Here is a 53056-nt window from a genome sequence, read left to right on the forward strand (position 1 = left end):
GTCCTCTGGCCGGCACCATCTCTTGGAGGGGTAGCGAAGTGGCTAAACGCGGCGGACTGTAAATCCGCTCCTTCGGGTTCGGCAGTTCGAATCTGCCCCCCTCCACCATCTATAATAGGGACATAGTTCAACGGTAGAATAGAGGTCTCCAAAACCTTTGATGTGGGTTCGATTCCTACTGTCCCTGCCATGGCGGTTGTGGCGAAGTGGTTAACGCATCGGATTGTGGTTCCGACACTCGAGGGTTCGATTCCCTTCAACCGCCCTTAATAATATTAATGGGCTATAGCCAAGCGGTAAGGCAACGGACTTTGACTCCGTCACGCGCTGGTTCGAATCCAGCTAGCCCAGTTATTGGCGGCATAGCCAAGTGGTAAGGCAGAGGTCTGCAAAACCTTTATCACCGGTTCAAATCCGGTTGCCGCCTCCATGCACGATGCGGGAGTAGTTCAACTTTTAGAACACATTCCTTCCCGGAATGAGATATAGGTGCAAATCCTATCTTCCGCTCCATATTTTAATAATGCGGGAGTAGTTCAACTCTTAGAATATGTTCCTTCCCGGAACAAGGTATAGGTGCAAATCCTATCTTCCGCTCCATATTCTAATAATGCGGGAGTATTTCAACTCTTAGAATACGTTCCTTCCCGGAACGAGATATAGGTGTAAATCCTATCTTCCGCTCCATATTTTAGTAATGCGGGAGTATTTCAATTTTTAGAATACGTTCCTTCCCGGAACGAGATATAGGTGCAAATCCTATCTTCCGCTCCAAGTTTTTGCTTCCAAATGGAAGTTTTTTATTTATCAAAAATTGAGCCGGCGTGGCGGAATTGGCAGACGCGCGGGACTCAAAATCCCGTTCCTGTATTGGAGTGTCGGTTCGACCCCGACCGCCGGTATACTTTTAAATTCTGTTAGGAATTTTTAGAGTGAAAATGTTGTTAAATCAATGTTTTCGCTCTTTTTTTATGCTTTTAGACACTTTTAAAAACTATTTTTATGTCACATCTATGTCACGAGAGGGGACTAAATTAAAAATTTATGTCACAAGTTATATCACAACTCATTAATGATGTTAAGTGCTTTCTTATTATCTTTTTCATAAGTTTCTTTTAGATAATGGCCTTAATCTTGCATTGTTATATCAATAGAAAATGGCTTAGACTTTTGGATATGATAAAACAATTTAAAACTTTATTTGATAATAATTTTTAAATAACTTTTTTAATGGTTTGTATTGTTAGTATCAACATTAATTTTTGATTAAAACTTATTTGTTCATATTGTTAAACACGGTAGATTGTACTAATATAAAGCTAATGTTTAAAATCGGAGGCTACTATGAGTAAACAACGCATAAGTTTAAAGTATTTTTTTAGTAATATTCTCAATGCTGTAGGCGCTGGAGTTGTCATTGCTTTATTGCCAAATGCATTGTTGGGAGAATTTTTAAAATTATTTATGGATAATCATCCATTACTTCAATTAGTATTCCATTTAGTGATTATTATTCAATCATTTATGGCATTTATTATTGGAGTTTTAGCAGCACATCAATTTAAGTTTAATGGTTCAGGCTCATGTATGATTGGTGTAGCGGCTATGCTTGGATCTGGAGCGGTACAATTTACCTCTCAAGGTATTGCATTAAAGGGCATTGGTGATATTATTAATATTATTTTAGTGGTCATTATAGCGTGTGCATTATATATGCTTTTGCAAGGGAAATTAGGATCACTTGAAATGATTATATTACCAGTCTTAATTCCTGTTGCAAGTGGTTTAATAGGACTTTTAACATTACCTTATGTACAAACCATAACTAATGGTCTTGGTCATATGGTAAATTCATTTACAGCTTTGAATCCACTCATTATGTCAATTTTGATTAGTGTAACGTTCTCATTATTGATGGTTACACCGATTTCATTAGTTGCTATTGCCACAGCTATAAGCTTAACTGGTTTAGGAAGTGGTGCAGCCAATATGGGAATTGTAGCTGCTTGTGTTACTTTCATATTTGGATCAATACGAGTTAATTCAATGGGTGTTAATATTGTATTACTCATTGGTGCTGCAAAAATGATGATACCTGTATATTTAAAGCATTTAATCATTGCGGTTCCTCTAACTTTAAATGGTATCGTATCAGGCGTATTAGCATACGCCATTGGAATTAAAGGTACACCATTATCTGCTGGATTTGGATACACAGGTTTAGTTGGACCAATCAATGCCTTTAATAGGATGCCTGGTGATGCAACAATGAATATTATTTTGCTTATTTTTGGTTACTTGGTAATTCCATTTGTGAGTGCATTTATTATTCATGAAATATGCAAAAAATTAATTCCTAGTTATCATGATGGTATTTATAAATTTGAAATACCTAAGCAATAAAGCTTGCTTACGAGCCAGGAATATATTTAATATTGAAGTTATTATACAAATTCGCAGTAGGTGACTGAACTGTTAAGACACTAAAGTTTTTTTCAGTATAGTCATCCTTGCGTGTGGTCAATAAAAAATTTTATAAAGACATTCTACAAGCTAAGCAAGCTGGGAGTTGGACAATGAATTTAAAAAGAATTCTGTCTAACTCCTTTTTTTAAATATACTATTGTATATTAATACGTTTATATGTATAATAATGAATTAATTAAAGGAGGTTGCTTATGAAAATAATTACTAAAGTACTAACTATAGCAATCTTAATTAGTTTGACATTGATATACATACAACCAATGGTATTAGCTGATGAAGATGCAACTTGGAATAAAATTAAAGAAAGAGGTGAATTAAGAGTAGGACTATCAGCCGATTATGCACCACTGGAATTTGAAAAAACAAAAAATGGTAAGACAGAATATGTGGGTGTAGATATTGAATTAGCTAAAAAAATTGCAAAAGATAATCATTTAAAATTAAAAATTGTTAATATGCAATTTGATAGTCTACTTGGCGCTTTAAAAACTGGAAAAATAGACATTATAATATCTGGTATGACGTCTACACCTGAAAGGAAAAAAGAAGTAGACTTTTCAGAGCCATACATGGAAACAGGTAATGTAATGTTAATTAGAGAAAATAATAGTGATGTATTTCATACGTTAAATGATTTTAAAAATAAAAGAATAGGCGCTCAAAAAGGCAGTGAGCAAGAAAAAATTGCGCAGCAAGAAATAGAAAATGCACAATTAAGTTCACTCAATCGTTTACCAGATGCAATTTTAGCTTTGAAAAGTAAAAAAATTGATGGATTAGTTATTGAAAAGCCAGTAGCTGAAGCCTACGCTAAGCAAAATAAAGATTTAAAAATTGCCAATGTCTCATTTAATGAGGAGAAAAAACCTACAGTCATTGCTTTACCTAAAGACTCACCTATTTTATTACAACATTTAAATGAGTCAATCAAAAATGTTAAAGATCATAATTTAATCAATAAATATATGAACATAGCTTCAGAACAAATGGTTGACGATGGTAGTTTTATTCAAAAGTATGGGACTTTCTTCGTTAAAGGATTGCAAAATACTGTACTTATTTCTTTAATCGGTGTAGTTTGTGGAGCAATTATTGGATCATTTATTGCACTTGCAAAACTTAGTAAATTTAAAATTCTTTCATGGCCAGCGTCAATTTATATCGCATTTTTGAGAGGAACACCAATGTTAGTGCAAGTTTTTATAGTCTTTTTTGGAACAACTGCACTCTTAGGGTTAGATATTTCTGCACTTATTTGTGGAACGATTGCATTAGTCATAAACTCTTCTGCCTATATTGCAGAAATAATTAGAGCTGGAATTAATGCCGTTGATAAAGGTCAAACTGAAGCTGCGCAATGCTTAGGTTTAAATTATTCAAAAACAATGATTCACATTGTATTACCTCAAGCATTTAAAAATATATTACCAGCTTTAGGAAACGAATTTGTAACTTTAATAAAAGAGTCATCTATTATATCTACAATTGGTGTTGGTGAAATTATGTTCAACGCTCAAGTTGTACAAGGTATATCATTTGATCCTTTCACACCATTAATCATAGCTGCATGTATGTACTTTATATTAACTTTCTCATTATCAAGCGTTATGAGTTTAATTGAAGGGAGAATGAAAGCAAGTGATTAAAATAGAAAATCTAACTAAAAAATTTGATAAAATTGAAGTACTTAAAGATATTAATTTGGAAATAAATAAAGGTGAAGTTTTAGCCATCATCGGACCATCTGGAAGTGGTAAAAGCACATTGCTAAGATGTATAAATTTGTTAGAGACACCAACTAGTGGAAAGGTTATTTTTGAGGGAACTGAACTGACTCATCAGAATAATAATTTAAATAAATTACGTCAAAAAATGGGAATGGTATTCCAAAATTTTAATTTATTTCCACATAAAACAGTCTTGGATAACATCGTTTTGGCACCTAAGTTACTAAATATGAACGATTTAAATCAATTGAAACAAGAGGCACTTGCATTACTTAAAAAAGTGGGACTTGAAGATAAAGCTGATGTTTATCCTTCACAATTATCCGGCGGGCAAAAGCAAAGAGTTGCGATAGCTAGGGCATTGGCTATGCATCCAGATATCATATTATTTGATGAACCTACATCTGCATTAGATCCCGAAGTTGTATACGATGTGCTCAATGTCATGAAAGATCTAGCTAAAGAGGGTATGACAATGGTTGTTGTGACTCATGAAATGGGATTTGCGAGAGATGTAAGTGATAAAGTTATTTTTATGGCTGATGGATACGTTGTAGAAGAAGGTTCACCTCAACAACTATTTCAGTCACCGAAGCATAAAAGAACACAAAACTTTTTATCTAGAGTACTATAGAAATAATAATGACTGATTAAGGAGTCTGAGACATATACGTTTCAGACTCCTATTAAAATGTAAAGATACTTAAATAGTCCATAAATAATTAACGATTTCTTTAAGAGGATTGTGTTAAAATGTCATATGTATCATTTTTAAGGAGGCAAATGTATTGGATTATAATTGGCTTAAAGAAGAAATTATCGATTATGCATATTCAATAGGCATAGATAGCATTGGTTTTACTACAGCTGATCCATTTGATGAACTTAAAAAGAAATTAGAAGATTATCACGCAAAAGGCTATGCTTCAGGGTTTGAAGAATCAGATATTGCATTACGAACTGAGCCAAAATTAAGTTTGCCTACTGCACGTTCAATTATAGCAATAGCTGTTGGATATCCTAATAAACTTAAAGGTGCACCTAAAAGTGTTAGAGGTGATCGTCGCGGGATGTTTGCACGCGCTTCTTGGGGACAAGATTATCACTCAATTATGCGAAAGCGTTTAGATAAACTTGCGGATTTTATACAATCTAAAGTGCCCGAAGTAGAAATACAGAGTATGGTTGATACTGGCGTGTTATCCGATAGGGCAGTTGCAGAGCGAGCTGGACTTGGATTTGCAGGTCGAAATGGATTTATTATTAACCCCGATTTAGGTACCTGGACTTACTTAGGAGAAATGTTAGTGAGTATACCATTTGAGCCAGATGATCCAATTCTTGATAGCTGTGGTGACTGTACGATATGCGTTGATAGGTGTCCTACGGGAGCACTTGTTGGAAACGGTCAATTAAACGCTCAAAAGTGTATTAGCTTTTTAACACAAACGAAAGGATACCTACAAGATGAATATAGATATAAAATAGGTAATCGTTTATATGGATGTGATACATGTCAACAAGTTTGTCCTAAAAATAAAGGAATAAACACGACACATGATGATATTATACTAGAACCTGAGATATTGAAACCACGATTAGTACCATTATTACAAATGAGCAATAAAGAATTCAAACAAACTTATGGTCATTTAGCAGGTGCTTGGCGTGGAAAAAAACCAATTCAACGTAACGCTATTATTGCATTAGCACACTTTAATGAAGTTGCCGCTATACCTGAACTTAAAGAAGTAGCATTAAATGATCCAAGGCCAATGATTAGGGGAACTGCGTACTGGGCAATTGGCCAAATTCTAGGAGAAGAAGCACGTGAATTCATAGACGAAAACTATGAACATGAACTTGAAGAAGTTCAAAATGAAATGATAAAAGGATTAGAAATGAGGAAACTTTAAATGACAAATCATATTGTTTTATTTCAACCAGAAATTCCTGCTAATACAGGTAATATCGCTCGTACTTGTGCAGGGACAAATACACATTTGCATTTGATTAAACCATTAGGGTTTAGTACGGATGATAAAATGTTAAAACGAGCTGGTCTTGATTATTGGGAACACGTTAATATTACCTATCATGAAAGTATTGAAGACTTCTTTGATATTACAAATGGTGAATATTATTTATTAACTAAATTTGGTAAACAAACTTATAGCGATTTTAATTTCGCTAAAGAGAATACAGATTATTATTTTATATTTGGTAGGGAAACAACTGGATTACCTGATTGGGTTAAAGAGAAATACGCGGATACAGCATTAAGAATTCCTATGAGTGAGAATATTAGATCATTGAATTTATCTAATACAGCAGCATTGTTAATCTATGAAGCGTTACGACAACAAAACTTTCCTGGTTTATCGTAAACATTAATTCGAAAGTTGAAATTCAATGCATCTTTTTATTAAAAAATGTTATATTTATTAGTGATTTAATATAACATTTTTAAAATAGTTTGATTTAATGTCTACCAGGGTATTCTAATAAATAATACGTTATTTATAAGACATTGATGAACTAAGAGGAGTGTAAAGACAATGGCAATGAACTTTAAAGTATTTAATGATGTAGAACACGTAGCTGAATACACAGCAGATATCATTAGAAAGCAATTTAATAACAATCCTACAACGATTGCTGGCATTCATTTAACTAAAGATGCGGCACCAGTATTAGATGAACTAAAGAAAGATGTTGATCATCATGCAGTCGATTTTAGTCAAATAAATATTTTGGATTATGATGATAATCGTTCATATTATGAGGCGTTAGGCGTACCTGCTAGCCAAATTTATCCAATTAATTTTGATGATGATGCGGAGTCTTTAATTGATGATAAAATCAAGACGAAAGAGAATAAAGGAAAATTAATTCTACAAGTTACATCTATTGATGAAGCGGGTAGTTTAAATGTAAACGTAAGACAAGGTTTATTAAAATCACGTGAAGTTGTTTTAGTTGTGACTGGTGCAAATAAACGTGAAGTTGTTAAAAAACTTTATAAAGAAAATGGTAAATCAAGCTTTGAACCTTCTGATCTTAAAGCACATAGAATGGTAACAGTAGTGTTAGATAGAGCGGCTGCTGAAGGTCTACCTGAAGATGTTAAAGAATATTTCACTGCTAGATTTGCTTAAATTTAAAAGTGAGGTTTGACAAATGACTGAAAATAAAGGTTCGGAACTAAATTATCGTGAAGAAGAAAATGCGATGGTGCAAGATTTAGATGATTTAAAAACCTTAGGCAAAGAGATGGAACAAATTTCTGAAGAAAATGATGAGGACAAATTAAATCAATCGCATGAATAGATGATAGCTTTAAAACGAATACTTTTGATTCATATAAACTTGAGACCTTTAAAGATGTCTCGAGTTTATTTTTTTAGGAAACAAGCATACTAAGTAAATGTAAATTTTTACTAGTTTAATGGCTGAATACAATTTAATGCATTATGAAATATGGTAAAATATATTTCAATCATTAAATATAAGGAGAGCGTAAAATGTTACATAAATATTGGCTTCCACTAACGATTGCCACTATTTTGATTAGTTTACTTTCAATTAAAGGATTCCCAATCGCATTTGGTGCACTTTATCTACCTATATTGTTTAAAATTATTAAATTGCAATTAAACTTATCCAACGGTTTAATTGAAAATATAAGTGCGCAACCTTTCATCAAAAGTAATCAAACAGGTGTATTCATAAGTGTGTTATGTTGTATTTTAATAACTGGTATTTTAATGTATTCATTAAATGATTTTTATGCACAACTCACGGGATTTATAGGCTTTCTAATTCAATTAAGTCCTTTTACATTGATCATTAGTGTGGTGTTATATATTTTAAGCGCTTTAGCAGTTATTAAAGCAGTTAAAGTTAAATATGGTTATAACAAGCATGAATAAGGTTAATTCGGTGAAGAACAATTGAATAGTGTATCAAAAATAACGATTAGAATAATGCATCCATATTCTAACCGTTATTTTTTTATTTGAGCTTTAATTTAATTTGTTGAAACCGCTTTAATAATGCGTTGCCCCTTTAATTTAAATAATGCTATACTATGGTTAAATAATTGTATAAGGGGAGATTTTCGCATGTCAGTAAGAATTGAACACGATACATTCGGAGAAATTGAAGTACCCGGAGATAAATATTGGGGTGCTCAAACGGAGAGAAGTAAACGAAACTTTCCAGTAGGTAAAGAACGTATGCCAATTGAAGTGGTTTATGGATTTGCCCAATTAAAAAGAGGTGCAGCATTAGCCAATCATGAATTAGGAAAATTAAGTGATGCTAAAAAAGATGCCATCATTTACGCTTGTGATTTAATCTTAAAAGGGGAATTAGATGAACATTTCCCACTTGTTGTTTGGCAAACAGGAAGCGGTACTCAAAGTAATATGAACGTTAATGAAGTTGTTAGCTTTGTAGCAAATAAATATTTAAAAGAGCAAGGTATTGACGAATCAATTCATCCTAATGATGATGTGAATAAATCTCAAAGTTCAAATGATACATTCCCAACAGCAATGCATGTTGCGTTATATCATGAAGTGGAAACAAAACTTGAACCCGCTTTAAAACATCTTCGTGATACTTTTAAAGAAAAAGAGGATAAGTATCAATCAATTATTAAGATTGGTAGAACACATTTACAAGATGCGACACCAATTAAATTAGGACAAGAAATCAGTGGTTGGCGTTATATGTTAGATAAATGTGAAGAATTATTAGCAGAATCAAAAAAACATATCTTAAGCTTAGCTATCGGTGGAACTGCTGTTGGTACAGGTATTAATGCGCATCCAGAATTTGGTAATAAGGTTGCTAAATTTATCTCAGATAATACTGGATATAACTTTGTATCATCTGACAATAAATTCCATGCATTGACATCTCATGATGAAGTTGTTCAATTACATGGTACGTTAAAAGCGTTAGCAGCAGACTTGATGAAAATCGCAAATGATATTAGATGGTTAGCGTCTGGTCCGAGAGCGGGACTTGCAGAAATTTCAATTCCTGAAAATGAACCAGGATCATCAATTATGCCTGGTAAAGTAAATCCGACACAATGCGAAATGCTTACAATGGTTGCAGTTCAAGTTATGGGTAATGATACAACAGTAGGTATTGCAAGCTCACAAGGTAATTTTGAACTGAATGTATTTAAACCAGTGATACTTCATAACACATTACAGTCAATCTATTTACTAGCTGATGGTATGCAAACATTCAATGATAACTGTGCGGTAGGCATTGAACCAATTGAAGAAAATATTAATAATTATTTAAATCAATCATTAATGTTAGTAACTGCTTTAAATCCGCATATTGGTTATGAAAAAGCGGCTCAAATTGCTAAAAAAGCACATAAAGAAGGATTAACTTTAAAAGAATCTGCTATCCAATCTGGTCATGTGACAGAAGAACAATTTAAAGAATGGATTAAACCTGAAGATATGGTAGATCCACATTAATAAAAACGCATAAAATAAATAAGGGAGTAACTGTCGACTGATATCGACAGTTACTCTCATTTTTTTATTCATCATCTAGGCTAACAGAGATGAGTGCTTGAGTTAATGGATGTCTAAATTCAATTTTATGACTATTAAGTTCTAACTGACGTAATGTTGAATCGCCATATAAAGGATCTCCAATTACAGGGTGACCAATTTCAGCTAAATGAACTCGAATTTGATGCGTACGACCAGTATCTAATTTAATATCTAATTGGCATACGCCTTCTTTTATCATTTTAGAAGATAGTATATGTGTAATTGCGCGTTGACCAGTGTTTGAAATTCGACGTTTATTAGGATGGAATTTATCTTTACCTATAGGACTATCAATCGTTTGAGGTTTAATAGGTAACAAAGATTTAACATTCGCTTTATATATTCTAGTAATTTCATTTTCTTCTAACATACGATCTAGAATTTTTTTCATCAAAGGGTTCTTCGCCACAATAAGTAAACCAACTGTTTCTTGGTCTAACCGATGGATAGGTTCTACATAATCACTATCTAGGGTGTAAATAACGTGATTCATTAGCGTATTACTTTCTTTTAAATCATTCGGGTGTGTCTTAACACCTTTAGGTTTCATTACAATCGCTAAATCGTCATCTTCATAACTAATTTGTGCATAACGATAACTAGGTAAATAATTACTTTTTTCTTCAGGAGTAGGGATAAAAACGTCATCACCAGTAACCACTTTGTCTGTTAATTTAGCAGGCTGATGATTAATCATTATTTCTTTTGACATATTTAATTGGTGTAAATCTTTTTTAGGTAATTTCAATGATTGAAAGATTTCTCTCAATGTATTTTGATTATAATTCTCAGGTATTTTAAACTTCATAATTTCCTCCTATAGCATTCGCATTTATCATATCATATCTTCAGTTGCTATTGATGTACTTAAACATATTTATATGAAAATCACCATTACGTAGAACGAAATGTAACTTAAATATTTTTATATTTTTAAAAATTTAAATCTCACTGTATAATAATACTAATGCAAATTTGAGTAATTGGAGCGATTTGATGGAAAAACCGACACGTTTAGCATTATTAAAAGAGATAGCAGAATATCTCAATGAAGAAACGGAATTATATGACATGATGCATGGCGCTCTAAATTATTTAATCAAAGGAAGCAACTTTACGACTGGATGGATATTCTTTATAGATGATGATGGAGAACATGAAATCGTTGCTGATGTCGATCTTCCAGGTGCATTAAAAAGAAATCATTGTCGTTATATGAAAGAAGGGTCTTGTTGGTGCGTAACTGCATACCATCATGGTCGTTTAACAACTGCATCTAATATTATTAACTGTTCTAGAATAAATATAGCGAATCAGACATATAAAGCAGAAACAGAAGGTGTGACCCATCATGCAACAGTGCCATTACGGTCTGGAACGGAACAATATGGGTTACTTAATGTTGCATCACCTTATACAACACATTATAGTGAAGAGGATTTAGCTTTATTAGAATCTGTAGCATTACAAATAGGTTCTGCCATTAAACGTATATATTTAACGGATCAAGAAAAAGAGGCAGCTAGAATAAATGAGCGAAATCGTTTAGCAAGAGATTTACATGACTCAGTTAACCAACTATTATTTTCTTTAAAATTAACAGCCCATGCAGCACATGATATAACAACTGATGAAATGGCAAAAAAAGCCTTTAAGACGATTGAAGAAACAAGTCAAAGTGCTGTTAATGAAATGCGTTCATTAATTTGGCAACTAAAACCAGTAGGGCTTGAGCATGGATTAGTGCACGCGTTAAAGCAATATGCCCAAATTCTAAATATGAATGTAACTATCGATGTTGATGGGTTGATTGACTTATCTAACATCTTAGAAGAACACGTTTATAGAATTTTACAAGAATATATCAACAATACTAAAAAGCATGCTCAAACCAAAGCAATACATATTATTTTAAAACAAGAAAAAGAGCGGTTGATGATTTCTGTTGAAGATGATGGTGTTGGTTTCGATATGAATAAAGCAATCAACAAATCATCACAGGGTTTAAGGAATATAAATCAACGTATCTATGCATTAAACGGGCAGTTTAAAATTGATTCAAAGCTAAATAAAGGAACAACATTACGATTCAGTATCCCTTTATAAATAGGTGAAAGGAGTCATCATTGTGGCAACAGTCATACTAATTGACGACCATCATATTGTAAGACAAGGACTTGAGTTTCTATTATCAACTGTAAATGATTTAGAAGTATTAGCTAGTTTAGCAGATGGTCAATCTCTAATTAATTATTTAAATGAACATGATATACCAGATATTATACTACTAGATTTGGTTATGCCTGAAATGAATGGTATTGAGGTGACAGAGTATGTGAAACAACACTATCCAGATATTAAAGTGTTGGTATTAACGAGTTATGTGGATGATGAACATGTTATATCAGCAATTAATAAGGGAGCTGATGGATATGAAATGAAAGATGTTGAACCTCAAAAATTGATAGAAACAATACATGACGTATTGAATGACAAACGTATTATTCATCCAGATGCTCAAAGTGTATTAGATACAGTTTCATCAAAACCACATAACACTAATAAGCTGTCTAAACGCGAAATAGAAGTATTAGCAGAAATGGTTAAAGGTAAAACAAATAAAGAAATCGCAAATACTTTGTTCGTGTCAGAAAAAACGATTAAAACACACGTGAGTCATATTTTTAATAAATTAAATGTGACTGATCGTACTCAAGCAGCTATTTATGCAATTGAAAATCGACTTGTATAAAATCGTATTTTATAAATGTATAGGGTCATAGATTTCAATTGCCATCTAAATGTGGTTAAATATGACAAATAAGTTCGAAAATCGATTAATTTAATTATTTTGATAATTTTGGCATTAATAAAATTGTCTACAAAAACAAAAATTCCTCTTTTCATTTTATTGAAAATATATTAAGATGTAATTTGTGTTTCAAGAAATGTGTATTATTGCAATTTCTTGTGTCCGGATAAATTAACCCCTATTAGAAAGGTAGAGAATAAAATATGGATAGACAGAGTTTCACAGATTTAATTCAAACAAAATTTAAAATGGTTCGTATTGAAGCGGGCTATACGCAAGATACAATGGCTCAAACAATTGGCCTTTCAAAAAAAACGTTAGTTCAAATTGAGAAAGAACGTGTGTTACCTAACTGGACGACATGTGTATCAATTTGTGCATTATTTAGAGATTCAGATGTACTAAATAATACATTTGGTTGTGATCCTTTGGAAATTGTACAAACTATTTCTCGTAATCATTGTGCATATCCAAATCATTCAACAACAAGTGATATTTATTGGAATACAATTGAAACGCGTAACGGCTTCATTTTGCAAAGTAATAAAGTAAGTAATATCTATAGAGTGTTAAATTCTGAAAAACAACCAATCTTTGGTACTTCAAAATTAAGAGAAGCTGAAACATACTTCAATAGAAATGCGAAAGAAGAACTAATGCACGTTTAATTATAGTTAAATCATTATTATTCAGTATGAAAGTGATAGAAGAATCTTCATCGATTTAATCACTTCCGAGTAATATTTTTATTTATAAATCTAAAATAACTAGCAAGTTCAAATTTAACTTGAGTTTGATTTGATTGCTAATTTTAAGGCGAGCCTGTGATATTGATATCATGGCTCGTTTTTAATTTTCTTTCTGTAATGCATAATCTATTTAAATGAAGTGTAAATTAAAGGAATCATCAATTACAAAGTGATATAATCATCATATTGTAACAATAATTTTAAGGAGAAATTAAGATGCAGGCTTTTTTAGTTATCCTATTTATGGTGGTAGTAGGGGCTGTTATTGGTGGCGTAACAAACGTTATTGCGATTAGGATGTTATTTCATCCCTTTAAACCATACTATCTATTTAAAATGCGTGTACCCTTCACGCCAGGGTTGATCCCAAAAAGAAGAGAAGAGATTGCTACTAAAATAGGGCAAGTGATAGAGGAACATTTAATTACGGAGTCTGTTATTAAGCATAAGTTAAACGAACCTCAAACGCGTGATGCTATCAATGATTTGGTAAGTAAGCAACTATCCAATTTAAGAAAAGATGATGCAACTATCCGAAAGTTTGCACAACAATTTAATTTTGATATAGATGATCTAATTAATAATAAGATGAATCGCGTAGTATTAAATAAATTAAATTCGTATTATTATGATAAACAAGATACCTCAATTAATGAAATATTGCCGGCAGAAGTGATCACCATGGCTGATGAGAAGTTAGAACAAGCGGGTGATTTAATTAGAGAACGTGCACGTCATTATCTTTCATCAGATAAAGGTGCGAGAGATATCTATGACATGTTAGATACCTTCTTCACTGAAAAAGGTAAAATCGTCGGGTTATTACAAATGTTTATGACTAAAGAAAGTATTGCTGATCGAATTCAACATGAATTAATACGTTTGACCAGACATCCAAAAGCTAAAGTGATTATTGATAAAGTGATTCGAGATGAATATGAAACACTTAAATCTCAGCCTTTAAGCCAAGTTGTAAAGGAAGAGCAATTCACTCATATTACTGAGTCAGTCGTGCACTTAATTACTACGAATTTACAATTAAATCAAAAAGTGGATATGCCATTAAAGAATTTAGCACCAACGTTAATTGAACATCTTCAAGCTGGGGTAGCAAGTACAATGACTGATTTAATTATTAAACAGGCATCAAATCACCTTTCAACCATTATGACTAAAATTAATTTACGCCAAATGGTTGAAGATCAAATTAATACATTCGATTTAGATTACATTGAAAAATTAATCATTGAAATTGCGAATAAAGAGTTAAAACTGATTATGTCATTAGGTTTTATTTTAGGTGGTATCATTGGATTTTTCCAAGGTTTAGTCGCAATCTTTGTCTAACTATAAATAATATGTTATGGTTATTAAGAGTTGTCAAAAATTACTTTACACTAAGGAGTGCAAACAGATATGGCAGTAAATTTATATGATTATGCAAATCAACTAGAACAAGCATTAAGAGATAGCGATGAGTATAAAGCTATTAAAGACGCTTTTTCTAAAGTTAAAGATAACGAAGAATCAAAAAAATTATTTGATGAATTCCGTGAAACACAATTAAGTTTCCAACAAAAACAAATGCAAGGTGAAGAAATTCCTGAAGAAGATTTAGCAAAAGCTCAAGAACAAGCTCAAGCTATTGAAAAAGATGAAAATATTTCTGAATTAATGCAAGCTGAGCAAAAAATGAGCCAAGTATTCCAAGAAATTAACCAAATTATTGTTAAACCTTTAGATGAAATTTATGCTGACTAATTGTTAGCATTTGAGCAGTCTGGGACATAAATAATATAATCATGCTATTTAGCAAATTCGCAGTAGCTGACTGAACTGAGAAGGCGCTTAAATCAAGCTTTTCTCAGTTCTAGTCATCCTTGCGGGGGTGGGACGAATTCAAAAAGAATTCTGTCCCGCTCCTTTTTTTAATACATAAGTTCTTCGACCCGAGTAATCAAATTATGGTAAAATATAGGAATACATAAAGATATATGAACATGCTATTAAGGAGCTAATATCAATGATAAAATTTATTCACTGTGCGGATTTGCATCTCGACAGCCCCTTTAAATCTAAAAGTCATTTGGCGCCATCCATTTTTGAAGATGTTCAAAACAGTGCGTATGAAAGCTTTAAGAAGATTGTCGATACTGCATTGAAAGAAGAAGTTGATTTTGTTCTCATCGTTGGAGATTTATTTGATAGTGAGAATCGCACATTGCGTGCTGAAGTATTTTTGAAAGAACAATTTAAACGATTAGAAAAAGAGCAAATTTTTGTGTATATAAGTCATGGTAATCATGACCCATTAACTGAAAAAATTACGAACGATTGGCCAGATAATGTTTCAGTATTCTCTAATAGAGTAGAAACTTATCAAGCTATTACTAAAGATGGAGAAACCATTTTTATCCATGGTTTTAGTTATCAACATGATACAAGTTATGAGAATAAGATTGATGAATTTCCATCGAGTCAAGGTAAAAAAGGAATCCATATTGGCATGCTGCATGGTACATACAGTAAATCGTCAACTAAAGATCGATACACTGAATTTATTTTAGAGGATTTAAATCAGAAATTATATCATTATTGGGCGCTAGGTCATATTCATGAAAGACAAGAATTAAGCGACATGCCCCCAATACATTATCCGGGTAACATACAAGGACGTCACTTTGGCGAACAAGGGCCTAAAGGATGTTTATTAGTTGAGGGTGATCATTTAAGATTAAATGCAACATTTATTCCAACGCAGCAAATTCGATTTGAAGAAGCAACAATTAACACAGATAAAGTTTCTAAACAAGGGATTTATGAAGCAATTCAATCATTCAAAGAAAGCGTTCGTTCTAATGGAAAAGCGTTTTATAGATTAACGGTTAATTTAGATAGTGATAAGCCATTATCTTCTCATGATATTAGTCAGATTAAGGAAATGATTGACGATTACGAAGAGAATGAACACCATTTTGTAATGATAGAATCGCTAACATTTAATTATATCCAAATGGATGAAACACCTCTTGTCAGGGAATTTTCAGCTGATTTAATCAAAGATAATAAAGTATTTGAAGCAGCAATGACGGAATTGTATTTAAATCCTAGAGCTTCTAAATATTTAGAAGACTATACTGATTTTGATAAGGTTGAACTGGTTAATCGTGCTGAAAATATTTTAAAAGCAGATATGAGAGGTGAAAGTGATGATCATTAAATCTTTAGAAATCTATGGTTATGGACAATTTGTACATCGTAAGATTGAATTTAATCGTGAATTTACTGAGATTTTTGGAGAGAATGAAGCGGGTAAATCAACGATTCAAGCTTTCATCCATTCCATTTTATTTGGCTTCCCTTCTAAAAAAGAAAAAGAGCCTCGATTAGAACCTCGTATGGGAAATCAGTATGGGGGTAAACTGACGCTTATTCTAGATGACCAATCAGAAATTGTTGTTGAGCGCGTTAAAGGTAGCGTTTCAGGTGATGTGAAAGTTTATTTGGAAAATGGCTTAATTCGTGATGAAGCATGGCTCAAGAAAAAATTAAACTATATTTCTAAAAAAACATATCAAGGTATCTTCTCATTTAATGTGCTTGGATTACAAGATATTCACCGTAATTTAGATGAAGATCAATTACAAAGTTATTTACTTGAAGCTGGCGCACTCGGTTCATCAGAATTTACTATGATGAATAAAATGGTCAGTCAAAAGAAAACAACATTGTATAAAAAAGCGGGTAAAAATCCAATACTTAATCAACAACTTGAGGAACTGAAACAGTTGGAAGCGCAAATTAGAGAAGAAGAGGCGAAGGTGGATGAGTATCATCGTTTAGTAGATGATAGAGATAAGTCACAACGTCATTTGGAACATTTAAAAGCCAATTTAAACCAATTATCTAAAATGCATGAAAGTAAACAGAAGCAACTCGCTATACATGAGCAAGCCCAAGAATGGAAAGATCTAGAACAGAGATTAAATATCGAGCCATTGCGTTTTCCTGAGAAGGGGATTGAACGCTATGAAACAGCTTCAAATTACAAACAATCATTAACTAGAGATATAAGCTTGCGAGAAGAGAAATTAAAGCAATTAGAGCATGAATATAATGCAATTGTAGTTTCTAATGAAACTACTGCTAAACATATTTATGATTTAACACGTGACGAAAATGAAATGCAACAGGCTGAACTGAAATCTTCTGCACTCGAACAAGACATCGATGATTATGAACGTCAAGAAGTAGATTTGAAATCCAGCATTGGTTGGCAAGAAGTTCATCACGATACTGACACATCAGACGCCAAGAAAAACTATGTTAGCGAAACGATTAAAGCGCGTAATGAACAGAACGTATTGAAACAACAAATCGAAAGATCCATTGATGAAAATCAAATCGAACAAAATGCACTGACACAAGAAATTGATCATTTAGAAAAAGAATTAGTCCCTGAAGACGCTTTAGATAAGAAAAAGCAATATAATCAACAAAAACTCGAATTACACGAAAAAGAAAACCTGTATAACAAACTCAAAGATACATTTAATTCCGATAAAGAAAGAAAACAACAAAGAAATTGGTGGTTAAGACTAAGTTTCATAGTGCTTTCAGTCATCGGATTAGGTTTAACCATTTTCTCATTTGTAACGCAGAACCTTATATTTGGTATTATCTTTGCGATTTTAACAGTAGTCTTTATTATTGGTATTTTCTTAGTAAGAACGAAGGAAATTGATTATAGTGAATCAATTAGTGAAGAAATAAATGATTTAGAACAACAAATAAATGATTTAGAATCTGAATATGATTTAAACTTCGATTTAGATCAACAATTTCAACTTCGCGAGCGTTGGAGTAACGCAAGTAATAATAAGAGCGTCTTAGCAAATAAATTAAATCATCAAGAAAGTTTACTACAAAAAACAGAAGAACAAATCAATACGCTTACGCATCAATTAGATGAAGTTAAAGCCAATTTGAAATTGCCGAATAACATGACAGATGATTTATTGCTTGATAGCTTCAAAACAATGAATCAACTGAAATCAAATGATAGTTATCGCAATAAATTAAAGCATCAACATCAAGAAGTAAATCAAAAATTGGATCAATTTTATCAAACTGCACATGAATATACTGAACATGAAATTAGTCCATTCAATAAAGCTTCATTATTTACGGATTTAAAAAATTGGATTTCTAATTATGAAAGTAAAAGAGAGAAAAAAGAACAACTTAAAAATCAAATCGAGCTATTAAGTAATGAATTAAAACAATTGAAAGAACAACTTGAAGAAAATGAGCATACAATTGATACATTATTTAACTATATCGAAGTTTCAAGTGAAGAGGCATACTATCAATCGTATGAGCAATATCAACTTTATCATCAACAATTGACTAGATTTAATGATTTAACATTATATCTTGAGAACCAAGATTTCTCATATGAAGATAGTTCAGATTTAAGCGAAAAGACAACTGCGCAATTAGAAGAAGAAGACGCTACGCTTGCGAAACAAGTAGATGACTATAATGACCAATATTTAGATAAACAAACAGAAGTCAGTGACTTGACCGCTCAAATTAATTATATGGAAACAGACAAAACATTATCTAAGTTAAGACACGAATACTATAACTTAAAAAATAGAATGAATGATTTAGCTAAAGATTGGGCAAGTTTAAGTTATCTAGAAGCACTTATTAATGAACATATTAAGCAAATCAAGGACAAGCGTTTACCACAAGTGATCAATGAAGCTGTCAATATTTTCACATCACTCACAAAAGGTAATTATAATTTGATTACCTACGAAAATGACACAATAATGGTTAAACATAATAATGGTCAAATGTATCACCCACTTGAACTAAGTCAATCAACGAAAGAATTATTATATATTGCACTTAGAATTAGTTTGATTAAGATATTAAGACCATATTATCCATTCCCAATCATTATAGATGATGCATTTGTTCATTTTGATAAACAAAGAAAATCAATGATGTTAAACTATTTAAGAGAATTAGCTAAAGACTATCAAGTATTGTACTTCACTTGTATGAAAGATACTGCAATTCCTTCTAAAGAGATGCTCATATTAAATAAAGTAGAGGAAGGCGGAAAACGATGAGAAATGTAGAAAAGCTAAATCCAGGAGATTCGGTTGATAATTTCTTCTTAATCCATAGAGCTACACAAGGTGTTACTGCTCAAGGAAAAGATTATATGACATTATTCTTACAAGATAAAAGTGGTGACATTGAAGCCAAACTATGGACAGTGAGTAAAGAAGATATGCAAATACTTAAACCAGAGACGATTGTTTGGGTTAAAGGCGATGTCATTAACTATCGAGGTCGCAAACAAATGAAAGTCAATCAGTTTAGATTAGCTAAACCTGAAGATGGCTTAAAGACACAAGATTTTGTAGATGGTGCACCTTTGACACCTGACGAAATCCAAGAGAACATTTCACACTATATTTTAGATATTGAAAATGCAAACTTACAGCGTATCACACGTCATCTATTGAAAAAGTACCAAGATAAATTCTTTACGTATCCAGCTGCAAGCTCACATCATCACAATTTTGCCAGCGGATTGAGTTATCACGTGCTAACCATGTTAGAAATAGCCAAATCATTATGTGATATTTATCCATTGTTAAATCGTAGCTTATTATATAGTTCAATTATTTTACATGATCTAGGTAAAGTAAGGGAACTAAGTGGACCTGTAGCAACAACGTATACGGTTGAAGGTAATTTACTAGGTCATATTTCGATAGCGAGTGATGAAGTTGCGGACGCAGCTAGGGAACTAGGAATTGATGGTGAAGAAGTCATGTTACTTCGACATATGATTTTAGCCCATCATGGTAAAATGGAATTTGGTTCACCTAAGTTACCACACTTAAAAGAAGCAGAAATATTATTCTTTATTGATAATATTGACGCGAAGATGAATATGTTTGAAAAAGCATTTAAGAAAACAGATAAAGGTCAATTTACCGAACGTATTTTTGGTATGGAAAATCGACAGTTCTACAATCCAGAAAAATTAGATTAATAAAAAAGCGTTTTTACTTTATCCATTATGTAAAGTCAATTTACGATGGAAAGTAAAAACGCTTATTTTATAAATTGTTATGACTAAATAAAAGGCGCAAGCTAGACTTTGTGATGTGGTCTAACTTGCGCTTTCATTTTTAATTAGTATCTTTGAAAATTATGAAGATAAGCTTGATGCTGATGAAGAACTATCTGAAGACGATTGTTGTTGTTTAAGTTTATCAGGATTTAGGATAGTGTTTTCTACAGCTTTTTTAATATCACTATCTTTATAATCAACATCATATTCTTTTAATAAATCTTTATAAGCATCAGTTAAAATTTCTGGATTTTTTTGTACTTTTTGTTCTATTAGTTTAGCTTTCAATTTAGATTTTTGTTTATCAAAGTCGTTTTCTTTATCAGCTTTAATAATATGGTAACCGTAGTCGGTTTTAACTACATCTGAAACTTGACCTTCTTTTAATTTGAATAAAGCTTTTTCAAATTTGCTTACCATTTGTCCTTTGACAACATAACCTAAAGAACCATTTTTCTTGGCACTTGAAGCGTCCATAGATTCTTTCTTAGCAATTTCACCGAATTTTTCTGGATTTTTTTCAACTTCTTTTTGAATTTTCTCAGCTTTTTCTTTTGCTTTTTTATCTGATAAACCTTCTTTATCATCACTATTTGATTTCACTTTAATTAAAATGTGAGAAGCTTTTTTAGTGTTATCTTTGATTTCTTTATCAGACACTTTAACTTTATCAGCAAGTAATTGTTTTTGGTATGCAGCAAGTTTTTTCTGCTCTTTATAATCATTTAAAGTCATACCTTGTTGTTTAAGCATGCTTTCAAATTGATCTTTACCACCATACTGTTTTTGCTCTTTTTTTATTTCATCATCGATATCTTTTGTATCGACTTTATCCTTGTATTTATCTTCTAAAATTTTATTTAATGCAATGCTAAATGATGTACTTGCAATTTGTTCATCACCAATTTTATTCATTACATCTTTAACTTTTACATCTCCAGCTTTGGAAGAGATTAATGTATTACTTTCAGAATCTGTTGCATTTGATCCACAAGCACCTAAAAGTAAAGCACTTGCAGTTACTGGAACAATTAATTTATTCATAATTTTCATGGTTGATAGCTCCTTTTACATTAATAACAAAGTTACTATAACATATTATGAAAGCATCACCAATTAGAAATAGGCGAGATACTGCTAAAGTACGAGATTTAATCGGACTTAAGTATTAAAAATATCGAACCTGAAACATGCGACATGCTTTAAGTTCGATATGGTTTGTTTTAATGAAATGATTGGTAGGGCACTTTATTTAAAATATTAATACCTGTTTGATGTTCCTCTATAAAATGACCTTCATTTGAAAAAATAATAATTTTAAGATATAAAAAATCCATTACAGATATGCCAAAATTTAAAGCCAATAAAAACATAAAATAGTGGCCATATTGTGGGAAATGCATCGTTAATACAATTAAAATAAAAGTGATTAATATGAAAGGTAAAATCAAGTTAATACAAAAATATAGTTTATGGACTGGCGTGCTTACATAAGTGTTGAAATAAGGTAACCACCGCTTCTTATTTAATTTATGAATTCTAAATGAATTCATATAAGGCAAGAAAAAGAGCAAGTGGATTGATTTATGAATAGGGTACATCAATACAGCGAATACTAATAAAATCATAAAATGACGATCTGATAAAGGTGTATTCACAAAATAGTACATGATTTCATAACTTATTAAAAACGCGATGATAGTAATCGTAAAACTTAAAAATGCGATTCTTGGCACACCAAACCGTGCATGAATGTCAATTTGACGTTTACATAGGAACATAAGGACACCTCTTAATAGGTCTTAATTATATACGCTACGTATTATCTAACTATCAATGTAAACAGTCAAGTCCAATTTGCTATAAATATAAAAGGAGTGGTGTTAATTCAAAATGAATCTTACACCACTCTAATTTCGTACATTATTTATTATCTTTAGAAAAAGTATTACTTATTTCTTCGCCACGGTTTTGTAAGTTCTCAATGTGGGATTGTAGTTTTTCAATGTTTGGATTAATGTCAGATTTAAAATCACCAATGAGTGTTTTAAATTCATCACCAATGTCACTACCATAAGAGACACCATCATTCTTAACTTGTTTCGCATAATCTATAATATTATAAAAATTACGTTTAAGTGATGCTATCTCACGTTCTAGTTCAGAACGAGATCCAGTAGGTTCTTTTGCATCAATTGTGTTGTTTTTTACACTTTGATCATCACGGTTTAACCATGAAACAGCGATTCCAGATGCCACTCCCACAGTAATACCAAATAATACGCGTGATACTTTCATGTTTTATTCTCCTCACTTGTTATGTCGTTATCGGATAATAATAGAATAGTGAAATCATAACAATTTCTATTTCTATATCAAACATATGTCGACAAGCTAATTTTAATTGTATATTACCCTAAAATGACATTCAATATGCAGAATTATTCAAATTGAGCTTTGATTTGATTAGCGATAGCTTGTTTTTGTTCATCATTGATTTCATTTTCATGCGTTTCCCAATGATAGCCGAAGCCGTCGATATCATTTTCGTAACGTGGTAGAAAATGAAAATGAATATGGAATACAGATTGATCTGCAAACTCACCATTGTTTTGAATGATATTTAAACCATCAGGATTGAAGGCTTTTTTAATTGCGTTAGCGACTCTAGGTAAGGCTGCACCAATATGTGCCATTGTCTCTTCATCTGTTTCAAAGATATTAGGTGATGCTTTTTTAGGAATAAGTAACGTATGTCCTTTAGTTACTTGAGAAATATCTAAAAATGCATAAACAAATTCATCTTCATAAACTTTGAAGCTTGGAATTTCTCCAGATAAAATTTTACTAAATACTGTTTCAGCCATTTGAATGCACTCCTTTTACGTATTTATAGCTTATTATAGCATTACTCATTAAAAATTTCGTTAATGAAGTAATTGTAATTTTAGTAGTTAAAAGCTAATTTTGGTACAATGATAGTCATGGAGGTGCCATATGACAGTCAAAGTTGAACATTTGACAGGAGGTTACGGAAAACGTCCTGTTATTGAAGATATAAATTTTGAATTAAAAGCAGGAGAAATTGTTGGTTTAATTGGATTAAATGGTGCAGGTAAGAGTACAACCATTAAACATATGTTAGGCTTACTAACGCCAACAGAAGGTAAACTTTCTATCTCAAATACTGAGATTACCGATGATATCGAAGTGTATCGCAAGAAGTTATCTTATATTCCTGAGTCACCCATCATATATGAAGAATTAACATTGGAAGAGCATATCGCCATGACAGCAATGGCTTATCAAATAAGTGAAGAAGAAGCAATGAAACGTGCACGTCCATTACTTAAAACTTTTCGATTAGAGAATGAGTTGAAAGTATTCCCAAGCCACTTCTCTAAAGGAATGAAGCAAAAGGTAATGATTATCTGTGCTTTCATAGTGAACCCGGAATTATATATTATAGATGAACCATTTTTAGGTCTCGATCCATTAGGGATTCAATCAATGTTAGATTTGATGGTTGAAAAGAAAAACGAAGGGCGTACGGTTTTGATGAGTACTCATATTTTAGCGACTGCAGAACGATATTGTGATCGCTTTATCATTTTAGATAAAGGGAAAGTGGTTGCATTTGGGGATTTAGAGGAACTTCGCGAACAAACTGGTTTACATGGTCGCACACTTGATGACATCTATATACATGTCACACAAGGTGGTCAAGCAGATGGATAAATCAGCTACGTCTTTATTTAGAACGAGATTAGATGCAATTCGAAAAGAAAAAAGCTATTATAATAAGTTTATTTTCAATGGTCATTTTTCAGTGTTTCTTTTAATTTTATTAGGAGCGTTTATATTAGGATATGGTCAATGGTTACAACATATTCCTAACGATATTGATTATGCATTGTGTGCGAGCGTATTGTTAGCCTTGACATCTATCTTTCCGATACGAACATTTTTGAAAGATGCAGATAGAATATTTTTACTTCCGTTTGAAACACACATGAAGGACTATATGAAGTTGAGTTTACGATATAGTTATTTTAATAGAATTGCTATTCAAATCGTATTACTCATTATCTTGTTCCCATTATTTTCTAAATTAGATGATCATGTACTAACACCTTATATTATTTTTAGTATTTTAACTTTAATCCATCCTTGGCTAGGGTTGAAATTGAGATGGCAATGGTATCAAATCAGAAAATCAAGTTGGAGCATCAGTATCATTCTATTTCTATTTAATTTAGTAACCTTTGACTTAGTCCTAGGCTATCAAATGTATTGGGGAATCGTCCTTACACTTATTTTATTAAGTGCAACGTTTCTACTTCCTAAAGCTAACCATTCAAATTTATATCCTTGGGAGCGAATGATTAGCATAGAAGAGAGACATCATACGAATTACTATAAATTTGTAAATATGTTCACAGATGTTAAGCACTTAAAAGAAACAGCAGTTCGACGTAGATATTTAGATGTTTTTTTACCAACACCTAAAGGTCGTAAATTTAATTCGAAAAATATGTATCTTTACCTTTTCACTCGAAGTTTTGTTCGTGGAAGAGATGCATTTAGTATTATTCTGCGTTTAATTATAATTGCATTAGTATTAATGATTTGGTTATCTTTCCCAATCGTTTCTGTGATTATTGGATGTTTATTCATGTATATAACATTATTACAAATGTCCCAATTTTATACACAACAAGCCTATGGATTATGGCCTCAAGTTTGGCCAGTGTCAGATGTTGAAGTGATAAAAGGGTACGAAAAGTTTTTATATCGACTAATGTTAATCATAGGACTTATTTTTTCAATTACATTTATTAGTATTTATCCGCAGTATTTCTTTTTCGCGCTTATTTTCTTTATAGTAGGGTGGTTAACGATTAGAAGTACAATTAAAAAATTACAATATCAAGAATCACTGCTCAAAGATTAATAAAAGTTGCCTTTAGCTAGCACATATTCAAATGTTACTAGTTAAAAGGCAACTTTTTGATTTACTAATCTTTAATTGGGTATAAATATCTTTCGAAATAACTTGAATGTTGACTGCTCGAACCGAAATAATGTCTTAAGGCATCTTTTGAAAAATAGTCCTTAAACGTGTCAGTTTCTTTAAAGTCTTCGTATGTTTGTCGGTTAGCGAAGCCAAAATAAACCTTATAAGTTGTTCCTTGTACAGGTTTTAAAAAGCGATAGCTCTTAAACCCAGCAACGTTATCAAAATTCAACTCTAAATTTGCAATACGTTTTTCTAACTGATGTACATGATCATCAGATGATGGAATAAATATTGCCGAATAAAAATGTGTTTGATCTAAATCGTTAATTGCTTTAACCGTTGTATAAACCGTTGGATGTTTTAAAATAGATTTGTCATCTGTTTCTTCAATAATGACTGAAGAATCGTCTGTTGAAAATAAAAACAGATTTCTTTCAGTATTTTTAGTTCTAATTTGATTTAAGTAACCATAAGTCCCATATGTTGTATATATGTTCATGACTCATACCTCCTTTGTTGCTTATATTATACGATTAATTCATAAGTCTAGCTATACTAAATGAATGTAATATTTAAAAAATTTTGAAAACGAATTAGTCTGTTTGAGGGATATTTTTAAATGCTTAAATATACTATAATTAAGATTAATAAATTATTATAATTTAATGAATTGAAATGTACATTTATGCTTTGTCTTTTTTATGACATTTAAGTGTACATAAACGATAATTATATTAGCATATGATATTATAGATAAGAATGATTTTAATTTAGGAGGACTATAAGGTGCATAATAAAAATAAGACAATTTTACAAACAATAAAAGGTGAAAAAACATCTCATACACCTGTATGGTTTATGCGCCAAGCCGGCCGATCACAACCAGAATATCGAAAATTAAAAGAAAAATACTCATTGTTTGACATTACTCACCAACCTGAATTATGTGCTTATGTAACGCAATTACCAGTAGATAATTATAATACTGACGCAGCGGTTTTATATAAAGATATCATGACACCTTTGAAACCAATTGGCGTGGATGTCGACATCAAATCAGGCATTGGACCAGTTATCAGTAATCCAATTAAATCTGTATCTGATGTTGAAAAACTCACGCAAATTGATCCCCAAAGAGATGTGCCATATGTACTTGAAACGATTCAATTGCTAACACAAGAGAAGTTGAACGTACCTCTAATTGGCTTTACAGGTGCACCATTTACGTTGGCTTCTTATATGATTGAGGGTGGTCCTTCAAAAAATTATAATTTTACGAAAGCAATGATGTACGGGGATGAAGCAACTTGGTTTGCCTTAATGGACCATCTTGTACAAGTTTCAATTGATTACGTAGTAGCTCAAATTGAAGCAGGTGCAGAACTTATTCAAATCTTTGATTCATGGGTAGGCGCATTAAATATCGAGGATTATCGCTATTACATTAAACCGTCTATGAATAAGTTAATCAATGGCATAAAAGCGCAATATGATGTACCTATCATTATGTTTGGGGTAGGAGCAAGTCATCTTATTAATGAATGGAATGACTTATCAATCGATGTATTAGGACTAGATTGGCGTACGTCTATTACGACAGCGACAAATATGGGCGTCAATAAAACACTACAAGGTAATTTAGATCCATCACTTTTACTTGCGCCTTGGGATGTATTAGAAAAGAGAATCCGTGCTATTCTCGACGAAGGTATGGAGAGAGGGAAACACATTTTTAATTTAGGACATGGTGTTTTCCCTGAAGTTAAACCAGAAACATTAAAACGTGTAACCCAATTTGTTCATGATTATACAAGTAAATAACACATAGAATTCAAAAAAGATTAAGGAAGGTTTTATTTAATGACTAAGACAATAGGCTTATTAGTTATGGCATATGGGACACCATATAAAGAAAGCGATATTGAACCATATTACACAGATATAAGACATGGTAAGAGACCAACTGAAGAAGAGTTGCAAGATCTAAAAGATCGTTATGAATTTATAGGAGGACTTTCTCCTTTAGCTGGCACAACTGATCGACAAGCTGAAGCGTTGACGCATGCGTTAAATGAATCATATGAAGATGTTGAATTTCAATTGTATTTAGGATTGAAACATATTTCTCCATATATTGAAGAAGCTGTTGAAAAAATGCACAATGACGGTATTGAAGAAGCAGTAACTGTAGTGTTGGCACCACATTACTCTAGCTTCTCGGTTGGTTCATATAATAAACGTGCTAAAGAGGAAGCGGATAAGTATGGCATTAAGCTACACCATGTTGAACATTATTATCACCAACCTAAATTTATCGAGTATTGGACAAATAAAATTAATGAAACGTTAGCGCAAATCCCACAAGATGAACACGATGAGACCATCTTGGTTGTTTCTGCACACAGTTTGCCTAAAGGTTTAATTGAGAAAAATAATGATCCATATCCTAATGAATTAAAGGATACAATGAACCGATTACAAGCAGCTTCGAATATTAAACACGTTGCTCAAGGTTGGCAATCCGAGGGGAATACTGGAACACCATGGTTAGGACCGGACGTGCAAGATTTAACTAGAGCATTGTACAATGACCATCACTATAAACATTTTATTTATACACCAGTAGGATTTGTATGTGAACATTTGGAAGTACTGTATGATAATGACTATGAATGTAAAGTCGTATGTGATGAGATAGGTGCAAATTATTATCGTCCAAAAATGCCTAATACGGATCCATTATTTATCCATGCAATTGTGGATGAAATCAAAACAGTTTTTTAATAAAGGAAGGGACTCATTGTGAGTAAAAAAGTGGCAATCATTGGTGCAGGTATAACTGGACTTGCAAGTGCATATTATTTAAAACATTATAAACCAGATGTAGATGTAACCATTTTTGAAGCGACTAATCGACCTGGAGGAAAGATTCAAACATATCGTAATGAAGGTTATACAATTGAGCTTGGTCCTGAATCATATCTTGGACGTAAAACGATTATGACTGACATAGCTAAAGATATTGGTCTGGGAGATGATTTGATTACGAATGAGACAGGCCAATCTTATATTTACGCTAAAAATAAATTGTATCCCATACCAGGTGGGTCAATTATGGGGATTCCGACTGATATTAAACCGTTTCTCAAAACGAAACTCATATCGCCATTTGGTAAGCTAAGAGCCGGACTTGATTTAGTTATACCACCTATACAAATTGATGATGATATATCTGTTGGGGAATTCTTTAGAAGACGATTAGGGAATGAAATACTTGAGAATTTAATAGAGCCTCTTATGGGGGGGATATACGGCACGGATATCGATCGATTAAGTTTGATGAGTACATTTCCTAATTTCAAAGAACAAGAAGAAACACATGGCAGTTTAATTAAAGGTATGCAACATGAAAAGGCTCAACGTATTAAGCAACGTCAATTATACCCTGGCGCACCTAAAGGTCAGTTTAAGCAATTCCGACATGGTTTAAGTTCATTTATTGAAGCGTTAGCTGAGAATATAGAAAGTAAAGGCGTTACGATTCGATATCAATCACCTGTCAATGATATCCATATTAATAAAGATAATTATGAAATTGTGACTGATCAAGGTAGTGAACAATTTGATGGGGTTTTAATTACAACGCCACATCAAACATTTATGAAATGGTTTAATCATGACGAAGCATTTAAATACTTTAATCAAATGGATTCTACTTCAGTAGCAACAGTGGTATTTGCATTCGATGAAAAGGATATTGAAAACACATATAATGGTACTGGTTTTGTTATTGCTAGAACGAGTAAGACGGATATTACAGCATGTACTTGGACTACTAAAAAATGGCCTTTCACTACGCCTAAAGGTAAAGTATTGATTAGAGCGTATGTAGGTAAACCAGGTGATACTGTCGTTGAAGATCATACAGATGAAGAAATAGCAACAATCGCCCGTCGCGATTTAAATAAAATGATGACCTTTAAAGGCAATCCTGAATTTACAATTGTCAATCGTTTGACTAAAAGTATGCCACAATATCATATTGGACATATGAGTCAAATTCGTAAAATTCAACAACATGTTAAACAGACTTATCCAGCACTTAGAATTACTGGTGCACCTTTTGAAGCGGTTGGTCTACCAGACTGTATTCAACAAGGTAAAAACGCCGTAGAAGAATTATTGGATGAAATATAATGTTTTAAACACTTTTTCAGAGGTCAGGGCATCTCTTTAAAAGTGTTTTGTTATATCAATTAACCTAATTTAGTATTTTAAGGAGGACATACGTTAATGACTAATGTAGTTATCGTTCATTCACAGATAGGGGATTCGCATAACCATTGGTATGCATGGTTACAACACAATTTAGAATTAGAAGGTTATGATGTTCAATTATTTCATTTAGATGAAAATAAAAATGATGATATAGACAACTGGGTTCATGAATTACATCAACAAATTGATATTTTGTCTACAGATACTTATTTTGTAACACATGGATATGGCTCAATAGCTACTTTAAAATATATTGAAGACCTATCAGTTGATGGCTGCTTTGAAGGCTTTTTCAGTATAGCAGGGTTTAAAGAAGATGCGGTAAAAATTGATGATTCCATTAAAGTAGGGGATTTTAGTATCGATTATGATAACGTTAAATCAAAAGTGAAGCATTTCTACGGACTTGCTTCAAGAGACGATGCCTATGTGTCATATTTAGAAACACAAAAACTAATTAATGAATTGGGTGGTAAAACTAAAATTGTTGATGAAGGAGGGCACTTTTTAGAAGAAGAGGGCTTTGTTTCCTTCACTGAGTTACAAGAAAAAATGCAACATTACATGACGAGATAAGTGTTAGTGTCATTTATAATAAAAATGTTTAAATAATTAAATTTAATCAAAGTAGGGAGTGGGACTGAATTCTTTTAAATTCATCGTCTCACTCCCTACTTGCTTTGCTTGTTGAATTTCTTAGTGAAATTCTCTTTGCTGGGGCCCGCCCGCAAGAATGACTAGAACTGAGAAAAGCTTGATTGAAGCGTCTTCTCAGTTCAGTCAGCTACTGCGAATTTGCAAAATAGCTTCATTATATTATTTATATCCCAGACTGTTTTTGATTTTAATATAAAAAATCACATGTATTTAGACCATTCATTCAACAATTGAATATCCAATTCGTATCTTAAATTAAAATATTTTAAATGTAGCGTTTTTTTACACAAATTACTTTAGAATTGTTATTGACTAAGTTAATGATACTATATATACTAATAAAGTATTCGAAAGGCGATGACCATTAATTAATTATCGCATTTTAATATGAAGATTCAATGAATTAAATGTAAAATTTATTTAAAAAAGTTATTGACATTCAATAATGTTAAATGATATACTTAATAAGTACTGATTTTTGAGACGCAAATAATATTAGCGCGGGATGGAGCAGTTCGGTAGCTCGTCGGGCTCATAACCCGAAGGTCGGTGGTTCAAATCCGCCTCCCGCAATACACCATTTTAATAGGTCTCGTAGTGTAGCGGTTAACACGCCTGCCTGTCACGCAGGAGATCGCGGGTTCGATTCCCGTCGAGACCGCCATTACTTATTACGGTTCAGTAGCTCAGTTGGTAGAGCAATGGATTGAAGCTCCATGTGTCGGCAGTTCGACTCTGTCCTGAACCATTCAATCATTTTGGCGGTTGTGGCGAAGTGGTTAACGCATCGGATTGTGGTTCCGACATTCGAGGGTTCGATTCCCTTCAACCGCCCCATAATCGTTTACTACGCGGGTGTAGTTTAATGGCAAAACCTCAGCCTTCCAAGCTGATGTTGTGGGTTCGATTCCCATCACCCGCTCCATCATATTATTCCGCAGTAGCTCAGTGGTAGAGCTATCGGCTGTTAACCGATCGGTCGTAGGTTCGAATCCTACCTGCGGAGCCATGGCTCCTTGGTCAAGCGGTTAAGACACCGCCCTTTCACGGCGGTAACACGGGTTCGAGTCCCGTAGGAGTCATACAAACAGAAGTGAAATATCGCTTCTGTTTTTTTATGTATTATATAACTAATATTGAGGAGAGCTGTCCGAGTTTGGCCGAAGGAGCACGCCTGGAAAGTGTGTAAGCGCCATAAGCGTTTCAAGGGTTCGAATCCCTTGCTCTCCATAAGTTAAGCCCTATACAATAGGGTTTCAAGCTAGCAAGTGTCAAAAAAGTGTCAAGAATATAATTCTCTGACACGTTGACCTTGCTTTTTTATTGTTAGTAAGTTGTAATGTATAGGGGAGTGGGACAGAATTCTTTTTAAATTCGTCGTCCGCTCCCAGCTTGCTTTGCTTGTGGAATTTCTTGATGAAATTCTCTCTGCTGGAGGCCCCGAACCCCAACTTGCTTAGCTTGTAAAATCACATTCGTGATTTTTTGTGTTGGGGCCCCGCCCGCAAAGATGACTAGAATTGAAATAAGCTTGATTTAAGCGCATTTTCAGTTTAGTCAGCTACTGCGAATTTGCAAATAGCATCATCATATTATTTATGTCCCACTCCCAATGAGATAAGATGTAAATATTTAGTTTAAAATTTATATTGATTTTATTATATAAAAACATTATAATATATTTAGTTCAACGACAATGCGTGGAGCTTATAAAACGAAATACATTGATTTTCGAGGATTTGAAATGAAAATTTCAACACAAGCAGAAAAAGGAGTTAGAGTAATGGGTACTCTAGCTCTCTTTTTATATCAAATTAAAAATACTGATAGATTTAAAACTAGAATATCTTTAATTTACAATCATGATCGCATTATTCAATTATCAATTGAAGGTGAAATGTAAGAATTAGTAGATAAAATTTATATTGACTTTATTATATAAAAATATTATAATATATTTATGTTAACGACAATGCGTGGAGCTTATAAAGCGAAATACATTGAAACCAGTAGCCAGCCTACTATGAGGCTAGGCAATAATTGAATATCATAGCTTATCAGAGTTTGAAGTGGTAAACATCACTTTAAACTCTTTTTATTTTTTAAAATAAAAGTAGCTTATTATTTAATAGTTAAAATACACTTTAAATCTTTATAGTTATAAGTTAATGGCATTAAAATATGTTGCTTCTTAAACACAACCAATGCTAACTAACTCAAATATCGTTATAATTAGAATGTATCTAGATGGAGGAATGAATCGTGGATTTTTGGTTAAAAGAGCAAAGTATTAAAAATAGAAATAAAATTGCAGTTACAGATGGAAAACATTCTATAACATTTAAAGAATTATATGATAAAGCACTTTCAATTTCAGAACATATCCTTTCTTTGAATTTGAATAGAGTAGGATTGTACATTAAGAATGATATTGAGTCTATTACGCTTATAAACGCGTGTTGGTTAGCTAATGTTGAAATAGCAATGTTAAACACGCGATTAACAGAAACTGAAATGATAAATCAAATGAATTCCATTAATATTACAACTATATTTACGACGCAACCTTTTTATTTGTCGCATTTCAATGTGATACATTTATCTGAATTAGAACAATATCCAAGTCATGCCAATGACGAAACATTTAATGATGAACGTATTGCATCAATCATGTTTACATCAGGTACGACAGGGCCTCAAAAAGCAGTACCACAAACATTTAAAAATCATTATGCAAGTGCGATTGGTTGTAAAAAAAGTTTAGGATATGATGAAACTACGAAATGGTTATCTGTTTTACCGATATATCATATTTCAGGGCTCAGTGTGTTGTTACGTTCTATAATCGAGGGCTTTACGGTACGTATACTGGAAAAATATAATACGCAAACGATGTTAACGATTATTAAAGAAGAAAGACCTACACATGTATCTTTAGTGCCACAAACACTTAAATGGCTTATGGATGCAGGATTGAATCAACCTTTCTCACTTGAAAAAATCTTACTAGGAGGCGCCAAATTATCATCTACCTTAATTGATGAAGCGCTAAATAATCACCTCCCAATATACAATTCTTTTGGAATGACAGAAACATGTTCTCAATTTCTGACTGCTACACCTGAGATGCTTGCACAACGATATGACACTGTTGGTAAACCAAGCGAAAACGTTAAAGTGCGTATCAAACATCCTAATAGTGAAGGTCATGGCGAACTTCTTATCAAAGGTGACAATGTGATGAATGGTTATTTATATCCAACAGGCTTAAGCGATACATTTGAAGACGGTTACTTTAAAACGGGTGATATAGCAGAAATTGATGAGGAAGGATTTGTAATGGTCTATGATCGTCGCAAAGATTTGATCATTAGTGGTGGAGAAAATATTTATCCTTATGAGATAGAAACCATTGCTAAAATGCATTCAGATATTAATGACGCTGTATGTGTTGCACAAGAGGATGTGACATGGGGACAAGTGCCAGTACTCTATTACGTTGCTGATTGTCCCATTTCTGATACGGCGTTAATAAACTATTTTAAATCTCATTTAGCTAAATATAAAATACCTAAAGCGTTTCATCAAGTTGAACGTTTGCCTTATACATCAACTGGTAAACTGCAGCGTAGTAAAATGATAAATTGAGGGCATTAATATGTGGATTAAAGCAGTAAATTTTTATCTTTATAATCATGAATTTATAAATCCAATTGTGACACCAAAAGTTAAAATGACGCATCGTAAAGCGCTTATTGTTGAATTTTTAAGTGATGATGAGCAATCTTATTTCGGTGAATGTAATGCGTTTGAATCAGATTGGTATGCCGCAGAGACGATTGATACAGTTAAAGAAACACTTTCTCAATGGGCGGAAAGTGTCATTCATAAGTCATTTCAGGTATATGAAGATTGGAATCCTTATTTAGCCATGCTTGACAATCAACCTGCATCAAGAAGTGCTGTAGCTATGGCGATTTACCAGATGTATCATGACTTACCGACGTTTAAAGTAGAATATGGTGCAACCATTAGTGGTATTAGTGCACAACAACTTGATGATTTAGTACAAACGCAACCTAAACGCATTAAATTAAAATGGACAAGTCAATTGAATAATGATATTTCACTGTTAAATGACGCATTGCCTTTTGATTATGAATTAGCTTTAGATGCTAATGAGTCACTGGATGTGTCAGATTTTCAGAAATTAGAAGCCATAGAGACACAAAACATACTTTATATAGAAGAGCCATTCAAATCGTTGTCTTCAATTTTACACATTGATCATACGCAATATCCTGCGATTGCGATAGACGAAAAAGCAACTGATATCAATCGTATTATGTCAATTGTTAAGCGATTCCCGATTAAAGTAGTGATTGTTAAACCTTTTAGAGTGGGTGGTATTGATAGCGTGCAATCATTGATACGTGAATTAAAATCTAATGATATTAAAGTAGTTATCGGTGGCATGTATGAATATGGACTGAGTAGATATTTTACCGCAATGTTAGCGCGAGAAGGTGATTATCCAGGGGATGTCACCCCAGATGGTTATTATTTTACTGACGATTTTACGCAAGGTGTTGGCAAATTAAAAGAGGGGATGATTTTATTCCATCCTCCTCAAATCGATAAATCAAAATTATATAAATTAAACTAGTGTCTATGTTTATGCTTATCCTTATCCTTTTTTAAAGGAACTGGATCAAATCCACCTTTATGAAGTGGATGACATTTAAGAATGCGACGAATTCCCATATAGCCACCTTTGAGTGGGCCATAAACTTCAATCGCTTCTCGTGTATATTCTGAGCACGTAGGATAAAATCTGCATGTAGGTGGCGTCATAGGTGAAATATAGCGTTGATAGATATGGATTATTCCAAGAAATAATTTTTTTAACATTATAGGCCTCCAACCAGTAATACGATTATAAATTAGTTTAACATATTGAAGGGAGTAGTATAGAACATGGAGTTTCTAGATAAAGATAATAGACGTGTTACAATGAGTTACAAAACGAACAACGACTGTCCTGATGGTAATCATGTTTTAGCTATTCCACTATATAAGAACCAGTTACTTTTTACTCAGCACAAAATGCGTGGCATTGAGTTTCCAGGTGGTAAGGTTGAAAAGGGAGAACAAAGTATACAAGCAATCAAGAGAGAGCTTTTTGAAGAAACTGGAGGTATACCTGAAACGATTAACTATATAGCACAATATCAAGTTCACACGTTGGATAACGCTATTTTCAAAAAAGATGTATATATAGTGAGAATCAAATCAATTAAAGAGAAAAGTGATTATTTAGAAACGACAGGTCCATTGTTGTTTAAGCATATTAGTGATGTTCCGTTGGATATGCAAAGTTACTTAATTCAAGATGACGCAATTCTGAAGTGTGTCGAAAGGATGATAGACCTTGGATATTATCGCGACTAAGAAAATGCCTATAGCATCGAGAACGCATCAATTTGATGAAATGACTTATACAGTTGATGGCTTAAAAGTAAAAGCATTACAGATGTGTCCTCTAAAGAAAGCAGTAAATAGAATTGTGGTGTACTTGCGAGGAGGTAAGGGACAAGTTGGTCGTGTACGTGCAGCCAGATTAATGCAGTTTGCAAATGATGATACTTTAGTGATAGGACCTTACTATCGAGGTAGTAATGGCAGTGAAGGTCGTGATGAGTTTGCTAACGCTGATTTAAAAGATGTAACGTACCTTATTAGAATACTTAAACAACGATATCCAAATGCTTATGTACATATGATTGGATTCTCAAGAGGGGGAATACAAGGTCTCTTAACTTATCAAGATTATCCGGTAGATAGTTATATTATCTGGGGTGGGGTTTCTGATATGCATTTAATGTATGAGGAACGTGTTGATTTACGTGGCATGTTACGTCGTATGGTTGGTCATCCTGATAAACATAAAGACGCCTATGACAAAAGAGATGCTATAAAATTAATTGATGCGCATAGTCCGCCAATCCTAATTGTACATGGGGGTAAAGATAAACAGGTAGGTATTCACCATGCTTATTATTTAGAGAAGCAATTGAGTTCTAAAGGTGTCGACTTTGATACGTTTTATCAAATAGATGAAGGTCATGTGCCTAGACCACCAGCTATGAAAAAAGCACTTAACTATGTACATCATTGGATGTCGAAATGTGAGGGTAAATAAAAAGGCAACGTACCTTGGTTAATTTTACCAAGTACGTTGCCTTTTGAATGTGACCATTTAATTATTTATTAAAGCCACCTGTATTAGCAATTTCTTCAACTTCTGGACCGAATTTTTTGAAGTTTTCTTCAAAACGTTTAATTAAGTCGTCGGCTTGAGCGCGATATTTGTCTGAATCACTCCAAGCATTAATTGGGTTGAGTATTGTTTTAGGTACGTCTTCCATTTCTGTAGGAATGCTTAAACCGAATTTTTCATCTTTAGTAAATTTAGCGTTTTTCAATTTACCTTTAATCGCTTGATCTACCATATAGCGAGTGTAATGTAAGCTGATACGTCTACCTACACCGTATTTACCACCTGTCCAGCCAGTGTTAACTAAGTATACATCAACGTCATGTTTATCAATAAGTTCACCTAGTAAATCTGCATACTTAATAGGATTAAGTGGTAAGAATGGTGCACCAAAACATGTAGAGAATGAAGGTTCAGGCTCTGTAACGCCACGCTCAGTTCCAGCTAATTTAGATGTAAAGCCGCTTAAGAAGTGGTACATCGCTTGTGATTTAGTTAATTTAGCAATTGGTGGTAATACACCGAATGCGTCAGCTGTTAAGAAAATGATTGTATTAGGATGAGCTGCTTTAGATGGTAGAACAATGTTATCAATGTGATGAATTGGATAAGCTGCACGGGTATTCTCAGTATATGAATTATCATCAAAGTCAACGGCGCCACGCTCGTTAACTACAGTATTTTCAAGAATAGTGCCGTATTGAATCGCGTTATAAATTTGCGGTTCTTTTTCTTTAGAAAGATTGATTGCTTTAGCGTAACAACCACCTTCGATGTTGAAAATACCATTTTTATTCCAACCATGCTCATCATCACCAATTAATTTTCTATCTGGTGCTGCAGATAACGTTGTTTTACCTGTACCTGATAATCCGAAGAATAAAGCAACGTCCCCTTTATCTCCAACGTTAGCAGAACAATGCATACTCATAATGTCTTGCATTGGTAGTAAATAGTTCATTACTGAGAAGATACCTTTTTTCATTTCGCCAGCATATTCAGTACCACCAATTAAAATCGTTTTATGTTTGAATGAAATGATAACAAATGTTTCTGATTTAGTACCATCAACTTCAGGGTCAGCTTTAAAATGAGGTGCAGAAACAATAGTGAAATTAGGTTTAATATTACTTGCTTCTTCTTTAGAATCTGGGCGAATAAACATATTTTGTGCAAAAAGGTTGTGCCATGCAAGTTCGTTAATAACTGTAAGTTTCAATTGTGTATCTTTGTCACTACCTGCATAGCCATTAAAAACGTAAAGTTCATCTTTTGTATCAAGATAGTCTAAAACTTTAGCGTAAAGATTTAAGAAAGTTTCTTCATCGATAGGTTGGTTAATATCTCCCCAATGAATATTATCTTTATAAGAAGGTTCTGTAACGATAAATTTATCTTTTGGAGAACGTCCAGTGTATTTACCAGTGCTCGCATTAATCGCACCAAGTTCAGTTAATTCTCCTTCTTTATTACCCATTATTTTGTAATAAAGTTGAGTTGTTGAGAGTTGAAAAAGAGAGCTTTCTTTTTCTAATAATTTTTTAATTTTAGGTGTTTCGCTGTATGTATCTACTGACATACCCAATCCCTCCAGCGTGTGTTATAGAAATTCAATATTGTAAGCCTTTACATGAAAATAGTATAACATAATGCCATAATTATTCCACCTGGAAAAGACAAAAAAACATGTAAAAACAAAATTGACATTAATTGGTGAATTAGGTAGTATAGTTCTTAACGGATTCTCTTATCCTGAGTGGTGGAGGGACATGGACCCAATGAAACCCAGCAACCTCTTTTTTAAAAGAAAGGTGCCAAACCGTTTGCAGACATATAATCGTCTGAACGATAAGAGCGAATGGACGTTTAAGAGCCTTCTCTCTGTCTTGAATAGTGAAGAAGGCTCTTTTATTTTTGAGCTCACATTTTAAAGAGAATTTTCGTAAATACAATGGTAAAAGGAGCAAATCATGACTTACAATAAACGTTTATTTACTTCAGAATCAGTAACAGAAGGACATCCTGACAAGATTGCTGACCAAGTGTCTGATGCTATCTTAGATGAAATCTTGAAAGATGATCCCAATGCACGTGTCGCTTGTGAAACAACTGTAACAACTGGAATGGCGCTCATTTCAGGTGAAATATCAACTTCTACTTATGTAGATATTCCCAAAGTCGTACGAGAAACAATTAAAGGTATTGGCTATACGCGTGCTAAATTTGGCTATGATTACCAAACAATGGCAGTATTAACTGCAATCGATGAACAGTCACCGGATATTGCGCAAGGTGTTGACAAAGCACTTGAATATAGAAATGATATTTCTGAAGAAGAAATTGAAGCTACAGGTGCGGGTGACCAAGGCTTAATGTTTGGTTATGCGACTAATGAGACAGAAACATATATGCCGTTACCAATCTTTTTATCACATCAATTAGCGAAGCGTTTATCAGATGTGCGTAAAGATGGTATTCTAGATTATTTAAGACCTGATGGTAAGGTTCAAGTTACAGTAGAATACGATGAAGATGATAAACCTAAACGTATTGATACGATTGTTGTATCATCTCAACATGCGGATGATGTTGAATTAGAGCAAATCCAAAGTGATATTAAAGAACATGTCATTTATCCAACAGTACCAGAAGGTTTAATTGATAGTGAAACTAAATTCTTTATCAATCCAACAGGAAGATTTGTTATCGGTGGACCACAAGGCGATGCAGGGTTAACAGGACGTAAAATCATCGTTGATACTTATGGTGGTTATGCACGTCACGGTGGTGGTTGCTTCAGTGGTAAAGATCCAACTAAAGTAGACCGCTCAGCAGCTTATGCAGCGAGATATGTAGCGAAAAATATCGTTGCTGCAGGACTGGCAGATCAATGTGAAGTACAACTTGCATATGCAATTGGAGTTGCTGAACCAGTTTCAATTTCAATCGATACATTCAAGACAGGTAAAGTTTCAGAAGCACAACTTGTTGAAGCGGTTAGAGCAAACTTTGATTTACGACCAGCAGGTATCATTAAAATGTTAGATTTAAAACATCCTATATATAAACAAACAGCAGCATATGGTCACTTTGGTAGAACTGATGTACTATTACCTTGGGAAAAATTAGACAAAGTGAACGTATTAAAAGATGCTGTTCAAAGTTAATAAACGCTTTAAATAATATTATAAGAAATTGTCGAAATTAAGGACTGTTTCTATTATAATTAGACATACTGATAGATTAAAGGAGCGTTGATTTAATGAATTCACTTGGACCAATTGAAATTGGTTTAATCATAGCTATTGTAGTTGCAGCGATTTGTTTAATTCTATTTTTAGTTACACTTAAAAGTAAAAATAATATTAAACAAAAGACAAAAGAAGAATACGATCTCAAAGAAAAACAAATGAAAGCGTCTCATGACGAAGCACTTGAAAAAGAGCGCATACAAAATAAAAAGCAAGTTACTAAACAAAAAGAAGATTTTGATGCAACTGTCAGCGGTAAAGACCGTGAAATTGATGCCTTAAAACTATTCTCTAAGAATAAAAGTGAATATGTGACAGATATGCGTTTAATTGGTATTAGAGAGCGTTTAGTAAAAGAAAAACGTATCAGACCTGAAGATATGCATATCATGGCAAATATCTTCCTTCCAAGTAATGAGTTTAATGATATTGAACGTATTAGTCACCTTGTACTTACACGTACTGGTCTATATATTATAGATTCGCAATTATTAAAAGGACATGTATATCAAGGCATAAGTGGTAATCAATTTAACGAATTACCAATGATGGAACAAATCTTTAACACGTTAGATTTAGATGCTAAGTCACCACAAACGTTAGTACTTGATCAAAATGAGGATAAAGCGTCATTGTCATTCGTTAATTATTCTGAACAGCTTGCTGCGATAGAGAAATTAGCGTCAGATTTACAAACTCAGTTGGGTGCGAAATATACGCCAACAGCGATTTTATATTTCAATCCGAAACATGATGGAGACGTCACAATTTCAAATTATGCACAAAGTTCAAGTGTTAAAGTACTCGTAGGACCTGATCAATTAGATGAGTTCTTCAATAAGTTTGTGTTCCATGGACGTATTCAATATAATGTGGATGAATTACAAGATGTTATGGACAAAATTGAATCATTTAATTAATTTCTAATCTGATATAACAAACATATCAATCAGCTACTTTGCAAATTCGCAGTAACTGATTGAACTGAAAAGACGCTTAAATTAAGCGCTTCTCGATTATTGTTATTCTTGCGGGAGTGGAGCGACGAATTTAAAAAGAATTCTGTTCCATTCCCGTTTTTAAATGGTTTAAATAAGGGAATAAGATAATACATATTTTAAAGAAAAGGGGTACCGTGAATGGAAACAATTGAATTTTACAATGGTCACACAATGCCTAAAGTTGGTATTGGAACGTTTAGAGTAGAAAATAATGATGAATGTAGAGAAGCAGTTAAACACGCAATCGTTTCTGGTTATCGTAGTATTGATACAGCTAAAGTTTATGGTAATGAAGAACAAGTCGGTTTAGGAATCCAGGATGGTTTAGTTGCTACAGGTCTAGAACGTAAAGACTTATTTATTACATCTAAACTATATTTTGAAGATTTTGGTCGAGAAAATGTAGCAAAAGCCTATGAAACAAGCATCAACAAGCTAGGCTTGGATTATTTAGACTTATACCTTGTGCATTGGCCTGGTACGAATGAGGCAATCATGATAGATACTTGGAAAGGTATGGAAGATTTATATAAAGATGATAAGGTTAAAAATATTGGCGTAAGTAATTTTAATGCAGAACACTTTGAAGCATTACTAGCTCAAGTTTCTATCAAACCTGTGATCAACCAAGTGGAATTTCATCCATATTTCACGCAAAAGGCATTACGTAAATATTTAGAAGTGCAAAATATTTACATGGAGTCATGGTCACCATTTATGAATGCTCAAATTTTAGATGATGAAACGTTGAACCAAATTGGTAAAGAAGTGAATAAAACTGCAGCTCAAGTCGTGATACGATGGAATATACAACATGGTGTTATCGTGATTCCTAAATCAGTCACGCCACAAAGAATAGAAGAGAATATCAATGTCTTTGACTTTGAATTAACTGATGAACAAATGGAACGAATTGACAATTTAAATAAAGACCAACGTATTGGTCCTGATCCAGAAACATTCGAGGGCTAATAATTAACTAAAAACACTTCATTGTTAAAAGCTTTTAAACTTTTAACAATGAAGTGTTTTATAATATGAAACCTACATAGCATGATATAAATCCTACGATAAATTGTAAAATGGAATAACTCAAAAAACGAATCGGTTTAAAATGTGGATACAATAATTGGACAAGTTCATGTGACAGGGTTGAAAAAGTTGTTAAACCACCAAGAAAGCCAGTGATAAACAACATTGAAAACCACTGATGATTCAGAGCGATTCCGAATACGAACCCGATTAAAAAACTGCCTACAATATTGACAATTAACGTAGCAACGGGTATGGGTGAAGAAACCTTACTATTAAAGAAATCTGATAGCCAAGCTCTCACGACAGCACCTAAACCTCCGCCAACCATAACGAGCACTAAATTAATCATACACGTGCCCCTCCTAATTTAACGCCTAACCAGCAGCATAAGATGCCTCCAACGTAACTTAATAATCCGTATAAACATAGCAATATGAAACGATGATCATGAAACATAGTCACTAACTCGAATTGGAAGGTTGAGAAGGTAGTTAACGCACCTAATAGCCCCGTAGTTAATCCTTTTTTAAGCATGGGTTTATGTTTGAAAAATTGTATGGTTAGAGATGACAAATATCCCATTAATAATGCACCAACTAAATTTGCGACTAACGTCCCAATAGGTAAGCCAGAGCCCGTATTCAATGTTGATAAGATGTATCTCAATAATGCACCAACCATACCACCGATAAACACAAATAAATATTGCATTTTGTCACACCTATTTCTTGTTTTATTACAATTAAATCATTATTCTGTCATATCCACTCGATTACGAAAGAATGCCAAACGTTTTGATTGAAGCAAAGATATGGAATACAATTACGAATAAAATAATGATTGGTAAAATTTTACTAGCAATTCTAATCCAGCCTTGTTTATCGCCTAAATGTTTGATTGCTTTATCTGAAAAGATAATCGAAGCAATTAAAACAATAACATTAACAATACTACAGGCAATGAGTAAATATTTAACAGAATTAATTTGCTGACTTAATAGTGGATTAAATGTATTAAAATAAAAGCTTATTATAAGTAAAATCACTGAGATATAGAAGTATTTTTTTGGCTTAGACATTGTGTTCCTCCTACCTAATTTCATTTAATCATATTACCACATTTTAATTATAATTTAATAGTGACTCGTCAATTTTGAATTTTATTTTCATAAAAAGGCAAAACATTCGCTTAGTAATTCTAAGAATGATATAAATAATTTATAAATATTTTATTGTTACGGCATAGTATAATCATCATAAGAACATGCGTACATACATATAAATTCCATTGTGATGTAACTTAACTATCATCGTAATCGAAATTAAAGGAGGAAGAAATACAATGACAAAATTAAATGTACAAGTATTTGCAGATGGTGCAGACATTGAACAAATGAAAGCAGCTTATAAGAATAAAGAAGTAGATGGTTTCACTACAAATCCTAGTTTAATGGCGAAAGCAGGTGTAACGGATTACAAAACATTTGCAGAAGAAGCAGTTAAAGCGATTCCAGATGCATCAATTTCATTTGAAGTGTTCGCAGATGATTTAGAAACAATGGAGAAAGAAGCTGAAATTTTAAAACAATACGGCGAAAATGTATTTGTTAAAATTCCAGTGGTTAACACAAAAGGTGAATCAACTATCCCATTAATTAAAAAGTTATCTGCTAACAATGTGCGTCTAAACGTAACAGCGGTATACACGATTGAACAAGTTAAAGAAATTACAGAAGCAGTCACTGCAGGTGTACCTACATATATTTCAGTGTTTGCTGGAAGAATTGCTGATACAGGTGTAGATCCATTACCATTAATGAAAGAATCAGTTGACGTTGCCCACAGTAAAGAAGGCGTATTATTATTATGGGCAAGTTGCCGTGAACTATTTAACGTCATTCAAGCTGATGAAATTGGTGCCGACATAATTACATGTCCTGCCGATGTAGTGAAGAAAGTGAATACGAATTTAGGGCGAGATATTAATGAATTATCAGTAGATACGGTTAAAGGATTTGCTAAAGATATTCAAAGCTCAGGGCTATCTATTCTTTAAGCATAATTAAATTTAACAACTGACTCCGTAGCATTAGATAGTGTTAAGACATTCTATAAGTCACTGGTATAAATGTATTAGAATGTAGAATGATATTAACAATATCAGCAACATAGCTACGGGGTATTTTTATATTAATAAGAGATACTATTCCAACTTGTTTCTAAATGTCAACGTCGTTAAAATTTTAAAAAGAAATAACTTAAAAAGGAGATAACCACAAAGTATGAAACGAACAGATTTTGAAGAGAAAGTAAAAAAACAATTGTGGTTTTTGAATAAGAAAGAAAAAAAGCAATTACATGATAGTTTAGTGGAATATCGCCATGAAGTTGAGCGTCAAGAAGGGGAAATTCAGACGAAGCAGTATCGTAAACCTATTCATTTTGCGAATCAATTCTTGAAGAATAATGTGTTTCAACAAAAAGAAGTAGCAAGTACTACATTGCTTCTTTTACTCATTAGTATGGTGCTTATTTACGCTTTCTTACTTGGCTTATTTTTAACAGGATTTATTACGAGTTTAACTGCAGTCAATTATTTTATCAATCCACAGGTATCAATGCCAATATTGAATGTCGTCTTAATTTTAATAGGTGCAATACTATTGGCAATCGTAAGTTTAATGCTGATTAAATCAGTTACTGCATTTTTCACTAAAAAGTTACTTGAATACAAATTTAATAAATCTGCATAGTTTTATGCATTAAATGAAATAATAAAGTACTCTCTTGCCACTTTTTATAAATTAAAGTGTAGGGCTCATCAACACGTAATTGGATATTATTATCAAACGTTATGATTACGCCATCTTTACTTGATGTTAACCCTATAATGTTCAATGCATTAATATAGGTTTGCAAGGGTGCACGTTGATGTTTAATAGGGAACAGTACGGCTTTGTCAGATATATATAAAGGTACGAGTTTATGAATCGCTAACAATCGTTTCGCTACCTTTAATCTTTGTGAATACGATTGATTATGCTGTTCAAAATAATAAATCAGTACTTTTTTTATTGGAAAAGGTAAAACCATATTATATGTTGAAAAACAACATGTCGTTTTATGCGTATTAGCCTGCAAAGTTTGGAGATAAAGAAGATGGTGTGTGTTGTGTGGTATCATATTACTCACCTTTGACATAATAGTTGTTGAGTTTTTTTATAGAAGAAGCTTTATAGTTTTTAATACTAGATACAGACACATGCATTAATTCGGCAATTTCAAACTGTTTATAACCTTGAATGAAATAGTTATACCATTCAAGTTCTCTAGGATTTAACAATTGTGTCATATCATTATTATTAAAGATTGATGTTTCTATTGAAGCGGAGATAAGGTGTGGGGAGGTTGAGATGTCAACGTCGACCATGTCAGGTCTTAAACTTTCTTTTCTGAATAAATCAATTAAATAAAAATTGAGTCGTTGGTAGAGAAACGAGGATAAACTTACATTTGAATTATCATTGTAATTCTTAGATAATTGCCACAGTTTTATGAGTAATAATTGATAAAATTCATCATAATTATACTTGACGTTATAATGCTTTAACAAATAGTGAATCATTTTATGATGTTTATGATATATGTCATTAAAATTCAATACTTCAGAGATTCGCTCCTAATTTAAGTACTTAAATGAAATTTCCGGATATATATAATTTAAAGTAATTTATTTAAATTATCATTTGCGTAATTTAACAAAAGGGTGTTAAATAGTAAGCATAGATTAACTATAAACTGTAAAATCATGTCTAAAGACGCATATAACTTAGCAATACGACAAAATCATTATGGACATACCTTACATTCATCAATATATTTAAATTTTAGTCAATTTGTAACATGGGAGGTATAAAGTTGGATTACGCACATTTAAATCTTGAGCATTTCTTCGCAAGAAATGATGATTTAGACATTATAAGAGATCGTTCTGAATTTGTAATGATTAATAATTTTACAAATGAAATGATGTATCGAGATGGTGAAATAGAAGGAACAGTTGATTTAAATCAATATTATTACAAGAATAGATCTCAAGCAGCGAGTTTTATTATGATGGATTATCGTAAAGATAATTGATAGATAAAGTACTTCTGGTGAGAATCAAGTAATGAAATTCTATATGTTTCATTACTTTTTATTTTGCAAAGTTTCATTTTGATTACTTTTATTTTATGAATATGTAACATTGCAAGTATAAAATTGTTTATAAGAATTAATAATGTTAAACTTTATTATCATAAAAGATTTTAAATAAAAACAACATTGACCTAAGAGGTGTGAATATGACGAAGCACAAAAAAGGCTCAATTATTAGCCTAGTGGGGTTATTGATTGTTTTAGTTGCAGCAGGTTTTATATTCTTTAATATGATTTCAGATCAAATATTCTTTAAGCATGTTAATGAAGAAGAACGCGTAGAACATTTAGATGTAACATTAAATAAAGCTGCGAATAAACAAATTGATAATTACACAAGCCAACAAGTCTCTAACAAGAATAATACTGCTTGGAGAGATGCTTCAGATAGTGAAATAAAAGCTGCAATGGACAGTAGTAAGTTCATTGATGATGACAAACAAAAGTATCAATTTTTAGATTTATCTAAATATCAAGGCATTGATGAAAATCGTATTAAACGTATGTTATTCGACCGACCAATGTTATTGAAACATACTGACGCTTTCATTAGTGCTGCCAAAGAAAAGCATGTTAACGAAGTATATTTAATTTCACATGCTTTATTAGAAACAGGTTCAGTTAAAAGTGAATTAGCCAACGGGGTAGAAATTGACGGTAAGAAGTATTATAACTTCTACGGTGTAGGCGCGTTAGATAGTGATCCAATTAAAACGGGTTCAGAGTACGCAAAAAAACATGGTTGGGACACACCTGAAAAAGCAATCAAAGGTGGCGCTGACTTTATTCACCAACATTTCTTATCTCACGAAGATCAAAATACGCTCTACAGTATGAGATGGAATCCTAAGAATCCAGGTGAACATCAATATGCTACTGATATAAAATGGGCAGAAAGTAATGCTGAAATCATTGCTGATTTTTATAAAGAAATGAAAACTGAAGGTAAATATTTTAAATTATACGTATATAAAGATGACAATAAACATCAAAAATAAAATTATTATTTAGTAAAAGCCAACGTCGACACTTGTGTGAATTAGTGTTGACGTTGGCTTTTTAGGATAAAAAATAGATTTATTTATTCTGCTTTATTTTTCTTAGTTAACCAACTAAAGGCTATAATCATTACGACAAAAACTTTTAAAATAAATTTCATTTTTGTTCACCTCAATACCTTAATACTACCATAATTGCTGAATTAATAGAAAAATGATGAGAATAACATATAAGTATAAATTATTTTAAGCGATTTATGATATTGATATAATAGATATATTAAAAAGTCTTTTTAGAGTAATAAAGAAGGATGATGATATATGCGTGTAGCTATAATTGGAATGGGTACAGCTGGTGTGAGTGTTTTAAGGCAGTTAGTCAAAAATGAAGCATTTAAATATTTAGAGGTAGATGTCTATGATAATGAAAAGAATATGGGACAAGGTGTGCCATTTCAAAATGACAGTAGTCAGTTACTCATCAATTTGCCAACAAAGCAGATGAGTTTAAATTTAGATGATGATGAAGAATTCTGGAATTGGTATCAAGAACAATCAGAGTTTAAATTTGATAATCCTAAGTACTTACCTCGATTTGTGTTTGGTCATTATATGAAATCTTATCTATCTAACTTTGACTTATTATTTGATAATCTTTCCGTTATCAAGCGTCCAGTTCGTGAGATTTTTACAAATTCAGAAATAGATGAGACGACATTAAAATATTATGTATGTACATCAGAAGATATGAGTGAATGGAAAGAATACGACTATATCTTCTTAACGACAGGTACTTTCGCTTATCATGATCCGTATCAATTAAAAGGTAAAAAAGGATATATTCAAACACCTTATCCTACATATAATACATTGGATGAAGTTTCAGAATCAGATGATATAGCCATAATTGGAACTGGATTAGCTAGTTTAGATGTTGTTAGGTATGTCGCTACACATCATCCTAAGTTGCCAATTACTATGACGAGTCGTTCAGCACATCTGCCAAGTGTAAGAGGGAATATGGTTGATATTGAATTCAAATATTTAACTAAACAAAAGTTTAATGAGCTAAAAGGAAAACATTTTGGAAATGTTCCATTAGAAATTGCTTTTGAATTATTTCAACAAGAATGTGAAGACCGTAATATAGAGTTAGATAAATTAATACATAGACGTACCGGTAATACAATTAAAGATTTACAATATGATCTCGAACGTGCAAATGAAATCGGAGTATTTCAAAGTTTGATTGAAAATGTTAAAGAGAATTTGAATTGGATATGGAATAGTTTCAGTCGAGAAGATCAGCAAGCCTTTGATAAGCGATTTTCGAAACATATTCAATTAAATTCAAATCCAATGCCACCACGTACAGCAGAATTAATTATTAAACTCATACGTAATCAATCACTTATTATTAAAAGAGGATTAGAGGATATTAAACATACAGATGACGGTTATTTATTAAAATTTAAAGATGAGCGACAACCTAAACCATATGATGTCATAATCAATTCAACTGGATCCAAAACACATTTGTCAGATTTAGATGATGAAGATCAGCTTATACTGAACCTTCAAAATCGACAAATCGTTCAGCCGCACCCAATGGGCGGTATTCAAATTATTCCAGAAACGAATCAAGTCATTAGCCCAAGATATGGAACATTAAATAATATGATTGCCATTGGACAAGTGACGAACGGTGTTAACAAGTTAAGAAATGGTGTAAAGATGATCGTTGATCAAGCAGTGAGTTCTGTCAACTATATGTACGACAATCAAAGTAAGTTTGATCACTTCGATGCTTAAAGTGCATGTTTACACTTAAATGACTAAATTGCATCAATGGTTACACTGTTTAATATTATATAGCGTAGACGGTTTGTAATTTTTAAACAATAAGCGTATGATGATTAGTGTAGTAATCAAACTACATTAACTCTAATAATCACAATTTCATATGAATTCTTTCGGGGCGGGGTGCAATTCCCAACCGGCAGTAAATTAAGCCTGCGACCTGTCAAAGTATATGGTTAACTACTTTGATGGCTGATCTAGTGAAAGTCTAGAGCCGACAGTGAAAGTCTGGATGGGAGAAAGAATCGAGACGTCAATTTAAGTTTTAATGACGCTTATTTAGCATACACATTTAAGAAATGTTGTAAGCTTATTTGAACATATATTTAATTTCCCTATGCCTGTAATTGTTTTATTGGTATAGGGAATTTTTATTTTGAGGTGATGAATTGAGTTATTTTATGAATTATGCAATACAACTCGCACAAATGGTTGAAGGTCAAACGGGTGTTAACCCGCCAGTGGGTGCTGTCGTAGTCAATGACGGTAGAATTGTCGGACTGGGTGCACATCTTAAACAAGGTGATAAACACGCGGAAGTACAAGCACTTGATATGGCTGGAGAAAATGCAAAAGGTGGAACGATTTACATTTCGTTAGAACCTTGTACGCACTTTGGCTCCACTCCACCATGTGTGAATAAAATTATAGAATTTGGACTAAGTAAAGTTGTTTACGCTGTTAAAGATACAACATTACCTTCTGAAGGGGATGCTATATTAGAACAAGCTGGCATTGAAGTTGAATATCAATACTCTGAAGATGCAGCTGCGTTGTATCGTGACTTTTTCAAAGCTAAGTCAGAACAATTACCTGAAATCACGATGAAAGTGTCTGTATCATTAGATGGTAAACAGGCTACTGATATGGGTCAAAGCAAATGGATTACAAATTCAGATGTGAAACAAGATGTTTATCATTTAAGACATACGCATGATGCTGTATTAACGGGTAATGGCACAATTATCGCTGACAATCCCCAATATACGACACGTATTCCAAACGGTAAACATCCAATTCGAATCGTTTTATCAAGAAGTGGCAACATTGACTTTACAAAGCAATTGTTCCAAGATTCTTCAAGCGAAGTATGGATATACACAGAAAATGAGCATCTAAAAAGTCCAAATTCAAATGTCAAAATAATCTATTTAACTGAATGTAATTTAAAAGATATTTTAAAAGATATTTATAAGCGAGGTATTGGTAAGTTATTAATAGAAGCTGGACCTCGTGTAACTTCAGAATTTCTCCAAACACATTTTATCAATCAACTTATTATTTATTACGCCCCGAAAATAATAGGTGGTTCTGGGAAAAATCAATTCTATCAAACGAATGATGTCATTGATTTAAACCACGCCACGCAATTTGAAATTATTTCTACTGAGTTAATTAATCAAAACTTAAAAATGATCTTGCGAAAGAAGTGACAACTCATGTTTACAGGTATCGTTGAAGAAATTGGTACTGTTAAGAATATTCGTACGCATCAATCAGTTAGAACACTGGATATTGCTTGTCAAACGATTGTAGAAGACATGCACATTGGTGATTCTATTAGTGTGAATGGTGCATGTCTAACGGTGATTGATTTTACAAGTAACTTTTTTTCGGTACAAGTTATTAAAGGTACTGAAGATAAAACATACTTATCACAAATTAAGCAAAATGATGAAGTGAATTTAGAACGCGCAATGCCAGAAGATGGTCGCTTTGGAGGTCATTTCGTTTTAGGTCACGTCGATGATAAAGGTGTGATTACGCATGTAAACGAAACACCTAATTCAAGAATTGTTTCGATTAAAGCATCGCCAACGATTATTAAACAAATGGTTAAACAAGGCTCTATCACTGTAGATGGTGTAAGCTTAACTGTTTTCGATCTTCGAAATGATAGTTTTGATATTCATTTAATACCTGAAACGAGACGTTCAACGATTTTATCTTCAAAGCAAAAAGGAGATTCAGTTCATCTTGAAACGGATGTTCTTTTCAAATACGTTGAGCGAATGATGAGTAGAAATGAATCAGAACTTACATTAGATAAGCTGAAAGCATTTGGATTTTAGGAGGCGTAAGATAAAATGAAATTTGATGAGATAAAAGATGCACTAAATGCTTTACAACGTGGTGAAAGTATTATTGTAGTGGACGATGAAGATCGTGAAAATGAAGGTGACCTGGTTGCTGTTACGCAATGGATGAATGATAATACCATCAATTTTATGGCAAAAGAAGGTAGAGGATTAATTTGTGCACCAATTAGTAAAGATATAGCTCAAAGATTAAATCTAACAACGATGGTTGACCATAATACGGATGACTTTGGAACGAATTTCACAGTTAGTGTCGATCATGTAACAACTTCAACTGGTATAAGTGCATTTGACCGAATGGCAACGGCACGTGCTTTAATTAATCCTGAATCTACACCGTCGGATTTTCATAAACCTGGTCATCTATTTCCACTCATTGCTAAGGAAAAGGGTGTATTAGAACGTACCGGTCATACTGAAGCGGCTGTTGATTTAGCCAAACTTACGCAAGCTAAGCCAGCTGGTGTAATATGCGAAATTATGAACGAAGATGGCACTATGGCTAAAGGTGAACAACTTGAAGCTTTTAAACAACGTCATGACCTTAAAATGATTACAATTAAAAGTTTAGTTAAATACCAGAAGGACAAAAACGCTAATGTTGAATTGAAAGCAAAGGTAAATATGCCAACAGATTACGGTTCTTTTGAAATGTATGGATTTGAATCACCATTAACAAATGAAGAAATTGTTGTACTTGCTAAGGGTAAACCGCGTGCGACTGAAAATGTACGTATTCACTCTGCTTGTTTAACAGGTGACATCTTCCATAGTCAAAGATGCGATTGTGGTGCACAACTAGAAGCGGCAATGAAATATATTCATTCGCATGGTGGCTTAATTATCTATTTACCTCAAGAGGGTAGAGGGATAGGGTTAATAAATAAACTAAGAGCATATGAATTGATTGAACAGGGTCATGATACAGTAACAGCGAACTTAGCTTTAGGTTTTGATGAAGATTTGAGAGATTATCACATTGCAGCACAAATATTAAATTATTTTAATGTACAACAAGTGAACTTGTTAAGTAATAATCCCAAAAAATTTGAAGGTTTATCTGAATATGGTATTACAGTTGCGGATCGTACACCAATTATAGTGGCAGAAACTGAATATAACCATGAGTATATGAATACTAAAAAAATCAAAATGGGTCATTTAATTTAGGAGGAATAAATATGAACTTTGAAGGTAAATTAGTAGGAACAGATTTAAAAGTAGCAATTGTAGTAAGTCGTTTTAATGATTTTATTACCAATCGTCTATTAGATGGTGCGAAAGATACACTCGTACGTCATGGTGTTGAAGAGAGTAATATAGATGTTGCATATGTCCCTGGTGCATTTGAGATTCCATTAGTCTCAAAAAAACTTGCCCAGAAAGGTGCATATGACGCAATTATAACTTTAGGTTGTGTTATAAGAGGCGCAACATCTCATTATGATTATGTATGTAATGAGGTAGCTAAAGGTGTTTCTAAGGCAAATGACGTGAGTGATACACCAGTTATATTTGGTGTATTAACAACAGAAAGTATTGAACAAGCAGTTGAAAGAGCGGGTACTAAAGCAGGAAATAAAGGTGCCGAAGCGGCAGTGAGTGCGATTGAAATGGCTAATTTATTAAAACAGTTTTAATTTGAAATGATAGGGAGTGGGACAGAATTCTTTTAAATTCGTCGTCCACTCCCAGCTTGCTTTGTTTGTAGAATTTCTTGATGAAATTCTCTTTGCTGGGGCCCCGACTCCCAACTTGCTTTGCTTGTAGAATTTCTTAGTGAAATTCTCTTTGTTGGGGCCCCGCCCGCAAGGATGACTAGAACTGAGAAAAGCTTGATTTAAGCGCCT

53 protein-coding genes, 17 tRNA genes and 2 riboswitches are annotated in these 53056 nt (G+C 32.8%); of the genes, 57 read left to right on the top strand and 13 right to left on the bottom strand.

Features of this window, described 5'->3' with window-relative positions:
• Positions 1–24: 24 nt before the first annotated feature.
• The 18 genes from KA909_RS00555 to fumC all read left to right on the top strand — a co-directional run bounded on the left by KA909_RS00555 (position 25) and on the right by fumC (position 9724).
• A tRNA-Tyr gene (locus tag KA909_RS00555) sits at positions 25–108 on the top strand.
• 8 nt (positions 109–116) lie between these two features.
• Positions 117–190, top strand: a tRNA-Trp gene (locus tag KA909_RS00560).
• Between the two features lie 2 nt (positions 191–192).
• A tRNA-His gene (locus KA909_RS00565) sits at positions 193–265 on the top strand.
• A 14-nt stretch (positions 266–279) separates the two neighbouring features.
• A tRNA-Gln gene (locus tag KA909_RS00570) sits at positions 280–351 on the top strand.
• A 5-nt stretch (positions 352–356) separates the two neighbouring features.
• Positions 357–430, top strand: a tRNA-Cys gene (locus KA909_RS00575).
• Between the two features lie 8 nt (positions 431–438).
• Positions 439–513, top strand: a tRNA-Gly gene (locus tag KA909_RS00580).
• 12 nt (positions 514–525) lie between these two features.
• Positions 526–600, top strand: a tRNA-Gly gene (locus KA909_RS00585).
• A gap of 99 nt (positions 601–699) precedes the next feature.
• Positions 700–774 (top strand) — tRNA-Gly (locus KA909_RS00590).
• A gap of 44 nt (positions 775–818) precedes the next feature.
• Positions 819–902: transfer RNA gene (locus KA909_RS00595), tRNA-Leu, on the top strand.
• 442 nt (positions 903–1344) lie between these two features.
• Positions 1345–2403 (top strand): PTS sugar transporter subunit IIC, encoded by a 1059-nt coding sequence (locus KA909_RS00600; RefSeq protein ID WP_193839166.1) that lies wholly within the window; start codon positions 1345–1347, stop codon positions 2401–2403.
• Between the two features lie 275 nt (positions 2404–2678).
• Positions 2679–4133: an ABC transporter substrate-binding protein/permease gene (locus KA909_RS00605; RefSeq protein WP_193839167.1), complete on the top strand. Its 1455-nt coding sequence runs from the start codon at positions 2679–2681 to the stop codon at positions 4131–4133.
• Positions 4126–4848, top strand: coding sequence for an amino acid ABC transporter ATP-binding protein (locus KA909_RS00610; RefSeq protein WP_053030628.1), 723 nt, complete (start codon positions 4126–4128; stop codon positions 4846–4848). The genes KA909_RS00605 and KA909_RS00610 overlap by 8 nt, the downstream gene beginning before the upstream one ends.
• Before the next feature lie 154 nt (positions 4849–5002).
• Positions 5003–6130, top strand: a complete 1128-nt coding sequence (gene queG / locus KA909_RS00615; RefSeq protein WP_075108969.1) for a tRNA epoxyqueuosine(34) reductase QueG — start codon at positions 5003–5005, stop codon at positions 6128–6130.
• The gene (gene trmL, locus KA909_RS00620) at positions 6131–6601 is read left to right on the top strand and encodes a tRNA (uridine(34)/cytosine(34)/5-carboxymethylaminomethyluridine(34)-2'-O)-methyltransferase TrmL (protein ID WP_053030624.1); all 471 of its coding nucleotides are present in this window, start codon (positions 6131–6133) and stop codon (positions 6599–6601) included.
• A gap of 171 nt (positions 6602–6772) precedes the next feature.
• Positions 6773–7372 carry a 6-phosphogluconolactonase gene (locus tag KA909_RS00625; protein ID WP_193839168.1) on the top strand — a complete coding sequence of 200 codons (600 nt, stop codon included), beginning with the start codon at positions 6773–6775 and terminating at the stop codon, positions 7370–7372.
• Positions 7373–7394: 22 nt separating this feature from the next.
• Positions 7395–7544: an SAS053 family DNA gyrase inhibitor gene (locus KA909_RS00630; RefSeq protein WP_210129870.1), complete on the top strand. Its 150-nt coding sequence runs from the start codon at positions 7395–7397 to the stop codon at positions 7542–7544.
• Between the two features lie 194 nt (positions 7545–7738).
• Entirely contained in the window at positions 7739–8146 is a 408-nt protein-coding gene (locus KA909_RS00635) for a hypothetical protein (protein ID WP_193839169.1), read from the top strand.
• A gap of 192 nt (positions 8147–8338) precedes the next feature.
• Positions 8339–9724: a class II fumarate hydratase gene (gene fumC / locus KA909_RS00640; protein ID WP_075108972.1), complete on the top strand. Its 1386-nt coding sequence runs from the start codon at positions 8339–8341 to the stop codon at positions 9722–9724.
• Between the two features lie 64 nt (positions 9725–9788).
• Here fumC and KA909_RS00645 read toward each other — a convergent pair whose 3' ends face one another.
• Complete coding sequence (locus tag KA909_RS00645; protein WP_193839170.1) at positions 9789–10613, bottom strand: RluA family pseudouridine synthase; 825 nt, start codon at positions 10611–10613, stop codon at positions 9789–9791.
• A gap of 188 nt (positions 10614–10801) precedes the next feature.
• Here KA909_RS00645 and KA909_RS00650 point away from each other — a divergent pair, with 188 nt between their 5' ends.
• The 8 genes from KA909_RS00650 (at position 10802) to yhaM (ending at position 20450) form a co-directional block, all read left to right on the top strand.
• A complete protein-coding gene (locus tag KA909_RS00650; protein ID WP_210129871.1) occupies positions 10802–11911 on the top strand; it encodes a GAF domain-containing sensor histidine kinase in 1110 nt (369 codons plus the stop codon).
• A 22-nt stretch (positions 11912–11933) separates the two neighbouring features.
• Complete coding sequence (locus KA909_RS00655; protein ID WP_053030614.1) at positions 11934–12557, top strand: response regulator; 624 nt, start codon at positions 11934–11936, stop codon at positions 12555–12557.
• A gap of 263 nt (positions 12558–12820) precedes the next feature.
• Positions 12821–13285 carry an XRE family transcriptional regulator XdrA gene (xdrA, locus tag KA909_RS00660; RefSeq protein ID WP_053030612.1) on the top strand — a complete coding sequence of 155 codons (465 nt, stop codon included), beginning with the start codon at positions 12821–12823 and terminating at the stop codon, positions 13283–13285.
• Between the two features lie 297 nt (positions 13286–13582).
• A complete protein-coding gene (locus KA909_RS00665) occupies positions 13583–14713 on the top strand; it encodes a DUF445 domain-containing protein (RefSeq protein ID WP_193839172.1) in 1131 nt (376 codons plus the stop codon).
• Between the two features lie 69 nt (positions 14714–14782).
• On the top strand, positions 14783–15127 hold the full coding sequence (locus KA909_RS00670) for a YlbF/YmcA family competence regulator (RefSeq protein WP_011275418.1): 345 nt from the start codon (positions 14783–14785) through the stop codon (positions 15125–15127).
• A 262-nt stretch (positions 15128–15389) separates the two neighbouring features.
• Positions 15390–16586: a metallophosphoesterase family protein gene (locus tag KA909_RS00675; protein WP_075108977.1), complete on the top strand. Its 1197-nt coding sequence runs from the start codon at positions 15390–15392 to the stop codon at positions 16584–16586.
• Positions 16576–19512, top strand: a complete 2937-nt coding sequence (locus KA909_RS00680; protein WP_210129872.1) for an AAA family ATPase — start codon at positions 16576–16578, stop codon at positions 19510–19512. The genes KA909_RS00675 and KA909_RS00680 overlap by 11 nt, the downstream gene beginning before the upstream one ends.
• On the top strand, positions 19509–20450 hold the full coding sequence (gene yhaM / locus KA909_RS00685; protein ID WP_075108979.1) for a 3'-5' exoribonuclease YhaM: 942 nt from the start codon (positions 19509–19511) through the stop codon (positions 20448–20450). The genes KA909_RS00680 and yhaM overlap by 4 nt, the downstream gene beginning before the upstream one ends.
• A 159-nt stretch (positions 20451–20609) precedes the next feature.
• On the opposite strand, the gene prsA is transcribed toward yhaM, so the two are convergent.
• The 4 genes from prsA to KA909_RS00705 all read right to left on the bottom strand — a co-directional run bounded on the left by prsA (position 20610) and on the right by KA909_RS00705 (position 23398).
• The gene (prsA, locus tag KA909_RS00690; RefSeq protein WP_075108980.1) at positions 20610–21584 is read right to left on the bottom strand and encodes a peptidylprolyl isomerase PrsA; all 975 of its coding nucleotides are present in this window, start codon (positions 21582–21584) and stop codon (positions 20610–20612) included.
• A 170-nt stretch (positions 21585–21754) separates the two neighbouring features.
• The gene (locus KA909_RS00695) at positions 21755–22312 is read right to left on the bottom strand and encodes a DUF3267 domain-containing protein (protein WP_210129873.1); all 558 of its coding nucleotides are present in this window, start codon (positions 22310–22312) and stop codon (positions 21755–21757) included.
• Between the two features lie 142 nt (positions 22313–22454).
• Complete coding sequence (locus KA909_RS00700; RefSeq protein WP_053030596.1) at positions 22455–22829, bottom strand: YtxH domain-containing protein; 375 nt, start codon at positions 22827–22829, stop codon at positions 22455–22457.
• 143 nt (positions 22830–22972) lie between these two features.
• Entirely contained in the window at positions 22973–23398 is a 426-nt protein-coding gene (locus tag KA909_RS00705; RefSeq protein ID WP_075108982.1) for an HIT family protein, read from the bottom strand.
• Between the two features lie 130 nt (positions 23399–23528).
• On the opposite strand from KA909_RS00705, the gene ecsA reads away from it, so the two are divergent.
• Together ecsA and ecsB are read left to right on the top strand one after the other, a co-directional pair.
• Positions 23529–24269 (top strand): ABC transporter ATP-binding protein EcsA, encoded by a 741-nt coding sequence (ecsA, locus tag KA909_RS00710; protein ID WP_053030592.1) that lies wholly within the window; start codon positions 23529–23531, stop codon positions 24267–24269.
• On the top strand, positions 24262–25485 hold the full coding sequence (ecsB, locus tag KA909_RS00715; protein WP_193839177.1) for an ABC transporter permease EcsB: 1224 nt from the start codon (positions 24262–24264) through the stop codon (positions 25483–25485). Before ecsA ends, ecsB begins: the two co-directional genes overlap by 8 nt.
• 64 nt (positions 25486–25549) lie before the next feature.
• Here ecsB and KA909_RS00720 read toward each other — a convergent pair whose 3' ends face one another.
• Complete coding sequence (locus tag KA909_RS00720; RefSeq protein WP_193839178.1) at positions 25550–26050, bottom strand: signal transduction protein TRAP; 501 nt, start codon at positions 26048–26050, stop codon at positions 25550–25552.
• 287 nt (positions 26051–26337) lie between these two features.
• On the opposite strand from KA909_RS00720, the gene hemE reads away from it, so the two are divergent.
• The 15 genes from hemE (at position 26338) to menC (ending at position 35152) form a co-directional block, all read left to right on the top strand.
• Entirely contained in the window at positions 26338–27372 is a 1035-nt protein-coding gene (gene hemE, locus KA909_RS00725) for a uroporphyrinogen decarboxylase (RefSeq protein ID WP_193839179.1), read from the top strand.
• 39 nt (positions 27373–27411) lie between these two features.
• The gene (gene hemH, locus KA909_RS00730; protein ID WP_075108986.1) at positions 27412–28335 is read left to right on the top strand and encodes a ferrochelatase; all 924 of its coding nucleotides are present in this window, start codon (positions 27412–27414) and stop codon (positions 28333–28335) included.
• Between the two features lie 18 nt (positions 28336–28353).
• The gene (gene hemY / locus KA909_RS00735; RefSeq protein ID WP_193839180.1) at positions 28354–29748 is read left to right on the top strand and encodes a protoporphyrinogen oxidase; all 1395 of its coding nucleotides are present in this window, start codon (positions 28354–28356) and stop codon (positions 29746–29748) included.
• A gap of 96 nt (positions 29749–29844) precedes the next feature.
• Positions 29845–30405 carry an RBBP9/YdeN family alpha/beta hydrolase gene (locus KA909_RS00740; protein ID WP_193839181.1) on the top strand — a complete coding sequence of 187 codons (561 nt, stop codon included), beginning with the start codon at positions 29845–29847 and terminating at the stop codon, positions 30403–30405.
• A 580-nt stretch (positions 30406–30985) separates the two neighbouring features.
• Positions 30986–31059 (top strand) — tRNA-Met (locus tag KA909_RS00745).
• 15 nt (positions 31060–31074) lie between these two features.
• Positions 31075–31150, top strand: a tRNA-Asp gene (locus KA909_RS00750).
• A gap of 11 nt (positions 31151–31161) precedes the next feature.
• Positions 31162–31234, top strand: a tRNA-Phe gene (locus tag KA909_RS00755).
• Between the two features lie 13 nt (positions 31235–31247).
• A tRNA-His gene (locus KA909_RS00760) sits at positions 31248–31323 on the top strand.
• A gap of 14 nt (positions 31324–31337) precedes the next feature.
• Positions 31338–31411 (top strand) — tRNA-Gly (locus KA909_RS00765).
• 9 nt (positions 31412–31420) lie between these two features.
• Positions 31421–31495: transfer RNA gene (locus KA909_RS00770), tRNA-Asn, on the top strand.
• A 1-nt stretch (position 31496) separates the two neighbouring features.
• Positions 31497–31568: transfer RNA gene (locus tag KA909_RS00775), tRNA-Glu, on the top strand.
• Between the two features lie 58 nt (positions 31569–31626).
• A tRNA-Ser gene (locus KA909_RS00780) sits at positions 31627–31716 on the top strand.
• A gap of 514 nt (positions 31717–32230) precedes the next feature.
• On the top strand, positions 32231–32389 hold the full coding sequence (locus KA909_RS00785) for a hypothetical protein (protein ID WP_193839182.1): 159 nt from the start codon (positions 32231–32233) through the stop codon (positions 32387–32389).
• Positions 32390–32748: 359 nt separating this feature from the next.
• Positions 32749–34134 carry an o-succinylbenzoate--CoA ligase gene (menE, locus tag KA909_RS00790; protein WP_193839183.1) on the top strand — a complete coding sequence of 462 codons (1386 nt, stop codon included), beginning with the start codon at positions 32749–32751 and terminating at the stop codon, positions 34132–34134.
• Positions 34135–34144: 10 nt separating this feature from the next.
• Positions 34145–35152: an o-succinylbenzoate synthase gene (menC, locus tag KA909_RS00795; RefSeq protein ID WP_210129874.1), complete on the top strand. Its 1008-nt coding sequence runs from the start codon at positions 34145–34147 to the stop codon at positions 35150–35152.
• On the opposite strand, the gene yidD is transcribed toward menC, so the two are convergent.
• Positions 35149–35397, bottom strand: coding sequence for a membrane protein insertion efficiency factor YidD (gene yidD, locus KA909_RS00800; protein ID WP_075109182.1), 249 nt, complete (start codon positions 35395–35397; stop codon positions 35149–35151). The genes menC and yidD overlap by 4 nt on opposite strands.
• Positions 35398–35463: 66 nt before the next feature.
• Between yidD and ytkD the strand changes: the two genes are divergently transcribed.
• Together ytkD and KA909_RS00810 are read left to right on the top strand one after the other, a co-directional pair.
• Entirely contained in the window at positions 35464–35937 is a 474-nt protein-coding gene (ytkD, locus tag KA909_RS00805) for an RNA deprotection pyrophosphohydrolase (RefSeq protein WP_193839185.1), read from the top strand.
• A complete protein-coding gene (locus tag KA909_RS00810; protein WP_193839186.1) occupies positions 35918–36688 on the top strand; it encodes an alpha/beta hydrolase family protein in 771 nt (256 codons plus the stop codon). The genes ytkD and KA909_RS00810 overlap by 20 nt, the downstream gene beginning before the upstream one ends.
• A gap of 61 nt (positions 36689–36749) precedes the next feature.
• Here the strand turns inward: KA909_RS00810 and pckA are convergent, their stop codons facing one another.
• Complete coding sequence (gene pckA, locus KA909_RS00815; RefSeq protein ID WP_193839187.1) at positions 36750–38342, bottom strand: phosphoenolpyruvate carboxykinase (ATP); 1593 nt, start codon at positions 38340–38342, stop codon at positions 36750–36752.
• Positions 38343–38507: 165 nt separating this feature from the next.
• Positions 38508–38618, top strand: a riboswitch (SAM riboswitch).
• A 115-nt stretch (positions 38619–38733) separates the two neighbouring features.
• Here pckA and metK point away from each other — a divergent pair.
• The 3 genes from metK (at position 38734) to KA909_RS00830 (ending at position 41987) form a co-directional block, all read left to right on the top strand.
• Positions 38734–39930: a methionine adenosyltransferase gene (metK, locus tag KA909_RS00820; protein ID WP_053030566.1), complete on the top strand. Its 1197-nt coding sequence runs from the start codon at positions 38734–38736 to the stop codon at positions 39928–39930.
• Positions 39931–40025: 95 nt separating this feature from the next.
• Entirely contained in the window at positions 40026–40934 is a 909-nt protein-coding gene (locus KA909_RS00825; protein ID WP_075109186.1) for an NERD domain-containing protein, read from the top strand.
• 219 nt (positions 40935–41153) lie between these two features.
• A complete protein-coding gene (locus KA909_RS00830) occupies positions 41154–41987 on the top strand; it encodes an aldo/keto reductase (RefSeq protein ID WP_193839188.1) in 834 nt (277 codons plus the stop codon).
• A gap of 58 nt (positions 41988–42045) precedes the next feature.
• Here the strand turns inward: KA909_RS00830 and KA909_RS00835 are convergent, their stop codons facing one another.
• The 3 genes from KA909_RS00835 to KA909_RS00845 all read right to left on the bottom strand — a co-directional run bounded on the left by KA909_RS00835 (position 42046) and on the right by KA909_RS00845 (position 43128).
• The gene (locus KA909_RS00835) at positions 42046–42399 is read right to left on the bottom strand and encodes a fluoride efflux transporter FluC (RefSeq protein ID WP_193839189.1); all 354 of its coding nucleotides are present in this window, start codon (positions 42397–42399) and stop codon (positions 42046–42048) included.
• Positions 42396–42761, bottom strand: coding sequence for a fluoride efflux transporter CrcB (gene crcB / locus KA909_RS00840; protein WP_075109189.1), 366 nt, complete (start codon positions 42759–42761; stop codon positions 42396–42398). The genes KA909_RS00835 and crcB overlap by 4 nt, the downstream gene beginning before the upstream one ends.
• A 61-nt stretch (positions 42762–42822) precedes the next feature.
• A complete protein-coding gene (locus KA909_RS00845) occupies positions 42823–43128 on the bottom strand; it encodes a hypothetical protein (RefSeq protein WP_075109190.1) in 306 nt (101 codons plus the stop codon).
• Positions 43129–43391: 263 nt separating this feature from the next.
• On the opposite strand from KA909_RS00845, the gene KA909_RS00850 reads away from it, so the two are divergent.
• Positions 43392–44105: a transaldolase gene (locus tag KA909_RS00850; RefSeq protein WP_075109191.1), complete on the top strand. Its 714-nt coding sequence runs from the start codon at positions 43392–43394 to the stop codon at positions 44103–44105.
• 226 nt (positions 44106–44331) lie between these two features.
• Positions 44332–44802 (top strand): hypothetical protein, encoded by a 471-nt coding sequence (locus KA909_RS00855; protein ID WP_075109192.1) that lies wholly within the window; start codon positions 44332–44334, stop codon positions 44800–44802.
• Here the strand turns inward: KA909_RS00855 and KA909_RS00860 are convergent.
• Together KA909_RS00860 and KA909_RS00865 are read right to left on the bottom strand one after the other, a co-directional pair.
• Positions 44786–45232, bottom strand: coding sequence for a competence protein ComK (locus KA909_RS00860; RefSeq protein WP_075109193.1), 447 nt, complete (start codon positions 45230–45232; stop codon positions 44786–44788). The genes KA909_RS00855 and KA909_RS00860 overlap by 17 nt on opposite strands.
• A 1-nt stretch (position 45233) precedes the next feature.
• Positions 45234–45710: a sigma-70 family RNA polymerase sigma factor gene (locus KA909_RS00865; protein ID WP_193839190.1), complete on the bottom strand. Its 477-nt coding sequence runs from the start codon at positions 45708–45710 to the stop codon at positions 45234–45236.
• A 257-nt stretch (positions 45711–45967) separates the two neighbouring features.
• On the opposite strand from KA909_RS00865, the gene KA909_RS00870 reads away from it, so the two are divergent.
• From KA909_RS00870 to ribH, 7 genes are all read left to right on the top strand, one after another.
• Entirely contained in the window at positions 45968–46189 is a 222-nt protein-coding gene (locus tag KA909_RS00870; RefSeq protein ID WP_011275450.1) for a hypothetical protein, read from the top strand.
• 206 nt (positions 46190–46395) lie between these two features.
• The gene (gene sagB, locus KA909_RS00875) at positions 46396–47247 is read left to right on the top strand and encodes a peptidoglycan release complex glucosaminidase SagB (RefSeq protein WP_053030546.1); all 852 of its coding nucleotides are present in this window, start codon (positions 46396–46398) and stop codon (positions 47245–47247) included.
• Positions 47248–47568: 321 nt separating this feature from the next.
• On the top strand, positions 47569–49059 hold the full coding sequence (locus KA909_RS00880) for an FAD/NAD(P)-binding protein (protein ID WP_193839191.1): 1491 nt from the start codon (positions 47569–47571) through the stop codon (positions 49057–49059).
• 153 nt (positions 49060–49212) lie between these two features.
• Positions 49213–49355, top strand: a riboswitch (FMN riboswitch).
• Positions 49356–49496: 141 nt separating this feature from the next.
• Positions 49497–50540, top strand: a complete 1044-nt coding sequence (gene ribD, locus KA909_RS00885; RefSeq protein ID WP_193839192.1) for a bifunctional diaminohydroxyphosphoribosylaminopyrimidine deaminase/5-amino-6-(5-phosphoribosylamino)uracil reductase RibD — start codon at positions 49497–49499, stop codon at positions 50538–50540.
• Positions 50541–50546: 6 nt separating this feature from the next.
• A complete protein-coding gene (locus KA909_RS00890; protein WP_210129875.1) occupies positions 50547–51179 on the top strand; it encodes a riboflavin synthase in 633 nt (210 codons plus the stop codon).
• Between the two features lie 15 nt (positions 51180–51194).
• Positions 51195–52376 (top strand): 3,4-dihydroxy-2-butanone-4-phosphate synthase, encoded by a 1182-nt coding sequence (gene ribB / locus KA909_RS00895; protein ID WP_193839194.1) that lies wholly within the window; start codon positions 51195–51197, stop codon positions 52374–52376.
• A gap of 11 nt (positions 52377–52387) precedes the next feature.
• Positions 52388–52846, top strand: coding sequence for a 6,7-dimethyl-8-ribityllumazine synthase (gene ribH, locus KA909_RS00900; RefSeq protein ID WP_053030536.1), 459 nt, complete (start codon positions 52388–52390; stop codon positions 52844–52846).
• Positions 52847–53056 lie beyond the last annotated feature (210 nt).

This window comes from Staphylococcus sp. GDX8P54P, assembly GCF_017893165.1.
In the GTDB taxonomy this organism is placed as follows: domain Bacteria; phylum Bacillota; class Bacilli; order Staphylococcales; family Staphylococcaceae; genus Staphylococcus; species Staphylococcus borealis.

Bases quoted from the DNA above. Each gene is read 5' to 3' on its own strand.
- KA909_RS00600 (WP_193839166.1), top strand. From the start codon at position 1,345: ATGAGTAAACAACGCATAAGTTTAAAGTATTTTTTTAGTAATATTCTC.
- KA909_RS00605 (WP_193839167.1), top strand. From the start codon at position 2,679: ATGAAAATAATTACTAAAGTACTAACTATAGCAATCTTAATTAGTTTG.
- trmL (WP_053030624.1), top strand. From the start codon at position 6,131: ATGACAAATCATATTGTTTTATTTCAACCAGAAATTCCTGCTAATACA.
- KA909_RS00625 (WP_193839168.1), top strand. From the start codon at position 6,773: ATGGCAATGAACTTTAAAGTATTTAATGATGTAGAACACGTAGCTGAA.
- KA909_RS00630 (WP_210129870.1), top strand. From the start codon at position 7,395: ATGACTGAAAATAAAGGTTCGGAACTAAATTATCGTGAAGAAGAAAAT.
- KA909_RS00635 (WP_193839169.1), top strand. From the start codon at position 7,739: ATGTTACATAAATATTGGCTTCCACTAACGATTGCCACTATTTTGATT.
- fumC (WP_075108972.1), top strand. From the start codon at position 8,339: ATGTCAGTAAGAATTGAACACGATACATTCGGAGAAATTGAAGTACCC.
- KA909_RS00645 (WP_193839170.1), bottom strand. From the start codon at position 10,613: ATGAAGTTTAAAATACCTGAGAATTATAATCAAAATACATTGAGAGAA.
- KA909_RS00650 (WP_210129871.1), top strand. From the start codon at position 10,802: ATGGAAAAACCGACACGTTTAGCATTATTAAAAGAGATAGCAGAATAT.
- xdrA (WP_053030612.1), top strand. From the start codon at position 12,821: ATGGATAGACAGAGTTTCACAGATTTAATTCAAACAAAATTTAAAATG.
- KA909_RS00665 (WP_193839172.1), top strand. From the start codon at position 13,583: ATGCAGGCTTTTTTAGTTATCCTATTTATGGTGGTAGTAGGGGCTGTT.
- KA909_RS00670 (WP_011275418.1), top strand. From the start codon at position 14,783: ATGGCAGTAAATTTATATGATTATGCAAATCAACTAGAACAAGCATTA.
- KA909_RS00675 (WP_075108977.1), top strand. From the start codon at position 15,390: ATGATAAAATTTATTCACTGTGCGGATTTGCATCTCGACAGCCCCTTT.
- KA909_RS00680 (WP_210129872.1), top strand. From the start codon at position 16,576: ATGATCATTAAATCTTTAGAAATCTATGGTTATGGACAATTTGTACAT.
- yhaM (WP_075108979.1), top strand. From the start codon at position 19,509: ATGAGAAATGTAGAAAAGCTAAATCCAGGAGATTCGGTTGATAATTTC.
- prsA (WP_075108980.1), bottom strand. From the start codon at position 21,584: ATGAAAATTATGAATAAATTAATTGTTCCAGTAACTGCAAGTGCTTTA.
- KA909_RS00695 (WP_210129873.1), bottom strand. From the start codon at position 22,312: ATGTTCCTATGTAAACGTCAAATTGACATTCATGCACGGTTTGGTGTG.
- KA909_RS00700 (WP_053030596.1), bottom strand. From the start codon at position 22,829: ATGAAAGTATCACGCGTATTATTTGGTATTACTGTGGGAGTGGCATCT.
- KA909_RS00705 (WP_075108982.1), bottom strand. From the start codon at position 23,398: ATGGCTGAAACAGTATTTAGTAAAATTTTATCTGGAGAAATTCCAAGC.
- ecsA (WP_053030592.1), top strand. From the start codon at position 23,529: ATGACAGTCAAAGTTGAACATTTGACAGGAGGTTACGGAAAACGTCCT.
- ecsB (WP_193839177.1), top strand. From the start codon at position 24,262: ATGGATAAATCAGCTACGTCTTTATTTAGAACGAGATTAGATGCAATT.
- KA909_RS00720 (WP_193839178.1), bottom strand. From the start codon at position 26,050: ATGAACATATATACAACATATGGGACTTATGGTTACTTAAATCAAATT.
- hemH (WP_075108986.1), top strand. From the start codon at position 27,412: ATGACTAAGACAATAGGCTTATTAGTTATGGCATATGGGACACCATAT.
- KA909_RS00740 (WP_193839181.1), top strand. From the start codon at position 29,845: ATGACTAATGTAGTTATCGTTCATTCACAGATAGGGGATTCGCATAAC.
- KA909_RS00785 (WP_193839182.1), top strand. From the start codon at position 32,231: ATGAAAATTTCAACACAAGCAGAAAAAGGAGTTAGAGTAATGGGTACT.
- menC (WP_210129874.1), top strand. From the start codon at position 34,145: ATGTGGATTAAAGCAGTAAATTTTTATCTTTATAATCATGAATTTATA.
- yidD (WP_075109182.1), bottom strand. From the start codon at position 35,397: ATGTTAAAAAAATTATTTCTTGGAATAATCCATATCTATCAACGCTAT.
- ytkD (WP_193839185.1), top strand. From the start codon at position 35,464: ATGGAGTTTCTAGATAAAGATAATAGACGTGTTACAATGAGTTACAAA.
- pckA (WP_193839187.1), bottom strand. From the start codon at position 38,342: ATGTCAGTAGATACATACAGCGAAACACCTAAAATTAAAAAATTATTA.
- metK (WP_053030566.1), top strand. From the start codon at position 38,734: ATGACTTACAATAAACGTTTATTTACTTCAGAATCAGTAACAGAAGGA.
- KA909_RS00825 (WP_075109186.1), top strand. From the start codon at position 40,026: ATGAATTCACTTGGACCAATTGAAATTGGTTTAATCATAGCTATTGTA.
- KA909_RS00830 (WP_193839188.1), top strand. From the start codon at position 41,154: ATGGAAACAATTGAATTTTACAATGGTCACACAATGCCTAAAGTTGGT.
- KA909_RS00835 (WP_193839189.1), bottom strand. From the start codon at position 42,399: ATGATTAATTTAGTGCTCGTTATGGTTGGCGGAGGTTTAGGTGCTGTC.
- crcB (WP_075109189.1), bottom strand. From the start codon at position 42,761: ATGCAATATTTATTTGTGTTTATCGGTGGTATGGTTGGTGCATTATTG.
- KA909_RS00845 (WP_075109190.1), bottom strand. From the start codon at position 43,128: ATGTCTAAGCCAAAAAAATACTTCTATATCTCAGTGATTTTACTTATA.
- KA909_RS00850 (WP_075109191.1), top strand. From the start codon at position 43,392: ATGACAAAATTAAATGTACAAGTATTTGCAGATGGTGCAGACATTGAA.
- KA909_RS00855 (WP_075109192.1), top strand. From the start codon at position 44,332: ATGAAACGAACAGATTTTGAAGAGAAAGTAAAAAAACAATTGTGGTTT.
- KA909_RS00860 (WP_075109193.1), bottom strand. From the start codon at position 45,232: ATGATACCACACAACACACACCATCTTCTTTATCTCCAAACTTTGCAG.
- sagB (WP_053030546.1), top strand. From the start codon at position 46,396: ATGACGAAGCACAAAAAAGGCTCAATTATTAGCCTAGTGGGGTTATTG.
- KA909_RS00880 (WP_193839191.1), top strand. From the start codon at position 47,569: ATGCGTGTAGCTATAATTGGAATGGGTACAGCTGGTGTGAGTGTTTTA.
- KA909_RS00890 (WP_210129875.1), top strand. From the start codon at position 50,547: ATGTTTACAGGTATCGTTGAAGAAATTGGTACTGTTAAGAATATTCGT.
- ribB (WP_193839194.1), top strand. From the start codon at position 51,195: ATGAAATTTGATGAGATAAAAGATGCACTAAATGCTTTACAACGTGGT.
- ribH (WP_053030536.1), top strand. From the start codon at position 52,388: ATGAACTTTGAAGGTAAATTAGTAGGAACAGATTTAAAAGTAGCAATT.